General features: G+C 73.4%; 49 protein-coding genes, 1 rRNA gene and 1 pseudogene (1 of these 51 running past the window's edge). 37 read left to right on the plus strand and 14 right to left on the minus strand.

Features of this window, described 5'->3' with window-relative positions; all coding sequences use genetic code 11:
- Window positions 1-201: 201 nt before the first annotated feature.
- From rrf to ACZ516_RS23985, 3 genes and pseudogenes are all read left to right on the plus strand, one after another.
- A 5S ribosomal RNA gene (rrf, locus tag ACZ516_RS23975) occupies window positions 202-318 on the plus strand.
- Between the two features lie 332 nt (window positions 319-650).
- Window positions 651-1,259, plus strand: a pseudogene (locus tag ACZ516_RS23980) (hypothetical protein); the annotation flags it as partial.
- A gap of 447 nt (window positions 1,260-1,706) precedes the next feature.
- Window positions 1,707-2,447, plus strand: a complete 741-nt coding sequence (locus ACZ516_RS23985; protein ID WP_358588247.1) for a hypothetical protein — start codon at window positions 1,707-1,709, stop codon at window positions 2,445-2,447.
- Window positions 2,448-2,550: 103 nt separating this feature from the next.
- Here ACZ516_RS23985 and ACZ516_RS23990 read toward each other — a convergent pair whose 3' ends face one another.
- Window positions 2,551-3,834, minus strand: a complete 1,284-nt coding sequence (locus tag ACZ516_RS23990; RefSeq protein ID WP_469011617.1) for a DUF1015 domain-containing protein — start codon at window positions 3,832-3,834, stop codon at window positions 2,551-2,553.
- 72 nt (window positions 3,835-3,906) lie between these two features.
- Between ACZ516_RS23990 and ACZ516_RS23995 the strand changes: the two genes are divergently transcribed.
- Window positions 3,907-4,959, plus strand: coding sequence for an HAD hydrolase-like protein (locus ACZ516_RS23995; RefSeq protein WP_469011618.1), 1,053 nt, complete (start codon window positions 3,907-3,909; stop codon window positions 4,957-4,959).
- A gap of 30 nt (window positions 4,960-4,989) precedes the next feature.
- Here ACZ516_RS23995 and ACZ516_RS24000 read toward each other — a convergent pair whose 3' ends face one another.
- Window positions 4,990-5,889 carry a siderophore-interacting protein gene (locus ACZ516_RS24000; RefSeq protein ID WP_361088133.1) on the minus strand — a complete coding sequence of 300 codons (900 nt, stop codon included), beginning with the start codon at window positions 5,887-5,889 and terminating at the stop codon, window positions 4,990-4,992.
- A gap of 52 nt (window positions 5,890-5,941) precedes the next feature.
- Between ACZ516_RS24000 and ACZ516_RS24005 the strand changes: the two genes are divergently transcribed.
- From ACZ516_RS24005 to ACZ516_RS24015, 3 genes are all read left to right on the plus strand, one after another.
- Window positions 5,942-6,985: a FecCD family ABC transporter permease gene (locus tag ACZ516_RS24005; RefSeq protein WP_358588233.1), complete on the plus strand. Its 1,044-nt coding sequence runs from the start codon at window positions 5,942-5,944 to the stop codon at window positions 6,983-6,985.
- On the plus strand, window positions 6,982-8,010 hold the full coding sequence (locus ACZ516_RS24010) for a FecCD family ABC transporter permease (RefSeq protein WP_358588231.1): 1,029 nt from the start codon (window positions 6,982-6,984) through the stop codon (window positions 8,008-8,010). The genes ACZ516_RS24005 and ACZ516_RS24010 overlap by 4 nt, the downstream gene beginning before the upstream one ends.
- A 64-nt stretch (window positions 8,011-8,074) precedes the next feature.
- On the plus strand, window positions 8,075-8,887 hold the full coding sequence (locus ACZ516_RS24015; RefSeq protein ID WP_469011619.1) for an ABC transporter ATP-binding protein: 813 nt from the start codon (window positions 8,075-8,077) through the stop codon (window positions 8,885-8,887).
- Here ACZ516_RS24015 and ACZ516_RS24020 read toward each other — a convergent pair.
- A complete protein-coding gene (locus tag ACZ516_RS24020) occupies window positions 8,871-9,218 on the minus strand; it encodes an alkyl sulfatase C-terminal domain-containing protein (protein WP_361088143.1) in 348 nt (115 codons plus the stop codon). The genes ACZ516_RS24015 and ACZ516_RS24020 overlap by 17 nt on opposite strands.
- 42 nt (window positions 9,219-9,260) lie before the next feature.
- Here ACZ516_RS24020 and ACZ516_RS24025 point away from each other — a divergent pair, with 42 nt between their 5' ends.
- Genes ACZ516_RS24025 through ACZ516_RS24035 form a run of 3 tightly spaced genes read left to right on the plus strand, consistent with a single transcriptional unit; the run spans window position 9,261 to window position 11,309 of the window.
- Window positions 9,261-9,569 (plus strand): hypothetical protein, encoded by a 309-nt coding sequence (locus ACZ516_RS24025; protein WP_358588224.1) that lies wholly within the window; start codon window positions 9,261-9,263, stop codon window positions 9,567-9,569.
- Between the two features lie 7 nt (window positions 9,570-9,576).
- Window positions 9,577-10,392: a TlyA family RNA methyltransferase gene (locus ACZ516_RS24030; protein ID WP_358588221.1), complete on the plus strand. Its 816-nt coding sequence runs from the start codon at window positions 9,577-9,579 to the stop codon at window positions 10,390-10,392.
- Window positions 10,393-10,403: 11 nt separating this feature from the next.
- Window positions 10,404-11,309: an NAD kinase gene (locus ACZ516_RS24035; RefSeq protein ID WP_469011620.1), complete on the plus strand. Its 906-nt coding sequence runs from the start codon at window positions 10,404-10,406 to the stop codon at window positions 11,307-11,309.
- A 99-nt stretch (window positions 11,310-11,408) separates the two neighbouring features.
- Here the strand turns inward: ACZ516_RS24035 and ACZ516_RS24040 are convergent, their stop codons facing one another.
- Entirely contained in the window at window positions 11,409-12,767 is a 1,359-nt protein-coding gene (locus ACZ516_RS24040) for an FtsX-like permease family protein (protein ID WP_469011621.1), read from the minus strand.
- Window positions 12,768-13,008: 241 nt separating this feature from the next.
- Here ACZ516_RS24040 and recN point away from each other — a divergent pair, with 241 nt between their 5' ends.
- Together recN and ACZ516_RS24050 are read left to right on the plus strand one after the other, a co-directional pair.
- On the plus strand, window positions 13,009-14,736 hold the full coding sequence (recN, locus tag ACZ516_RS24045) for a DNA repair protein RecN (protein ID WP_361088185.1): 1,728 nt from the start codon (window positions 13,009-13,011) through the stop codon (window positions 14,734-14,736).
- A 306-nt stretch (window positions 14,737-15,042) separates the two neighbouring features.
- Window positions 15,043-16,206 (plus strand): glycosyltransferase family 4 protein, encoded by a 1,164-nt coding sequence (locus tag ACZ516_RS24050; protein ID WP_469011622.1) that lies wholly within the window; start codon window positions 15,043-15,045, stop codon window positions 16,204-16,206.
- An 18-nt stretch (window positions 16,207-16,224) separates the two neighbouring features.
- Here ACZ516_RS24050 and ACZ516_RS24055 read toward each other — a convergent pair whose 3' ends face one another.
- Window positions 16,225-17,859 (minus strand): PucR family transcriptional regulator, encoded by a 1,635-nt coding sequence (locus ACZ516_RS24055; protein ID WP_361088161.1) that lies wholly within the window; start codon window positions 17,857-17,859, stop codon window positions 16,225-16,227.
- 153 nt (window positions 17,860-18,012) lie between these two features.
- The gene (locus tag ACZ516_RS24060) at window positions 18,013-19,842 is read right to left on the minus strand and encodes a glycoside hydrolase family 15 protein (RefSeq protein WP_358587765.1); all 1,830 of its coding nucleotides are present in this window, start codon (window positions 19,840-19,842) and stop codon (window positions 18,013-18,015) included.
- Window positions 19,843-20,338: 496 nt separating this feature from the next.
- On the opposite strand from ACZ516_RS24060, the gene ACZ516_RS24065 reads away from it, so the two are divergent.
- The 11 genes from ACZ516_RS24065 (at window position 20,339) to ACZ516_RS24115 (ending at window position 33,023) form a co-directional block, all read left to right on the plus strand.
- Window positions 20,339-22,015: a CTP synthase gene (locus ACZ516_RS24065; protein ID WP_361088165.1), complete on the plus strand. Its 1,677-nt coding sequence runs from the start codon at window positions 20,339-20,341 to the stop codon at window positions 22,013-22,015.
- Window positions 22,016-22,143: 128 nt separating this feature from the next.
- Window positions 22,144-22,770: an NUDIX hydrolase gene (locus ACZ516_RS24070; RefSeq protein ID WP_361088168.1), complete on the plus strand. Its 627-nt coding sequence runs from the start codon at window positions 22,144-22,146 to the stop codon at window positions 22,768-22,770.
- Window positions 22,771-22,941: 171 nt separating this feature from the next.
- Complete coding sequence (locus tag ACZ516_RS24075; protein ID WP_467466966.1) at window positions 22,942-25,032, plus strand: tetratricopeptide repeat protein; 2,091 nt, start codon at window positions 22,942-22,944, stop codon at window positions 25,030-25,032.
- Window positions 25,033-25,177: 145 nt separating this feature from the next.
- The gene (gene ald, locus ACZ516_RS24080) at window positions 25,178-26,293 is read left to right on the plus strand and encodes an alanine dehydrogenase (protein ID WP_358587758.1); all 1,116 of its coding nucleotides are present in this window, start codon (window positions 25,178-25,180) and stop codon (window positions 26,291-26,293) included.
- Window positions 26,294-26,617: 324 nt separating this feature from the next.
- The gene (locus ACZ516_RS24085; protein ID WP_358587756.1) at window positions 26,618-27,790 is read left to right on the plus strand and encodes a ParA family protein; all 1,173 of its coding nucleotides are present in this window, start codon (window positions 26,618-26,620) and stop codon (window positions 27,788-27,790) included.
- Window positions 27,775-28,362, plus strand: a complete 588-nt coding sequence (locus ACZ516_RS24090) for a hypothetical protein (protein WP_469011623.1) — start codon at window positions 27,775-27,777, stop codon at window positions 28,360-28,362. The genes ACZ516_RS24085 and ACZ516_RS24090 overlap by 16 nt, the downstream gene beginning before the upstream one ends.
- A gap of 18 nt (window positions 28,363-28,380) precedes the next feature.
- The gene (locus ACZ516_RS24095; protein WP_361088173.1) at window positions 28,381-29,355 is read left to right on the plus strand and encodes a segregation and condensation protein A; all 975 of its coding nucleotides are present in this window, start codon (window positions 28,381-28,383) and stop codon (window positions 29,353-29,355) included.
- On the plus strand, window positions 29,352-30,005 hold the full coding sequence (gene scpB / locus ACZ516_RS24100; protein WP_469011624.1) for an SMC-Scp complex subunit ScpB: 654 nt from the start codon (window positions 29,352-29,354) through the stop codon (window positions 30,003-30,005). Before ACZ516_RS24095 ends, scpB begins: the two co-directional genes overlap by 4 nt.
- Window positions 30,006-30,016: 11 nt before the next feature.
- Complete coding sequence (locus tag ACZ516_RS24105; protein ID WP_358587749.1) at window positions 30,017-31,207, plus strand: pseudouridine synthase; 1,191 nt, start codon at window positions 30,017-30,019, stop codon at window positions 31,205-31,207.
- Between the two features lie 80 nt (window positions 31,208-31,287).
- On the plus strand, window positions 31,288-32,022 hold the full coding sequence (locus ACZ516_RS24110) for an NUDIX hydrolase (protein WP_469011625.1): 735 nt from the start codon (window positions 31,288-31,290) through the stop codon (window positions 32,020-32,022).
- A complete protein-coding gene (locus ACZ516_RS24115) occupies window positions 32,019-33,023 on the plus strand; it encodes an ADP-ribosylglycohydrolase family protein (protein ID WP_469011626.1) in 1,005 nt (334 codons plus the stop codon). Before ACZ516_RS24110 ends, ACZ516_RS24115 begins: the two co-directional genes overlap by 4 nt.
- A 10-nt stretch (window positions 33,024-33,033) precedes the next feature.
- On the opposite strand, the gene ACZ516_RS24120 is transcribed toward ACZ516_RS24115, so the two are convergent.
- Complete coding sequence (locus ACZ516_RS24120) at window positions 33,034-33,768, minus strand: nucleotidyltransferase domain-containing protein (protein WP_469011627.1); 735 nt, start codon at window positions 33,766-33,768, stop codon at window positions 33,034-33,036.
- Between the two features lie 351 nt (window positions 33,769-34,119).
- Here ACZ516_RS24120 and aroH point away from each other — a divergent pair, with 351 nt between their 5' ends.
- The 5 genes from aroH (at window position 34,120) to der (ending at window position 38,650) form a co-directional block, all read left to right on the plus strand.
- Window positions 34,120-34,482 (plus strand): chorismate mutase, encoded by a 363-nt coding sequence (aroH, locus tag ACZ516_RS24125; protein ID WP_361079193.1) that lies wholly within the window; start codon window positions 34,120-34,122, stop codon window positions 34,480-34,482.
- Entirely contained in the window at window positions 34,479-35,564 is a 1,086-nt protein-coding gene (locus tag ACZ516_RS24130; RefSeq protein WP_361079190.1) for a prephenate dehydrogenase, read from the plus strand. Before aroH ends, ACZ516_RS24130 begins: the two co-directional genes overlap by 4 nt.
- 126 nt (window positions 35,565-35,690) lie before the next feature.
- The gene (gene cmk, locus ACZ516_RS24135) at window positions 35,691-36,386 is read left to right on the plus strand and encodes a (d)CMP kinase (RefSeq protein ID WP_358586908.1); all 696 of its coding nucleotides are present in this window, start codon (window positions 35,691-35,693) and stop codon (window positions 36,384-36,386) included.
- Window positions 36,344-37,045, plus strand: a complete 702-nt coding sequence (locus tag ACZ516_RS24140) for a lysophospholipid acyltransferase family protein (RefSeq protein ID WP_358586906.1) — start codon at window positions 36,344-36,346, stop codon at window positions 37,043-37,045. Before cmk ends, ACZ516_RS24140 begins: the two co-directional genes overlap by 43 nt.
- A gap of 126 nt (window positions 37,046-37,171) precedes the next feature.
- Window positions 37,172-38,650: a ribosome biogenesis GTPase Der gene (gene der, locus ACZ516_RS24145; protein ID WP_358586904.1), complete on the plus strand. Its 1,479-nt coding sequence runs from the start codon at window positions 37,172-37,174 to the stop codon at window positions 38,648-38,650.
- Between the two features lie 86 nt (window positions 38,651-38,736).
- On the opposite strand, the gene ACZ516_RS24150 is transcribed toward der, so the two are convergent.
- Together ACZ516_RS24150 and ACZ516_RS24155 are read right to left on the minus strand one after the other, a co-directional pair.
- Window positions 38,737-39,111 carry a hypothetical protein gene (locus ACZ516_RS24150; protein WP_358586902.1) on the minus strand — a complete coding sequence of 125 codons (375 nt, stop codon included), beginning with the start codon at window positions 39,109-39,111 and terminating at the stop codon, window positions 38,737-38,739.
- Window positions 39,112-39,231: 120 nt separating this feature from the next.
- Window positions 39,232-40,011, minus strand: a complete 780-nt coding sequence (locus ACZ516_RS24155) for a hypothetical protein (protein WP_358586900.1) — start codon at window positions 40,009-40,011, stop codon at window positions 39,232-39,234.
- A 557-nt stretch (window positions 40,012-40,568) separates the two neighbouring features.
- Here ACZ516_RS24155 and ACZ516_RS24160 point away from each other — a divergent pair.
- The gene (locus ACZ516_RS24160) at window positions 40,569-41,099 is read left to right on the plus strand and encodes a LysM peptidoglycan-binding domain-containing protein (RefSeq protein ID WP_469011628.1); all 531 of its coding nucleotides are present in this window, start codon (window positions 40,569-40,571) and stop codon (window positions 41,097-41,099) included.
- On the opposite strand, the gene ACZ516_RS24165 is transcribed toward ACZ516_RS24160, so the two are convergent.
- From ACZ516_RS24165 to ACZ516_RS24175, 3 genes are read right to left on the minus strand one after another with little or no spacing between them, the layout of a single operon-like run.
- Window positions 41,080-41,763, minus strand: coding sequence for an ABC transporter ATP-binding protein (locus tag ACZ516_RS24165; protein ID WP_469011629.1), 684 nt, complete (start codon window positions 41,761-41,763; stop codon window positions 41,080-41,082). The two genes, ACZ516_RS24160 and ACZ516_RS24165, sit on opposite strands and share 20 nt — an antisense overlap.
- Complete coding sequence (locus ACZ516_RS24170) at window positions 41,760-44,399, minus strand: ABC transporter permease subunit (RefSeq protein WP_469011630.1); 2,640 nt, start codon at window positions 44,397-44,399, stop codon at window positions 41,760-41,762. The genes ACZ516_RS24165 and ACZ516_RS24170 overlap by 4 nt, the downstream gene beginning before the upstream one ends.
- A gap of 4 nt (window positions 44,400-44,403) precedes the next feature.
- Window positions 44,404-44,946, minus strand: coding sequence for a hypothetical protein (locus ACZ516_RS24175; protein WP_469011631.1), 543 nt, complete (start codon window positions 44,944-44,946; stop codon window positions 44,404-44,406).
- Between the two features lie 190 nt (window positions 44,947-45,136).
- On the opposite strand from ACZ516_RS24175, the gene ACZ516_RS24180 reads away from it, so the two are divergent.
- From ACZ516_RS24180 to ACZ516_RS24205, 6 genes are all read left to right on the plus strand, one after another.
- Window positions 45,137-45,664, plus strand: coding sequence for an MTB12 C-terminal domain-containing protein (locus ACZ516_RS24180; RefSeq protein WP_361079175.1), 528 nt, complete (start codon window positions 45,137-45,139; stop codon window positions 45,662-45,664).
- Window positions 45,639-46,934 (plus strand): ABC transporter substrate-binding protein, encoded by a 1,296-nt coding sequence (locus tag ACZ516_RS24185; protein WP_469011632.1) that lies wholly within the window; start codon window positions 45,639-45,641, stop codon window positions 46,932-46,934. The genes ACZ516_RS24180 and ACZ516_RS24185 overlap by 26 nt, the downstream gene beginning before the upstream one ends.
- Before the next feature lie 165 nt (window positions 46,935-47,099).
- Window positions 47,100-48,362, plus strand: coding sequence for a glycosyltransferase family 4 protein (locus tag ACZ516_RS24190; protein ID WP_361079169.1), 1,263 nt, complete (start codon window positions 47,100-47,102; stop codon window positions 48,360-48,362).
- Window positions 48,359-49,240, plus strand: coding sequence for a hypothetical protein (locus tag ACZ516_RS24195; protein WP_469011633.1), 882 nt, complete (start codon window positions 48,359-48,361; stop codon window positions 49,238-49,240). Before ACZ516_RS24190 ends, ACZ516_RS24195 begins: the two co-directional genes overlap by 4 nt.
- A gap of 45 nt (window positions 49,241-49,285) precedes the next feature.
- Window positions 49,286-50,344, plus strand: coding sequence for a helix-turn-helix transcriptional regulator (locus tag ACZ516_RS24200; RefSeq protein WP_469011634.1), 1,059 nt, complete (start codon window positions 49,286-49,288; stop codon window positions 50,342-50,344).
- A 306-nt stretch (window positions 50,345-50,650) separates the two neighbouring features.
- On the plus strand, window positions 50,651-50,866 hold the full coding sequence (locus ACZ516_RS24205) for an I78 family peptidase inhibitor (RefSeq protein ID WP_358586885.1): 216 nt from the start codon (window positions 50,651-50,653) through the stop codon (window positions 50,864-50,866).
- 85 nt (window positions 50,867-50,951) lie between these two features.
- Here ACZ516_RS24205 and ACZ516_RS24210 read toward each other — a convergent pair whose 3' ends face one another.
- Window positions 50,952-51,980 carry a phosphatase PAP2 family protein gene (locus ACZ516_RS24210; RefSeq protein WP_361079160.1) on the minus strand — a complete coding sequence of 343 codons (1,029 nt, stop codon included), beginning with the start codon at window positions 51,978-51,980 and terminating at the stop codon, window positions 50,952-50,954.
- 248 nt (window positions 51,981-52,228) lie between these two features.
- Window positions 52,229-53,377, minus strand: coding sequence for a glycosyltransferase family 39 protein (locus tag ACZ516_RS24215; protein WP_361079158.1), 1,149 nt, complete (start codon window positions 53,375-53,377; stop codon window positions 52,229-52,231).
- Between the two features lie 229 nt (window positions 53,378-53,606).
- On the opposite strand from ACZ516_RS24215, the gene ACZ516_RS24220 reads away from it, so the two are divergent.
- Together ACZ516_RS24220 and ACZ516_RS24225 are read left to right on the plus strand one after the other, a co-directional pair.
- Entirely contained in the window at window positions 53,607-55,232 is a 1,626-nt protein-coding gene (locus tag ACZ516_RS24220; RefSeq protein WP_469011635.1) for an MFS transporter, read from the plus strand.
- 523 nt (window positions 55,233-55,755) lie between these two features.
- On the plus strand, window positions 55,756-56,918 hold the 5' portion of the coding sequence (locus tag ACZ516_RS24225) for an acyl-CoA dehydrogenase family protein (RefSeq protein WP_469011636.1). Its footprint extends 34 nt past the window's final position; the window shows 1,163 of its 1,197 coding nt (coding positions 1-1,163); it begins with the start codon at window positions 55,756-55,758; its stop codon lies off the right edge, out of view.

Raw genomic sequence — 56,918 nt, forward strand, 5'->3', positions numbered from 1 at the left:
AGATCTGGAAGCCCGGTAACGGGTGGAGGTGACTGGTACTAATAGGCCGAGGGCTTGTCCTCAGTTGCTCGCGTCCACTGTGTTGGTTCTGAAACAACGAACAGTTGTGTCGGCTGAACAGCGTCACTATCTAAATTGAAAAGTGTGCTTGTTCGCTGCCCTGTTTGAGATCCTGCGTCTTCGTAGGATATTTCATAGGGTTTCGGTGGTCATAGCGTGAGGGAAACGCCCGGTTACATTCCGAACCCGGAAGCTAAGCCTCAAAGCGCCGATGGTACTGCAGGGGGGACCCTGTGGGAGAGTAGGACGCCGCCGAACAATCTTTGGAGGACCCCTGGTCCCAGCGTCCAACGCTGGGACCAGGGGTCCTTTTGTTTTGTCGAAGCGCGCCGGCACCCCGGCTGCGCGAGAATGACTGCGGTACCGAAGACTAGGAGTCACCGATGTCCACCAACTCTCCCGACGAGCGACCGGGGCGCGACCAGCGCGGCCGGGACGGTGGCGACCGGGGCGGATACCGCGGGGCTCCACGGCGGGACGACCGCGGTGGCGACCGTGGTGGCTTCCGCCGCGATGACCGTCGCGACGACAACCGTGGCGGCGGTGGCTTCCGTGGCCGCGACGATCGGCGTGACGACCGCCGTGAGGGCGACCGGGATCGTGGCGCGCGTCCGCCCTTCCGCCGCGACGAGCGGCCCAGCGGGCCCCGCCGCGACGACAACCGTGGTGGTGGCGGCGGTGGCTTCCGCCGTGATGAGCGGCGTGACGGCGACCGTCCCGCCTTCCGTCGCGACGACCGGCGTGACGACAGCCGAGGTGGGGAGCGCCCCGACCGGGGTGGTTTCCGCCGGGACGACAACCGTGGCGGCGGCGGCTTCCGTGGCCGCGACGAGCGGCCCAGCGGCCCCCGTCGCGACGACACCCGTGGTGGCGACAACCGTGGCGGTGGCTTCCGTCGTGACGGCGACCGTCCCGCCTTCCGTCGCGATGACCGCCGTGATGACCGTCGGGACAACGACCGTGGCGGCGACCGCGGTGGCTTCCGTCGCGACGACAACCGTGGCGGCGGCTACCGCGGCCGTGACGAGCGCGACAGCGGAGGGCGTCCGCCGTTCCGCCGTGACGACCGGCCGACCAGTGGGCCCCGGCGCGACGACCGCCGGGATGACAACCGTGGCGGCGGTGGCTTCCGCCGTGACGGTGACCGTCCGGCCTTCCGGCGCGACGACCGGCCCAGCGGGCCCCGCCGCGATGACAACCGTCGCGACGACACCCGTGGTGGCGACAACCGTGGCGGTGGCTTCCGCCGTGACGGTGACCGTCCCGCCTTCCGCCGTGACGACCGGCGTGACGGTGACCGTCCCGCCTTCCGTCGCGACGACCGCCGTGATGACCGTCGGGACAACGACCGCGGCGGCGACCGTCCGGCCTTCCGCCGTGACGACCGCCGTGACGACCGTCGCGACGACACCCGTGGCGGTGGCTTCCGCAGGGACGACAACCGGGGCGGGGGCGGTTTCCGCGGCCGCGACGACCGTGCGCCGCGGCGTGACGACAACCGTGGCGGCGGACGCCCGGGCGGCTTCCACGGGCGGGACGACCGCCGGGATGACCGCCGCGACGACCGTCGGGACGGCGACCGCGGCGGGTACCGCGGCGGGCGTGACGACCGCGACCGGGACCGTGATCGCGAGCCCATCAGGCGGCTGCCCATCCCCGACGACGTCACCGGGCACGAGATCGACAAGGACGTCCAGCAGGAGCTGCAGAGCCTCCCGAAGGGCCTTGCCGAGGACGTCGCCAGGAACCTGGTGATGGTCGCCAAGCTCATCGACGAGGAGCCCGAGCAGGCGTACGCCTACTCCAAGATCGCCCTGCGGCTGGCCTCCCGGGTCGCGGCCGTGCGCGAGGCCGCCGGCTTCGCCGCGTACGCGAACCAGAAGTACAGCGAGGCGCTCGCGGAGTTCCGGGCCGCGCGGCGGATGACCGGCAGCGTCGAGCTGTGGCCCGTCATGGCGGACTGCGAGCGCGGGCTCGGGCGGCCCGAGAAGGCGCTGGAGATGGCCGGCGCGCCCGAGGTGCACAAGCTCGACAAGGCGGGACAGGTCGAGATGCGGCTCGTCGCCGCCGGGGCCCGCCGTGACATGGACCAGATCGACGCGGCCATCGTCACCCTGCAGAGCCCCGAGCTGGCCTCGAACTCCGTGCAGCCCTGGACCGCGCGGCTGCGCTACGCGTACGCCGACGCGCTGCTGGCCGCCGGCCGCGAGGACGAGGCGCGGGAGTGGTTCGCGAAGGTCATCGAGTCCGACAAGGACGGCAGCACCGACGCGTCGGACCGCCTCGCCGAGCTGGACGGCGTCGAGTTCGTGGACGCTCTCGGTGACGACGAGACCCACGACGACGCTCCCGTGGCCAGGGAAGAGCCGGCGGACGACGAGGACTGAGGTCCGCGCCGCCCTGACCGGTGACTGAAACGCAGACGGGCGGGACTCCCCAAGGGGGGTCCCGCCCGTTTTCGTATGCCCGGGACCGGAGTCGGGACCGGGGTCAGAAGGCGAGGGCGCGCAGGACCAGGCCCGTGGCCGGCTTCGGGCCGAACGACGTGGACTTGCGGGGCATCGTGACGCCCTGACGGGCCAGCTCGCGGACGACCTCCTCGCGCACCGGGTGCATGAGGACCGCCGTCCCGCCGTCGCGCTCGGCCTTCTCGACGGTCGCCGCGGTGTCATGGATATAGGCGATGTGCTCGGGGGCGTCCGGGATCCGCCAGACGTGGTCCAGCAAAGTGGCGTGCAGGACCGTCGCGTCCAGGGTGCGCCAGGCCTGCGGATAGTCGCCGGGGATCGTACGGTCCAGGAGCTCCGGGGACGGGCTGTCGACGAGGTGGAAGGCGCCGTCGCCCGCGAGGACGAAGGCGTTCCCCTTGGCGGCGGCCCGCGACAGGGCGTCGAGCGCCTGGTCGAGGGAGCCCTCGACGGTGCGCACGCGGAAGGAGTCCCCGAGCGCGGCCAGGGCCTCGGGCACCGGCAGCCGGTGGAGGTAGCGGTGGATGGCACGGACGCGCAGGGGATAGCGGGCGGTGTCCACGAGGAGGACCAGGCCGTAGTCCCAGGCGCTGGGCGAGGGGTGCTCGGCCCGCAGCCGCAGATTGGTCGCCCAGCGGTGATGCCCGTCGGCGATGAGCGCCTGGTGGGAGGCCAGATCTGACTGGATCTCGGCGATCTCCGCGGGATCCGTGACGGACCACAGGCGGTGCCGGAATCCGTCCTCGGTGGTCGTCGCGAGGAGCGGCTCGCGCTCGGCCGTGCGTTCGATGGCCGCTATTGCGCCGGTGGCCCCGTCGCCGCTGTCGCTGCGGTAGGTCAGCAGGAGCGGTTCGAGGTTGGCGCGGGTCGCCCGCATGAGGGCGGCGCGGTCCTCGACGACGTGGGGCATGACGTCCTCGTGGGGGAGGACGACGCCGTCTGCGGCCTCGGAGAGGCGGAGCGCGCCGATGAGGCCGCGCTGGAGGATCTCGCCGTCCCGCTGTTCGTACACGTACAGGCTCGGCTCGTCGTCGGGCGCGAGGATGCCCTCGTTGAGCCAGCCGCGCAGGGTGTCCGCCGCCTGCTGGTTGCGGGCCGCCGGTGTGGTGGCCTGCGGGAGGATCAGCCGGACGATGTTGTGCGGGTCGGCGGACTCCAGGTGGAGCAGGCCGTCGGGGCGCACGACCACGTCGTACGGGGGTGAGGTCACCGCGGCCAGACTGCCGACCTGTTCGGGGACGTAGCGCACGCCCCGGAACGGGATCAGGTCGAGGCCCGCTGCGTCCGTGTGACCCGCTGTGTTCATTGGGGCATCGTATGTGTGTCAGTGGCATGAGCGATGATCGGGGGAGTGGTATCGAGCGAGGAGCGATGTGTAATGAGCCAGAGTGCAGGCCCGGGCGCGGGCGGGGGCGTAAGGACACGGCCCGACGGCAGCAGCCGGGCGCTGAGCGAGGCCTATGACACGGCGCTGCTCGACCTGGACGGGGTGGTGTACGCGGGCGGTCATGCCATCGCCCACGCCGTCGAGTCCCTCGGCAGCGCGCGCGAGGGTGGGATGCACCTCGCGTACGTGACGAACAACGCGCTGCGTACGCCGGACGCGGTGGCGGAGCATCTGACCGAGCTGGGCATCGCGACCGGGTCGTCGGACGTCATCACCTCGGCGCAGGCCGTCGCCCGGCTGGTGAGCGAGCAAGTGCCCGAGGGGTCGCGGGTGTTGGTGATCGGCGGTGACGGGCTGCGGGTCGCGCTGCGGGAGCGGGGGCTGCGGCCGGTCGAGTCGGCGGACGATGATCCGGTGGCGGTCGTGCAGGGGTACGGCGGCCCTGACCTGGCGTGGGGGCGCTTCGCCGAGGCCAGTTACGCGATCGCGGCCGGTCTGCCGTGGTTCGCGTCGAACACCGACCTGACGATCCCGAGCGCGCGGGGCATCGCGCCCGGCAACGGCGCGGCGGTCGAGGTCGTCCGCATCGCCACGGGCGCCGAGCCGCAGGTGGCGGGCAAGCCGCTGCCGCCGATGCACCGGGAGACGATCCTGCGCACGGGGGCGAAGCGGCCGCTGGTCGTGGGCGACCGGCTGGACACGGACATCGAGGGGGCCTTCCACGGCGAGGTGGACTCCCTGCTGGTGCTCACGGGCGTCACGGACGGCGCGCAGCTGCTCGCCGCCCGGCCGGAGCACCGGCCGACGTATGTGGACGCCGATCTGCGCGGGATGCTCACCGGACAGCCCGAAGTCTCCTCGGACGAGGGCGGCTTCGGCTGCGGCGGGTGGACGGCGTCGGTGCGCGGCGGCGAGCTGACGCTGGACGGCGAGGGCGAGCCCATGGACGGTCTGCGGGCCCTGTGCGCCGCCGCCTGGACGCAGGCGGGGGACGGCACCTGCGAGGCGGACGGCAGCAAGGCCCTGGCGCGGCTGGGGCTGTAACGGCTGAGGGCTTAGGGCCTCTGGGGGTCCTTACGGGGCCTCGTCGCGGGCGATCAGCTCGTCCGTGGTCGTGTCCTTGCGCCAGTAGCCGGAGAACGCCACCCGCTTGCGGTCGAAACCGCGCTCGCCGACGAGGTGACGGCGTACGGCCTTGACGGTCGCGGACTCGCCGGCGATCCAGGCGTAGGGCGTGCCCTCGGGGAGGTCCGCGCCCCGGACCGCGTCCGTGGTGGCGCCCTCCCGGGTGAGCCAGTGGATCTCGGCGTCGGCCCGGGTGGGCAGGGGCTGCTGTTCGGCGAGGTCGTGGACCTCGATCCACACGCGCGCCGGCAGCCCGGCCGGGAGTGTCTCGAGGATGCCCGCGACGGCCGGGAGCGCCGACTCGTCGGCGGTGAGCAGCAGCCAGTCGGTGTCGCGCGGCGGCCGGAAGTCGTAGGCGGCGTTCTCCGCGTCGGTCGGGGCGAGCACGCCGATCCGGGCCCCGGGCCGCGCCGTCCGCGCCCAAGCGGTGGCCGGGCCGTCGGCGGGCGAGGGCTCGGCGCGGTGCACGGCGAAGTCGACGACCAACTCGCCTGTGTCGCGGCGCAGGTCGCGGGTCGTGTACGTCCGCATGATGCCCCGCACCGACGGGTCGAGGGCGCACCACGCCGCGTACCACTGGACCGGGTCGCCGCCGGAGGTGTCCGGCATGACCGGGGCGTCCTGGCCCGGCTGCGGCAGGAAGATCTTGATGCGCTGGTCCCGGCCGGCCGAGGCCATCCGCGCGAGATCCGGGCCGCCGAGAACCACGCGGATCATGGCGGGGGTGAGGTGTTCGGTGCGCAGGACCTCGACGTCGAAGTACCGGTAGGGGGAGTCGGTCACGGCCTGAGCCGCTTCGACGTCACCGCCGCGGCGGCGGGTCGGCGAGGGGGAGGGGCTGGTGGACATGGTGGCGCTTCTCTCGTCGAAGTCCAGTGCGAGGGTAGGCTAACCTAACCTGGTGTTGGTCGACAGTCCCCCAGAACCCCGCGCGGAGACCGCTCCCGCGCCGCCGAAACACCGCACACTGCGCAGCGTCGGGCTGCTCGTCTCGGTGGCCGTGCTCCTGCTCGTCTTTCTGACGAGCATCGCGGTCGGCGCCAAATCCATGCCCCTGGACCAGGTCTGGCACGGGCTGTTCCACGACTCGGGGACGTACGGAGACGTCGTCGTCGGCGAGCGGTTGTCGCGCAGCCTGCTCGGGCTGCTCGCCGGTGTCGCGCTCGGGCTCTCCGGCGCCGTGCTGCAGGCGCTCACCCGCAATCCGCTGGCCGACCCCGGACTGCTCGGCATCAACCTCGGCGCGTCGTCGGCGGTCGTCAGCGCGATCAGCTTCTTCGGCGTCACCTCGCTGAGCGGCTATGTGTGGTTCGCCTTCCTCGGGGCGTCGCTCGTCGGCGTCCTGCTCTACGTCCTCGGTGGCGCGCGCGGCGCGACACCCGTGCGGCTCGCGCTCGCCGGCACCGCGATCAGCGCCGCGCTCTACGGCTATCTCCAGGCCGTCATGATCATGGACGGGGCCGCGCTCAACAAGATGCGGTTCTGGACGGTCGGTTCGCTGGCCTCCGCCACCATGGACACCATCCAGCAGGTGCTGCCCTTCCTCGCGGTCGGCACCGTGCTCGCCCTCGGCCTCGCCCGGCCGCTCAACGCCATGGCCATGGGCGACGACACCGCCCGCGCGCTCGGCGCCCACCTCACGCGCACCCGCGCCCTGTCGATGGCGGCGGCGACGCTGCTGTGCGGGGCCGCGACCGCCGCCTGCGGGCCCATCATGTTCGTCGGCCTGATGGTGCCGCACATCGTGCGCTCCTTCACCGGCCCCGACATGCGCTGGATCCTGCCGTACGCGGCCGTCCTCTCGCCGGTGCTGCTGCTCGGCGCGGACGTCGTCGGGCGGGTCGTGGCGCGGCCCTCGGAACTCCAGGTGGGCATCGTGACCGCGGTCATCGGCGCGCCCGTCTTCATCTTTCTCGTACGGCGGCGGAAGGTGGCCCAGCTGTGAAGGCGATACGCACCAACGGCGGCCTCTCCGTGCGCCTCGACGTCCGCACGGCCGTGGTCTGCGCCCTGCTCCTGGTCGCCGCGCTCACCGCGAGCGTCGTCCTGATCGGCACCGGCGACTTCGCGATCCCGGCCGCCGACGTCATCCGCACACTGCTCGGGAACGGCGACGCGGGGCAGGAGTTCATCATCAACGACCTGCGGCTGCCGCGGGTCCTCGTCGGGCTCCTGGTGGGCGCCGCCCTCGGGCTCGGCGGCGCGCTCTTCCAGTCCATCGCCCGCAACCCGCTGGGCAGTCCGGACGTGCTCGGCCTCGGTCAGGGGGCGACCGCCGGGGCGCTCACCATGATCGTCCTCTTCAAGGGCAGCGCGGTCGAGGTCGCGGGCGGCGCGCTCGTCGGCGGCCTCGTCACCGGCGTCGCCATCTATCTGCTCGCCTGGAAGCGCGGGGTGCACGGCTACCGGCTCGTGCTCGTCGGCATCGGCGTCTCCGCCTTCATCACGGCCGTCAACGGCTATCTGCTGACCAAGGCGGACTTCGTCGACGCCGCCCGCGCCGTGGTCTGGATGACCGGCTCCCTCAACGGCCGCGACTGGCAGCAGGTCTGGCCGCTGCTCGTGCTCTGCGCCGCCCTCGTGCCGCTCGTCCTGGTGTACGGGCGCCCGCTGCGGATGCTGGAGATGGGCGACGACGTCGCCGGCGCGCTCGGCGTACCCGTCGAACGCACCCGCGCCGTGCTGCTCACCGCCTCCGTGCTGCTCACCGCGGCCGCGACCGCCGCCGCCGGGCCGGTCAGCTTCGTCGCCCTCACCGCGCCCCAGCTGGCCCGGCGCCTGACGCGCTCGCCGGGGCCGAACCTCATGCCGTCGATGTTCATGGGCGCCGCTCTCCTGGTCGTCGCGGACCTGGCCTCGCAGCGGGCCTTCGGCGCGGACCAGCTGCCCGTCGGCGTCGTCACCGGCGTCCTCGGCGGCGTCTACCTGCTGTGGCTGCTCGTCACCCAGCGCAAGGCGGGCCGGATATGAGACCCCGCCGCGACCCCCTGTCACCCACGACTGCGTACCACCCCCCGACCAGGAGCGTGCTGCTGTGAACCGGCTCATCGCCGACGACGTCACCCTCGGCTACGACCAGCGCGTCATCGCGGAGAAGCTGTCCGTCGAGATCCCCGACCACTCCTTCACCGTGATCGTGGGCCCCAACGCCTGCGGCAAGTCCACGCTCCTGCGCGCCCTGTCCCGGATGCTCAAGCCCTCCGCCGGACGCGTGCTGCTCGACGGGAACACCATCCACTCGATGCCCGCGAAGAAGGTCGCCAAGACCCTCGGCCTGCTGCCGCAGTCGTCCATCGCGCCCGACGGCATCACCGTCGGCGACCTCGTCGCGCGCGGCCGCTACCCCCACCAAGGACTCCTGCGCCAGTGGTCGCCGGAGGACGAGCGGATCGTGGCCGAGTCGATGGAGGACACGGGCGTACGCGAACTCGCCGACCGCTACGTGGACGAGCTGTCCGGCGGGCAGCGTCAGCGCGTGTGGATCGCGATGGCGCTCGCCCAGCAGACCCCGCTGCTGCTCCTCGACGAGCCGACGACGTTCCTCGACATCCAGCACCAGCTCGACGTCCTCGACCTGTGCGCCGAACTCCACGAGAAGCAGGGCCGCACCCTCGTCGCCGTCCTGCACGACCTCAACCACGCGGCGCGCTACGCCACGCACCTCATCGCCCTGCGCGACGGCGCGGTGCTCGCCGAGGGCGCGCCGTCGGACATCGTCACCGCCGAGTTGGTCGAGCAGACGTTCGGCATCAAGTGCCGGATCATCGAGGACCCGGAGAGCGGGACGCCGCTGGTGATCCCGGCCGCCCGCGCGGGACGGCGCACGCCGGCTACAGCAACGATCTGAGCTTGAGCAGGTCCCGGAAGCCCGCCTCCAGCCTGACCCGGCCACCGGCCCAGGCCTTCGCGAAGTTCAGCTCGCCGGCCACCAGCGCCACCAGGTCGTCCCCGGTCATCGCGAGGCGGATCTCCGCCTTGTCGCGGGGCGGGCCGGGGTGGCTGTCGAGCACCGTGATCCGGCCGTTCTCGAGCCGGCCCACGAAGGTGACGTCGAGGTCGGTGACGCGGCAGCTCAGCGAGCGGTTCAGGGCAGCGGCGCCGCGCACGTCGCCGTCGGCGGACGCGAGAGTGTCCGAGAGTCTGTCGAGTGCCGCGCGGCACTCCGCCATGGTCGCCATCGTGATCGACGGTACCGCAGCCCTTCGGGGTAGCGTCGTGGCATGAGCGACTCTCACGCGGGCCCCGGAGCAGGGGAGGCGGTGGAGCCGGACCCTAGGGTTCCGGACGAACCGTCGTACGACCCCGCCGCCCCCGCGCCCCTCGGCGTCGAGCGCACCCCCACCGGCAACGCCGACGTGGACCCGCTCCTGGCCCGGCTCGGGGACGCGGACCACCTCGCCACCGACGGCCACATCGAGGTGTACGAGGATGTACACCAGGGTTTGCGCGACGCGCTGACCGCGCTCGACGCGCGCCCCGGCCCACCGGCCCCCACCGGCAAGCCGTCACCCTCGTCTGACAGGAGCTGAACCGAACGTGGCAGGAGTGGCACGACGCCGCCTCGACGCCGAGCTCGTCCGCCGGAAGCTCGCGCGCTCGCGCGAGCACGCGAGCCAGCTGATCGCCGCAGGCCGGGTCTCGGTCGGCAAGACCGTCGCGACCAAGGCCGCGACCCAGGTGGAGACGGCCGCCCCCATCGTGGTCACGCAGGACGACAGCGACCCCGACTACGTCTCACGCGGCGGCCACAAACTCGCGGGCGCCCTCGCCGCCTTCGGGCCGCAGGGGCTCGTCGTCGAGGGGCGGCGCGCGCTGGACGCGGGCGCGTCCACCGGTGGCTTCACGGACGTCCTGCTGCGCGCCGGCGCCGCGCACGTCGTCGCCGTCGACGTCGGCTACGGCCAGCTCGCCTGGTCGCTGCAGAGCGATGACCGGGTCACCGTGAAGGACCGGACGAACGTACGCGAGTTGACGCTCGAAGCGATCGACGGCGTGCCCGTCGACATCGTCGTCGGCGACCTCTCCTTCATCCCGCTCGGCCTGGTGCTGCCCGCCCTGGTGCGGTGCGCGGCCCCCGACGCGGACCTGGTGCTCATGGTGAAGCCGCAGTTCGAGGTGGGCAAGGAGCGGCTCGGCAGCGGCGGTGTGGTGCGCAGCGCCGAACTGCGGGCCGACGCCGTGCGCGGCGTCGCACGCCAGGCGTGGGGGCTCGGTCTCGGGGTGCGCGGGGTGACCGCGAGCCCGCTGCCGGGGCCCTCGGGGAATGTCGAGTACTTTCTGTGGCTGCGCGCCGGGGCCGACGAGCTGGACCCGGCGGACGTTGACCGTGCCGTGGCGGAGGGGCCCCGTTGACCCAGACCCGAGTGACCCAGACCGATGCGCGTACCGTTTTCCTGCTCGCGCACACCGGACGGCCCGCGGCCATCCGCAGTGCCGAACTCGTCGTCCAAGGGCTGCTGCGCAGCGGCATCGGCGTACGTGTCCTGGAGGCCGAGGCCGCCGACCTGCCACTGCCCTCCGCCGTCCAGACGGTGCGGGAGGCCACCGCCGACTGCATCGACGACTGCGAGCTGATCGTCGTCCTCGGAGGCGACGGCACGCTGCTGCGCGGCGCCGACTTCGCGCGGGCCTCCGGGGTGCCCATGCTCGGCGTCAACCTCGGGCGCGTGGGCTTCCTCGCCGAGGCCGAGCGCGACGACCTGGACAAGGTCGTCGACCGGGTGGTGTCCAAGTCGTACGAGGTCGAGGAGCGCATGACGATCGACGTCATCGTGCACCGCAACGGCGACATCGTGCACCGCGACTGGGCGCTGAACGAAGCCGCCGTCCAGAAGGTGTCGCCCGAGCGGATGCTGGAGGTCGTCCTGGAGATCGACGGCCGGCCGGTCACCGGCTTCGGCTGCGACGGCATCGTCTGCGCGACCCCGACCGGTTCGACGGCGTACGCGTTCTCCGCAGGCGGGCCCGTGGTGTGGCCGGAGGTGGAGGCGCTGCTCATGGTGCCGATCAGCGCCCACGCCCTGTTCGCCAAGCCGCTGGTGACCTCCCCGGACTCGGTGCTCGCCGTCGAGGTCCAGCCGCACACGCCGCACGGGGTGCTGTGGTGCGACGGGCGGCGGACCGTCGAACTGCCCTCCGGGGCGCGGGTGGAGGTGCGCCGGGGCGCGGTGCCGGTGCGGCTCGCGAGGCTGCACCAAGCCTCGTTCACCGACCGGCTCGTCGCCAAGTTCGCCCTGCCCGTGTCGGGTTGGCGGGGAGCGCCGCACTAGGTCGTGTGGTGAAAGTCCCGTCTGCCCGGCGACGCCTGGCCCGCCCTGCGGGCGGACGACGCTGCTTTCACCACACGCCCTAGCTCCGCGACGGCTCCCTCACGTCCTGCCGACCACCGATATCGCCCGTCGGCGCATGACGGCGTGCACCGGGAGGCCGGTGGCGAGCAGGGTCAGCAGCAGCGTGCCCGCCGCGATGCCGACGGGGACGGCCCACGGCAGATACGGCAGTGCCGAGCCGAACGCGGTGCTGAGGATCGGCGCCAGCGTGCCGAGCGCGATAGCGCCGCCGAGCAGCAGCGCGGTGGCGGCGACGACCCCGGCCTCCCAGGCCGCCATGGCCCGCACCTGGGCGCGCCGGCTGCCGACCACCCGCAGCAGTGCCACGTCGCGGCGGCGCTCGAAGGAGATCATGGCGAGGGTGTTCGCCGCGGCGATGGCGGCGAAGCCGGCGTAGAGCCCCGTGCCGACGTAGTCCAGCCATACCTCGCCCGCGCCGCCCGCCGAACCCGTGCGGTGCCGGGCGGTCGTACGCATGCCGATCTTGGTGAGGCCGAAGCCGACGACCAGGGTGAGGGGGACCACCGCGGCGGAGAAACGGCGGGGCTGCGAGCGGACGTTGAGCATCGCCAGGCGGGCGCTCGGGCCGAATCGGCCGACCAGCGCCGACACCGCCCACGCCGCGGGGCCGATGAGGCGCGGCCCCAGCAGCCCGGCGCCCACGCAGAACAGGATGAGCACGAGGAAGGCGCCCTCGCCCGCCTCGGCCGCGGGCCGCTTCGACAGGAGCACCGACACGAAGCACGCCCCCACGACCGCGAGCACCCCGAGCAGCGCCCGCGGCACGCCGAGCCCGCGCCGGCCGGTCGATGCTTCCGACAGTGCGCGGGCCGGCCGGAGCAGGGAGAAGCGCAGCGCCGACAGGAGGGCCGCGAGCGTCGTCGTCACCACCGCCACGCCCACGCACACCGGCAGCGCGACCCAGCCGAACCGGAACACGGCCTCGGCGGGGAGCAGCCCATGGGCGACCATGCCGGCGTGCCACCAGCGGGCGCCGACACCACCGAGGGCGAAGCCGAGGAGCGCGGCGGGGACGGACGCGGCCAGGGCCTGGACGGCCACCGCGCGGCGGATCTGACGGGGCCTGGCGCCGATCGAGCGCACCATCGCCAACTCGCGGTGCTGCTGCGCGACGGCGGTGCCCATGGTCGAGACGACCACGAAGATCGACATGTAGACGGAGCCGATCAGCAGGACGATCGCCATGTCGCCCACGCCGCTCTCCCTGATCTGCCGCCGCGCCGGGGCCGGGAGCCCGCTGGTGCCGCCGGCGCCGGTCGTGCCGAGCATCATCGTGGACGCGCTCACCACCGTCGCCGCGAAGAGGGCCGCCACCGCGGTGCCCACGAACGCCGGGCGGTGCGCGCGCAGCGCCGCCAGTGCCAGTCCTGTCGCCATGTCGATCATGGTCTCGCCGGGGGACCGCCCACCACCATGCGGCGGGCCGGTGGATCGTACGGGGGATAACCCCACCCCGCCCCGCGAGGCTTCGCGCCGCTCCCGAGGGGTTTCGCGCCCACTCCCGCGAGTGACAGCGGGCACAATGGCGCCGCCGCCACCTGCGCCTTCGCGCCCGGAGCGCAGGGTCCGTCGCAGACCGGGCCGCTGACCTCGTAAGGTCTTGTCCGTGTTGGAGGAGATGCGGATACGGTCGCTCGGAGTCATCGACGACGCGGTCGTCGAGCTGTCGCCAGGGTTCACCGCCGTGACGGGTGAGACCGGCGCGGGCAAGACGATGGTGGTCACGAGCCTTGGCCTGCTGCTCGGCGGGCGCGCGGACCCCGCCCTGGTGCGGATCGGCGCGAAGTCGGCGGTGGTGGAGGGCCGCATCGCTGTGCCCGCCGACTCGTCGGCGGCCGTGCGCGCGGAGGAGGCCGGTGCCGAACTGGACGACGGGGCGCTGCTGATCAGCCGTACCGTCTCGGCGGAAGGGCGCTCCCGGGCGCACCTGGGCGGACGCTCGGTCCCGGTGGGCGTGCTCGCCGAACTCGCCGACGACCTGGTCGCCGTGCACGGCCAGACCGACCAGCAGGGCCTGCTGAAGCCCGCCAGGCAGCGCGGCGCCCTCGACCGGTACGCGGGCGACGCGGTCGCCGTGCCGCTCGCCAAGTACACGGCCGCCTACCGCAGGCTGCGGGCCGTCACCACCGAGGTCGAGGAGATCACCACGCGCGCGCGGGAGCGTGCCCAGGAAGCGGATCTGCTGCGCTTCGGCCTCGAAGAGATCGGGGGCGTCGAACCGCGGGCCGGCGAGGACACCGAACTCGCCGCCGAGGCCGAGCGGCTCGGGCACGCCGAGGCCCTCGCCTCCGCCGCCACGTCCGCGCACGCCGCCCTCGCGGGCAACCCCGAGGACCCGGAGGTCGTCGACGCCGCCACGCTCGTCGCGGGTGCCTCCAGGGCCCTGGAGGCCGTACGCGCGCACGACCCCGCCCTGTCCGCGCTCGCGGAGCGCCTCGGGGAGATCGGGATCCTGCTGAGCGATGTGGCGGGTGAGCTCGCCGGATACGCCGACGACCTCGACGCCGATCCGCTGCGGCTGGCCGCGGTCGAGGAGCGGCGGGCGGCGCTGACCCAGCTCACCCGGAAGTACGGCGCCGACATCGACGCCGTGCTCGCCTGGGCAGAGGAGGGCGCCGCGCGCCTGACCGAGCTGGAGGGCGACGACGACCGGCTGGACGAGCTGATCGCCGAGCGGGACGCGCTGCGGGTCGAACTGGCGGGGCTCGCGCAGGCCTTGACCGACGCGCGCCAGGAGGCCGCCTCGCGGTTCGCGGCGGCCGTCACCGAGGAGCTCGCCTCGCTGGCGATGCCCCACGCGCGCGTGTCGATCGCCGTCAGCAGCACGGAGGTGCCCGAGGGGGCCGACGGCGTCGTGGTCGACGGCCGCACGGTCGCCTACGGCCCGGCGGGCGTCGACGAGGTGGAGCTCCTCCTCGCGCCGCACCCCGGAGCGCCCGCCCGGCCCATCGCCAAGGGCGCCTCGGGCGGTGAGCTGTCGCGCGTGATGCTCGCCGTCGAGGTGGTCTTCGCGGGCACGGACCCGGTCCCCACCTACCTCTTCGACGAGGTCGACGCGGGTGTCGGCGGCAAGGCCGCGGTCGAGATCGGCCGGCGCCTCGCGCGGCTGGCCAAGTCGGCGCAGGTCGTGGTCGTCACGCATCTGCCGCAGGTCGCCGCGTTCGCCGACCGGCAGCTGCTGGTCGAGAAGACGAACGACGGCATGGTGACGCGCTCCGGGGTCCAGGTCCTGGAGGGCGAGGCCCGGGTGCGGGAGCTCTCGCGGATGCTGGCGGGCCAGGAGGACTCGGAGACGGCACGGGCCCACGCGGAGGAACTCCTGGCCACCGCCAGGGGGGACGGCTAAGGCCCCCTCCGGTCGGACCCCGCCAAGGTGTGCGGGCAGCCACCGGACACCCGCGGACGCGTCTGCTCAGTGACACGGCAGGCGCGTCCGCGGCTTTTCTCGGGCTGGCGGGCAGTTTCCCCGCGCCCCTGACAGGGCACCTCCCCTCACCCGTGTGGGTGATTGCGTTCCGGGAGTTGTCCCACCGGACACGGCAGGGACCTTTCGGCAGTGCCGCAACGGCCACCCCGGCTGGCATCCTTGGCGCAACGCCCAAGCACCGCACCGCACCGCCCCGCCCGACGCAGAGTCAGGAGCCCCGGCCGCGTGAGCCACGTGAGCAGCCATTCGCCGCACGGACAGACACCGCACGGGCGGACGCCGCTGCACACCGTTCACGTACTCGGCGGCGCCGGCGCGGGCAGCTGCGCGCACGTCAGATCGCTGGCCGCGGGCCTCGCCGCCCGGGGCGTACGGGTCACGGTGTGCGCCCCCGAGGAGGCCGCCCGCGCCTACGACTTCCCCGGCACGGGCGCCCGCCACGTCCACGTGCCGCGCAGCGGGGACCCCGCTTCCGTGGCCGCCCTCCGCGTGGCCTGCGCCGACGCCGACCTCGTGCACGCGCATGGGCTGCACGCCGCCTTCCGTGCCGCCCTGGCGCTGACCGGGCGCCGCACGCCGCTTGTCGTCACCTGGCACGGCCACGGGCCGGCGGCCGGCGCCCGCGCCCGCCTCCTGCGGGTGCTGGAGCGGCGCGTGGCCAAGGCCGCCGCCGTGGTCCTCGCCGCCTCGTCCGACCTCGTCGACCGGGCCCGCGCCAGAGGCGCGAGGGACGCCCGCCTCGCCGCCGTCGCGCTGCCGGCGCCCGCCCCCGCCGCCCCGCCCGCCGCCCACGAGGAGGAGCCGGACCGTCTCCGGCACAAGGCCCGTGCCGAACTGGGCGCGGTGGACCGCCCGTTGGTGCTGGCCGTCGGCGCCCTGGAACGGGACCGCGGCTACGGCATACTCCTCGACGCCACCCGCGCCTGGCGGCATCTGGACCCGCCGCCGCTCCTCGTCGTCGCCGGGGAGGGCCCCGAGCGCAGCGTCCTCCAGCGCCGTATCGAGGACGAGCGGCTCCCCGTCCGGCTGGTCGGGCGGCGCGACGACGTGCCGGACCTGCTCGCCGCCGCCGACATCGCGGTGCTGCCCGGCAGCCCGCAGTCCCGCTCCGTCCTCGCCCAGGAAGCCCTCCACGCGCGCGTGCCACTGGTCGCGGCAGCGGTCGACGGCATCCCCGAACTGGTCGGCGACGGCGCCGAACTCGTCCCCCAGCAGGACGCCGAGGCCTTCGCCACCGCCGTCGTACGCCTGCTCGCGGACCCGGCGCGCAGGGCGGAACTGCGGGACAGGGGCACGGCCCAGGCGGCCGGCTGGCCGACCGAGGACGACACCGTCACCCAAGTCCTCAGCGTCTACGACGAGTTGACCCAGCCCGTGCCCTACAGCTGAGGACCGGCGCGCACGGCCCTACGTCACATGACGGCGGGCCCGCAGCGCCAGGCTCAGCGCCAGGACCGTCTGCGGGTCGTCGAGGTCCGTGCCGAGCAGCTCGCTGATCCGGGCGAGGCGGTTGTACAGGGTCTGCCGGTTCAGATGCAGCTCGCGCGCCGTCTCCGCCTTGCGGCCCGCGTGCGCCAGATACGTCTGGAGGGTGGGCAGCAGCGGTGGCTTCGAACGCTGGTCGTGGGTGCGCAGCGGGCCGATCGCCCGGTCCACGAACGCCGCGAGGTCGGGATGGTCGCGGAGCCGCCACAGCAGCAGGTCGATGTCCAGGCGCCGCGCGTCGTACCAGGGCCGGTCGGTCAGGCCCTGCGCGGCCGTCGCCGTCTCGGCCGCGTGCCGCAGCCCCGCCGAGGCCGCCGCCCAGCCGCCCGCGACGCCGACCACGACGACCGGCGGCTGAGCCCCGGGCCGCTGCATCCCGGCCCGCTCCACGCCGGCCCGCAGCGCGGCCGCGACCCGGTCGGCCACCGCCGTGCGCTCCGACTCCGACCGCAGACCGAGCAGCAGGGGCACCCGGCCCTCGACAGGACGCACACCGAGCAGCACCGGCACGCCCACCGACGCCAGCTCCTCCGCGACCGCCCGCGCCAGCACCGCCCAGCCGCCGCCGGTCGGCAGTCCGTCCGCGAGCCGCATCACCACCGGGAGCAGCGGGCTGCCCGCCGGGCCCGGCCGGAAGCCGAGGACGCGGGCCTGCGCCGGGGCGTCGTCGGCCTTGATGCGCCCCTCCGCGAGGTCGGTGAGGAAGTCACCGCGGCCGCGCGCCGCCAGCTCTTCTTCCTGACGGGCCTGCATCAGCACCACCGCGAGGCTGCTCGCCGCCCGCTCCGCCGCGATGCGGTGCACCGGCAGCGGCGCCGCCTCCACCGCGAGCAGCACCAGACGGGCCCGCACCGAGCCCGCGCCCGGCCCGCCCCCGGGCACGTCGACGAGGACCGCGCCGGCCGGCGGGCCGTCCCGGTCGACGGTCCGGCCGCGCAGGCCCTCCCACACCTGGAGCGGGTCCGCGCACTCGGTGCCCGCCCCGGCGGCGTACAGGAGCTGCCCGTCCGCCGTCTCCAGGAACACCGGGTTGCCGCTGAACTCGGCGAGGATGCCGAGGACCTGCGGCACACCGCCGCCGCCCAGCAGCGCCTCCGTGCACCGCCGGTGCACCTCCTCGGCCCGCTGGAGCAGCGCGTAGTGGCCGTTGACGATCTCCGTGTGCACCTCTTCGGTGACCGTCACGAACGGCACCTCCCGGTGCAGTTGCACCAGCGGGAGACCGGCGGACCGCGCCGTCTCCACGATCGCCGCGGGCAGCCGGGCGAAGCGCGGCCCCAGCTCGACCACCAGCGCCGCGATGCCCCGCTCGGCGAGCTTGCGCACGAAGGCCCGCTGCTCGGCCGGGCGCGCCCCGAGCCCGAGCCCCGTGGTGAGCAGCAGCTCGCCGCCCTTGAGCAGCGAGGCGATGTTGGGCACCTCGCCCGCGTGCACCCACCGCACCGTCCGCTGCAGCCGGTCCGCGCCCGCGACGACCTCGGGGAGGCCGCCGCGCAGTCCCGGAAGTTCCAGCGCGCGCTGCACGGTGATGCCGCCCCGAGTGCCCTGACTGTCCATGGCGCGGACGCTACCGGGGCGCGCGCCGCCGGAACATCTCCGACGGGCCCAGGCGGCGGGCGGCGGGCGCCGCCGGGGCGCAACTCGTCGCCCCGGCGCGGGAAATTGCGTACTTCGCTGCTGCTTGTGGCGTATGTCACGCCATAGGGAGGGCTAGCCCCCGTACGCCCCCGAGGCGGTCAGCCGCAGGGCCGTGTCGATCAGCGGCACGTGGCTGAACGCCTGCGGGAAGTTGCCGACCTGGCGCTGCGCCGCGGAGTCCCACTCCTCGGCGAGCAGTCCCAGGTCGTTGCGGAGGGCCAGCAGCTTCTCGAAGAGCTTGCGCGCCTCGTCCACCCGGCCGATCATCGCCAGGTCGTCGGCGAGCCAGAACGAGCACGCGAGGAACGCGCCCTCGTCGCCCTCCAGGCCGTCCAGGTTCTCGTCGTCGCCGGACGTCGGGTAGCGCAGGATGAAGCCGTCCGGCGTGGACAGCTCCCGCTGGATCGCCTCGATCGTGCCGATCACGCGCTTGTCGTCGGGCGGCAGGAAGCCCATCTGCGGGATCAGCAGCAGCGAGGCGTCCAGTTCCTTGGAGCCGTAGGACTGCGTGAAGGTGTTGCGCTCCGGGTCGTAACCCTTCTCACACACGTCCCGGTGGATGTCGTCGCGCAGCTCGCGCCACTTCTCCAGCGGGCCGTCCGCCTCCCCGGACTCCAGGAGCTTGATGGTCCGGTCGACGGCGACCCAGGCCATCACCTTGGAGTGCACGAAGTGGCGGCGCGGGCCGCGCACCTCCCAGATGCCCTCGTCCGGCTCGTCCCAGTGGTCCTCCAGGTAGCGGATCAGCTTGAGCTGGAGCAGCGAGGCGTAGTCGTTGCGGGCCAGGCCCGTCATGTGCGCCAGGTGCAGCGCCTCGGTGACCTCGCCGTACACGTCCAGCTGGAGCTGGTGGGCCGCGCCGTTGCCCGCCCGGACCGGCTGGGAGCCCTCGTACCCGGGCAGCCAGTCCAGCTCGGTCTCGCCCAGCTCGCGCTCGCCCGCGATGCCGTACATGATCTGGAGGTTCTCCGGGTCGCCCGCCACCGCCCGCAGCAGCCACTCGCGCCAGGCGCGGGCCTCCTCGCGGTAGCCGGTGCGCAGCAGCGACGACAGCGTGATCGCCGCGTCCCGCAGCCAGGTGAAGCGGTAGTCCCAGTTGCGCGAGCCCCCGATGTCCTCGGGCAGCGAGGTGGTGGGCGCGGCGACGATGCCGCCGGTCGGCGCGTACGTGAGCGCCTTCAGGGTGATCAGGGAGCGGACCACGGCCTCGCGGTAGGGCCCGTGGTACGTGCAGTGCTCGACCCAGTCGCGCCAGAAGTCCTCCGTGGCGGTCAGCGCCACCTCGGGCTCCGGCAGGGGCGGCTGCTGCTTGTGCGAGGGCTGCCACGAGATGGTGAACGCGATCCGCTCACCCGGGGCGACGGTGAAGTCCGAGTACGTGGTGAGGTCCTTGCCGAAGGTCTCGGCCTCGGTGTCCAGCCACACGGAGTCGGGGCCCGCCACGGCCACCGTGCGCCCGTCCACCTTGTGCACCCAGGGCACCACGCGCCCGTAGCTGAAGCGCATCCGCAGCGTCGAGCGCATCGGCACCCGGCCGCTGACGCCCTCGACGATCCGCACCAGCTGCGGGGCGTCGTTGTCGCGCGGCGGCATGAAATCGATCACGCGGACGGTGCCGCGTGGGGTATCCCACTCCGATTCGAGCACCAGGGAGTCGCCGCGGTAGGTGCGGCGGGCAGCCGTCGGGGGCTGCCCCTTGGGGTCGTACGCGGGCCCGAGGCGCCAGAAGCCGTGCTCCTCGGTGCCCAACAGGCCGGCGAAAACGGCGTGGGAGTCGAAGCGGGGCAGGCACAGCCAGTCGACTGTGCCGTCCCGGCAGACCAGGGCAGCGGTCTGCATGTCTCCGATGAGTGCGTAGTCCTCGATGCGCCCGGCCACGTGCATCTCCAGTCGAACGGCCACGTTCGCCCCGCGGGGCGCTTACTTACTTAATCAGCGGTCAAGTGATCGTTGCCGAGCGCTTGTTCCGGGTGCAAGGCGGGGTGGTGCCGTGTGCCGGATGGGGCTCGGCAGCGAGTGTCCGAGCAGGATACGACGCAGGTCGATGATCTGCGCGCCCCTCCCGGCAACGAGGCGCCGCCGAACGGGTGAGCGGCAGGTGGGAGGTGGTGTCCGATGGTATGCGAGGGTCCCGCGGGGGGAGCGCGGGTGTGCGGATCCTGTGACCGCGGGGTGTGTGCCGGTGACGGTGGGGTGGGTGCCCGGTGGCGGAGCGTGGCCCCCCGCCCGGCGGCGGCGTCGCCCGGAAGCGGGTCCGTTCTGTCGCTGATACCCTGGTAGCCCGTGAGCCGGTGGTCATAGAACCCCCGAACCGCAGCGACGGCGCCTCCCCCAGAATCCCCGGTGAGGCCGCCGGTACGCACCTCCAGACCGCGACCACGGGAGCCCCCTCTTGGCCATGCAGCCCAAATCCAGGACGACCAAGCACATCTTCGTCACCGGGGGTGTCGCCTCCTCCCTCGGCAAGGGTCTGACTGCCTCCAGCCTGGGTGCGCTCCTCAAGGCGCGTGGCCTGCGCGTCACGATGCAGAAGCTCGACCCGTACCTGAACGTCGACCCGGGCACGATGAACCCCTTCCAGCACGGTGAGGTGTTCGTCACCAACGACGGCGCCGAGACCGACCTGGACATCGGCCACTACGAGCGCTTCCTCGACGTCGACCTCGACGGCTCGGCGAACGTGACCACCGGCCAGGTCTACAGCCAGGTCATCGCCAAGGAGCGCCGCGGCGAGTACCTCGGCGACACCGTGCAGGTCATCCCGCACATCACCAACGAGATCAAGCACCGCATCCGCCGCATGGCGACCGACGACGTCGACGTCGTCATCACCGAGGTCGGCGGCACGGTCGGCGACATCGAGTCGCTGCCGTTCCTGGAGACGGTCCGCCAGGTCCGCCACGAGGTCGGCCGCGACAACGTCTTCGTGGTGCACATCTCGCTGCTGCCCTACATCGGCCCCTCCGGCGAGCTGAAGACCAAGCCCACCCAGCACTCGGTGGCCGCCCTGCGCAACATCGGCATCCAGCCGGACGCCATCGTGCTGCGCGCCGACCGCGAGGTCCCGACCGCCATCAAGCGCAAGATCTCGCTGATGTGCGACGTCGACGAGGCCGCCGTGGTCGCCGCCATCGACGCCAAGTCGATCTACGACATCCCGAAGGTGCTGCACACCGAGGGCCTGGACGCCTACGTCGTGCGCAAGCTCGACCTGCCCTTCCGGGACGTCGACTGGACCCAGTGGGACGACCTGCTCGACCGCGTGCACAACCCGCGGCACGAGGTCACCGTCGCGCTGGTCGGCAAGTACATCGACCTGCCCGACGCCTATCTGTCGGTGACCGAGGCCATGCGCGCCGGCGGCTTCGCGAACAAGGCCCGCGTCAAGGTCAAGTGGGTCACCTCCGACGACTGCAAGACCCCGGCGGGCGCCGAGAAGCAGCTCGGCGACGTCGACGCGATCCTCATCCCGGGCGGCTTCGGCGAGCGCGGTGTCGACGGCAAGGTCGGCGCCATCCGGTACGCCCGCGAGAACAAGGTGCCGCTGCTCGGCATCTGCCTGGGCCTGCAGTGCATCGTCATCGAGGCCGCCCGCAACCTCGCGGACATCCCGGACGCCAACTCCACCGAGTTCGACGCGGCCACCGGCCACCCGGTGATCTCCACCATGGCCGAGCAGCTCGACATCGTCGCCGGTGAGGGCGACATGGGCGGCACCATGCGTCTTGGCATGTACCCGGCCAAGCTGGCCGAGGGCTCCATCGCGCGCGAGGTGTACGACGGCAAGGAGTACATCGAGGAGCGCCACCGCCACCGCTACGAGGTGAACAACGCCTACCGCGCGGACCTGGAGAAGAAGGCCGGGATCCTGTTCTCCGGCACCTCCCCGGACGGCAAGCTCGTCGAGTACGTCGAGTACCCCCGCGAGGTGCACCCCTACCTCGTCGCCACCCAGGCCCACCCGGAGCTGCGCTCGCGCCCCACGCGTCCGCACCCGCTCTTCGCCGGTCTGGTGAAGGCGGCCGTCGAACGCCAGGAGCGCGCGGCCAAGCCGGCCGCCGAGGCCGGTGCGTGACGACGGACGCCGGTAGCGGCGGACGCCGGGTCCGGTAAGCGACACCGGGGCGATACGGTTGCCGGGGTGCGCGCCTTTTGCGGCGCGTGCCCCGGTTTTCGTTTGCACGCGTGGGAGGACAGGGCGACATGACGATCAAGGACACCGCCGAGGAGTGGCAGGTCACGGCCACGGCCACCCCCTTCGTCGGGAACAAGACCTCCGTGCGCACCGACGACGTGCTCATGCCCGACGGCTCCGTCGTCCGCCGCGACTACCAGGTCCACCCGGGCTCGGTGGCCGTCCTCGCGCTCGACGAGGAGGGCCGCGTCCTGGTGATCCGCCAGTACCGCCACCCCGTGCGCCACAAGCTCTGGGAGATCCCCGCGGGCCTGCTCGACGTCCCCGGCGAGAACCCCCTGCACGCCGCGCAGCGCGAACTCTACGAAGAGGCGCACGTCAAGGCCGAGGACTGGCGTGTCCTGACCGACGTCTACACCTCGCCCGGCGGCTGTGACGAGGCCGTGCGCATCTTCCTCGCCCGCGACATCGCCGAGGCCGAGGGCGAGCGCTTCGAGGTCTTCGAGGAGGAGGCCGACATGGAGCTGACCCGCGTACCGCTGGACGAGCTGGTCCGCGCGGTGCACGCCGGTGAGCTGCACAACAACTGCCTGGTCGTGGGCGTCCTCTCGCTGTACGCGGCCCTGCGGGGCGACGGGGTCGACGCCCTGCGCCCGGCCGAGGCGCCCTGGCCCGCGCGCCCCTTCGAGGCCTGACCGCCAGGGGTCAGGCACGATCGGCCCCACCGGTATGACGATCTGCTGATCCGATCGGGGGACTTGTGCGCGCCGCCTGGCCGGGAGGGCCGCGAGCCCTGAACTAGGCTCTGAAAGCGTCCCGCCCGAAGTCCCGGCGGGTTCGTGCGCAGGCGGACGGGAGCGTGGCCCGTGACGGATCAGGCGGTCGACACCGACGGTACGGCGGCGGGTGGCGCGGTGCCCTCGCCCGCCGCCGCCCCGGAGCCGACAAGTGATCAGTTCGTCGGCCGGAGCCGGGAGTTGAAGGAACTCCGCGCGGACATCGGCCGGGCGGGCCTCGATACCCTCTCGGGCCGCAAGGCGCCCCGCGCCCGCGTGCTGCTCATCGCCGGCCGCCCCGGCTCCGGCCGCACCTCGCTCGCCGAGGAACTCGTGCGCCGGGTCACCGGCGACTACCCCGACGGCGTGCTGCGGGCCCGCCTCATGGAGCCCGACGGCGAGCGGGTGCCCACGGAACGCACCGCCCGCGACCTCCTCGACGCCCTCGCCGTCCCCGCACCGCCCGGCGCCCACGCGGACGACCTCTGCGCCCTGCTGCGGGACACCCTCAAGGACCGCAGGGCCCTGCTGCTCCTCGACGACGCGGTGGACGCCGAACAGGTCGACCCGCTGCTTCCCGACACCCCCGAGTGCCTTGTCGTCGCCGTCTCCGAGGGCCCGCTCACCGGCATCCCCGACGTACGGCCGTGCACCCTCGGCGGGCTGGACAAGGCGGCCGCAGTGCACCTGCTGGCCCGCGCCGCGGGACCGGTGCGCATCACCGTCGACCCGGGCTCGGCGGAATCCCTCGTGGAGGCCTGCGCGGCCCACCCCGCGGCCCTCGTCCTGGCCGGCGGCTGGCTGTCCGTGCGGCCCAAGGCGGCCCTCGCCGATCTCGCCAAGCGGGTGCACGACCTGCCCGACGAGGGCTCACCGCTGGCCCGCGTCTTCCGGCACACCTACGCCTCGCTCTCCGGCCCCTCCGCACGGGTCCTGCGCCTGCTCTCCCTCGCCCCCTCCGGCCACGTCGACCCGCACACCGCGTCCGCGCTCGCCGGCTGCTCGGTCTCCGGCGCCAAGGCCGCCCTGGACGACTTCGCCGCCCTCGGCCTCGTGCGCCGCGTGGGGTCCGCCGTGCCGCAGTACGAGGTGCCCGGCTGCCTGGTGCCGCTGCTCAAGGCCCTCACCGAGACCCAGGACCGCCCGGCCGAGCTGCAGCTGGCCCGCGCCCGGATGCTGGAGCGGACCGTACGGCTGCTCCAGTCCTGCCGGGCGGTCACCGAGCCGGACGCCTCCGCCGCCCGCAAGAAGCTCGCGGGCATGCCGCGCGCCCTGCGTTTCGAAGGTCCCGGCGCCGCCGAGGAGTGGCTGACGGTCCGCGAGCCCGCGCTGCTCGCCGCCGCCCGCCTCGCGGTGGCCGACGGGGACCTCGACACCCTGGCCCGGCGCCTGATGGCGGCCCTCACGCGGGCCCTCGTCGCCCACCGGGGCACCCAGGCGGCCGCCCCACGGCTGTGGGGCATCCACCAGCTGGTCCTGGACGTGGCCGAGCGGCGCGACCTGCCCCGCGAGAAGGCCGCCGCGCTGCTGAACCTCGCGGACATCGACGCGCAGACCGGCCGCACGCGCGAGGCGCTCGCGCGCTACCGGGCCGCTCTGGACGCGGGACGCGCGGCGGGCGACTTCTACGCCACCGGCCGCGCGATGGAATCCGTAGGCGGCGCCTACCAGGAGCTGGGGGACTTCTCCCGGGCCTCCGACTGGTTCGGCAGGGCGCTGGCCCAGCGCCTGGCCCGCGGCGAGCGCGCCGACGCCGCCCGCCTCTACGGCCGCATCGGCGCCGTGCACACCTACGCGGGACGCTACGGCGAGGCGCTGCGCAACTGGAGTTCGGCGGTCACGGGCCACCGCAAGAACGGCGATGTGGCCGCCCAGGCACGGGCGTTGAGCGAGATGGCGCGGGTGCAGGAGTACGCCGGCCGGCCCGAGGAGTCGCTGCGCACCTGCCAGGAAGCCGTCGAATGGGCGCGGCACGCGCAGGACGTACGCCTCCAGGCGGCTCTGCAGCTGCGCCTCGCCGACACCCTGGACCGGCTCGGCGACCCGACCGCCGCCCGGCTGCACCGAGGGGCCGCCGAGCGCATGCTGGGAGAGGAGTACCTGACGGCCGCCAGATTTGAATCGAACGGTGGAGCACCGTCTTCCGCCTACGAAATCCGCAGTGCATCCGCAGAGGATTGAAGTATTGAAAGGCTAGACAGCGAGAAATCCTTCATTAGACTGGCTCCGCCGCGTACATTCGTGGTGTCCCCCGTTGCGCCCTCGTGTGCACCGGTCTGCGTTGCATTGCCCGAGAAATCCCCTGAGCCAAGGACCGTGATCGACGATGAAGGTCGGCATCCCCCGCGAGGTCAAGAACAACGAGTTCCGGGTGGCCATCACCCCCGCCGGCGTGCACGAGCTGGTGCGCCACGGCCACCAGGTCGTCATCGAGCGGAACGCCGGCGTCGGCTCCTCGATCACGGACGAGGAGTACGTCTCGGCCGGCGCCCAGATCCTGGACACCGCCGACGAGGTCTGGGCCGCCGCCGACCTGCTCCTGAAGGTCAAGGAGCCCATCGCGGAGGAGTACCACCGCCTCCGCAAGGACCAGACCCTCTTCACCTACCTCCACCTGGCCGCGTCCAGGGAGTGCACGGACGCGCTCCTGGAGTCGGGCACGACCGCCATCGCGTACGAGACCGTCGAGACCGCGAACCGCGCCCTGCCGCTGCTCGCCCCGATGTCCGAGGTCGCGGGCCGTCTCGCCCCCCAGGTCGGCGCCTACCAGCTGATGGCCGCCAACGGCGGCCGCGGCGTCCTGCCGGGCGGCGTCCCGGGTGTGGCCGCGGGCAAGGCGGTCGTCATCGGCGGCGGCGTCTCCGGCTGGAACGCCGCGCAGATCGCCATCGGCATGGGCTTCCACGTCACCCTGCTCGACCGGGACATCAACAAGCTCAAGGAAGCCGACAAGATCTTCGGCACGAAGATCCAGACGGTCATCTCCAACGCCTTCGAACTGGAGAAGGCCTGCCTGGAGGCCGACCTCGTCATCGGCGCCGTGCTGATCCCGGGCGCCAAGGCCCCGAAGCTCGTCACCAACGAGCTGGTCTCGCGCATGAAGCCCGGAAGTGTCCTTGTCGACATCGCGATCGACCAGGGCGGCTGCTTCGAGGACTCGCACCCGACCACGCACGCCGAGCCGACCTTCCCGGTGCACAACTCGGTCTTCTACTGCGTCGCCAACATGCCCGGCGCGGTCCCCAACACCTCCACCTACGCGCTGACCAACGCGACGATGCCGTACATCGTCGAACTGGCCAACCGCGGCTGGGTCGAGGCCCTGCGCCGCGACCCGGCGCTGGCCCTGGGCCTCAACACCCATGACGGCAAGGTCGTTTACAAGGAGGTCGCCGAGGCCCACGGGCTCGACCACGTCGAGCTGGAGTCCCTCCTCGGCTGACGCGCGCGCCCCGCGTCAACGAAAGTCGTCAATCTCACGCCAGCGGCCGGACCTTGAGAGGGGTCCGGCCGTACGCGTATCGGTGGCGACCCGGTCAACTCGCCTTGAACGTAACCCTTTAACCGATTCGCCCCGCCGAGAAACGTGCCGCGGGCAAGCCGCATGCCCTTGACATCGAGGTGTCTCTTTGCCGACACATCGGGTCCGGTCCGGCGGATTGTGTTGCTGCGGAGCGGTGACACGCCATAGAGTCGCCAACCGTCGGCATGGTGCCACGCTGACCTATCGAGAAGTTTCCTGGTCACCAAGGAGGTAAGACGACTTGTGAATGAGTCGACATTTGCTCCCGGGGGTGGTCAACCAGGAACCTCTGTGCGGGGCCAAGGACCCGTCGGGCTCCAGGCCGTCGGCTCCGTCGCTGTCCGAACCTTCGAAGCCCGGCAGAGCCCCCAGCCGACACAGTCAGCACCCCAGAGCATGGATGGCCATCACGTGAACGCCATGGCCGGCGACCGGAGTGGCGATAACACCCACACCCACCTCGCCGACTACGAGGAACTGCCCCAGGGGCACTTCTACGACCCCGACGCCGAGTACGAGCCCGATCCGGAGTACGCGGCCACGCTCGCGCCCGACGCGGCCCGCCAGCGCCGCGAGCGCATCGGCCCCACGGGGCGCCCGCTGCCGTACTTCCCGATCCCCGGGCCGCTGACCGACCACGGTCCGGCCAAGATCATCGCGATGTGCAACCAGAAGGGCGGCGTCGGCAAGACGACGTCGACCATCAACCTGGGCGCCGCCCTCGCGGAGTACGGGCGCCGGGTCCTGCTCGTCGACTTCGACCCGCAGGGCGCCCTCTCCGTGGGTCTCGGGGTGAACCCGATGGAGCTGGACCTGACGGTCTACAACCTCCTCATGGAGCGCGGCATGTCCGCCGACGAGGTGCTCCTGAAGACGGCGGTCCCCAACATGGACCTGCTGCCCAGCAACATCGACCTGTCGGCCGCCGAGGTGCAGTTGGTCAGCGAGGTCGCGCGCGAGTCCACGCTCCAGCGGGCGCTCAAGCCGCTGATGCAGGACTACGACTACATCGTGATCGACTGTCAGCCCTCGCTCGGCCTGCTCACCGTGAACGCCCTGACGGCGGCGCACAAGGTGATCGTGCCGCTGGAGTGCGAGTTCTTCGCGCTGCGCGGCGTGGCCCTGCTGACGGAGACCATCGAGAAGGTCCAGGAGCGGCTCAACCCCGAGCTGGAGCTCGACGGCATCCTCGCGACCATGTACGACTCCCGCACGGTGCACAGCCGTGAGGTGCTCGCGCGCGTGGTCGAGGCCTTCGACGACCACGTCTACCACACGGTCATCGGGCGCACGGTCCGCTTCCCGGAGACCACGGTCGCCGGCGAGCCGATCACCACGTACGCCTCCAACTCGGTCGGCGCCGCCGCCTATCGTCAGCTCGCCAGGGAGGTGCTCGCCCGGTGTCACGCCGAGTGAGTCTGCCCGGGGCCGACGAACTGTTCCGTACGACCGGGGGGACGGCCCTTCAGGCGTCCTCCCCGCGGCGCCCGGCGAACGGCGAGGCGAGAGTGCCCGCCCCGGCGGGCGAGAGCGACGGGAGCGCCGCCACGGCCGACGGGACGGCGCGCGCCGACAGCGGCGAGGCGGCCGAACACGCGGCCACGGACGCGGAGTCCGGGGCCGAGTCCCGCAGCCGCTCCGCGAACGACGCCGACAAGGGCGCGGGGCGCCGCCCGGCAGGGGCGCAGGAAGGTTCTGCCGCCCAGGGCGGCAAGTCCGGTGGCTCGTCGAGCGCGCAGGCGCGGCGCCGGGCACGGGCGGCCAACCGGCGCCCGAGCGGCCGCGAGCGGCACGACGAGAAGATCACGGTGTACGTCTCCGCCGAGGAGCTGATGGACCTCGAACACGCGCGGCTGGTGCTGCGCGGGGAGCACGGGCTCGCGGTCGACCGCGGGCGGATCGTGCGCGAGGCCGTCGCCGTCGTCCTCGCCGACCTGGAGTCGCGGGGGGACGCGAGCATTCTCGTACGACGGTTGCGCGGGCGGTAGGGGTAGCGTTCCCGCCTGATGGCCACGAACGACGACCCCGCACCGCCCGCCCGTCGGCGCCCCCTGGGGCGGGGGCCCGGGGAGCCGCCCGCGGAGGCGGAGCCGGGTCCCGCCGCGGAGCCGGAGTCTTTCGATCCGGAGCCCGCCGAGCCCGCGCCTTCCGATGCGGAGCCGTCCGCCGAGCCCGATGACGGCCGCTTCAAGGTCCGGCTGGCGAACTTCGAAGGCCCCTTCGATCTGCTGCTCCAGCTGATCTCCCGGCACAAGCTGGACGTGACCGAGGTCGCGCTGTCCCAGGTGACCGACGAGTTCATGGCGCACATCCGGGCCATGGGGCCTGACTGGGACCTCGATCAGACGACCGAGTTCCTCGTCGTCGCCGCCACGCTCCTGGACCTGAAGGCCGCGCGGCTGCTGCCCGCCGCCGAGGTCGAGGACGAGGCCGACCTGGCGCTGCTGGAAGCGCGGGACCTGCTCTTCGCGCGGCTGCTCCAGTACCGCGCGTACAAGCAGATCGCGGACATCTTCAACGAGCGGCTCGCCGCCGAGGGCCGCCGCTATCCGCGCACCGTCGGCCTCGAGCCGCACCACGCCGAGCTGCTCCCGGAAGTCGTCATCAGCATCGGGGCACAGGGCTTCGCCAAGCTCGCCGTGCGGGCGATGCAGCCGCGCGCCGAGCCGCAGGTGTACGTCGACCACATCCACGCCCCGCTGGTCTCCGTGCGGGAGCAGGCCGCTCTGGTGGTCGCCCGGCTGCGGGAGCGGGGGGAGATGGAATTCCAGGTCCTCGTGGCGGACGCGGGGGACACCCTGACCGTCGTCGCGCGTTTCCTGGCCCTCTTGGAGCTGTACCGCGAGAAGGTCGTCGCCCTGGACCAGGAGAACCCCCTGGAGGAGCTGATGGTGCGCTGGACCGGCGGTGACAGCGCCGAGGAGCCGACCGTGACCGACGAGTTCGACCGGGCCCCCGAGCCGATGGAGGAGAAGGCGTGAGCGAGCACCCCGCGGGCGACCTGGCCGGCGCCGTCGCGGAGCTGGAGCTGCGGCCCGCGCTGGAAGCCGTCCTGATGGTCGTCGACGAGCCGGCCACCGAGGAGCATCTGGCGAAGATCCTCCAGCGGCCCCGGCGCGAGGTGGCGGACGCGCTGCGTGCGCTCGCCGACGAGTACACCGCGCAGCGGCGCGGCTTCGAGCTGCGGCTCGTCGCCGGCGGCTGGCGGTTCTACACGCGCCCGGAGTACGCCACCGCCGTGGAGGGCTTCGTGCTCGACGGGCAGCAGGCGCGGCTCACCCAGGCTGCTCTGGAGACCCTCGCGGTCGTCGCGTACCGCCAGCCGGTCAGCCGTTCCAGGGTCTCCGCGGTGCGCGGGGTGAACTGCGACGGCGTGATGCGCACCCTTCTCCAGAGGGGTCTGGTCCAGGAGGCGGGCGCGGAACCCGAAACAGGTGCGATCCTGTACAGGACGACGAACTACTTTCTGGAGCGGATGGGCCTGCGTGGCCTGGACGAGCTCCCGGAGCTCGCGCCCTTCCTCCCCGAGGCGGACGCGATCGAGGCCGAGACCCAGGAAGGCGTTCCGTCGTTCGACCCGGACGCACCCGATGCGCCGGGGTACGAGTACACCCAGGACACAGCCGACTAAACGGAACTTTGATGCGAAGCAGCAACGGCAGGAACAGCAGCGGAAACAACGGCGGGAGCCGTGGTGGCAACAGCGGCGGCCGTGGCAGCAGCGGTGGCCGCGGCAATTACCGGGGTGCCGGTAACGGCCGCGACGACCGGCAGGGGCCCAAGCAGGGCGGCAAGCCGGGCGACAAGCGGGACGACAGGCGCGACGACAAGCCGAGCCGGCCGAGCAAGCCGCGCCCCGAGGAGCGCCGCTACGACGTGGGCGGCTCCGACGCGGTCTTCGGCGCCGGGGCGCGCAAGGGCCGCGGCGCGGCCGCGCGCGGTGGCGCCAAGGGCGGCCCCCGCACCTCCCAGGGCACCGGCGCCCGCGGCAGCCGCCGCCCGGCCCCCGCGACCTCGCGGGAGTTCGACACCCGCCAGGAGGAGCGCAACCGCGAGCGGTACGCGGACAAGCCCAAGGTGAACCTCCCCAAGACCTTCCCGGGCGCCGAGCAGGAGGGCGAGCGCCTGCAGAAGGTCCTGGCCCGCGCGGGCTACGGCTCGCGCCGCGCCTGCGAGGAGCTGGTCGACGAGGCCCGCGTCGAGGTCAACGGCGAGATCGTCCTGGAGCAGGGGTTGCGCGTCGACCCCGAGCGGGACGAGATCAAGGTCGACGGCCTGACGGTGGCCACGCAGTCGTACCAGTTCTTCGCGCTGAACAAGCCCGCCGGCGTCGTCTCCACCATGGAGGACACCGAGGGCCGGCAGTGCCTCGGCGACTACGTGACCAACCGTGAGACGCGGCTGTTCCACGTGGGGCGGCTCGACACCGAGACCGAGGGCGTCATCCTGCTCACCAACCACGGCGAGCTGGCGCACCGCCTGACCCACCCCAAGTACGGCGTGAAGAAGGTCTACCTCGCGCACATCGTGGGCCCCATCCCGCGTGACCTGGGCAAGCAGCTCAAGGACGGCATCCAGCTTGAGGACGGGTACGCCCGCGCGGACCACTTCCGCGTCGTCGAGCAGACCGGCAAGAACTACCTGGTCGAGGTCACCCTGCACGAGGGCCGCAAGCACATCGTGCGGCGCATGCTCGCCGAGGCGGGCTTCCCCGTGGACAAGCTGGTGCGGGTCGCCTTCGGGCCGATCACCCTGGGCGACCAGAAGTCGGGCTGGCTGCGGCGCCTTTCGAACACGGAGGTCGGCATGCTGATGAAGGAAGTCGACCTCTAGGCCTTCACCCCCGTCCGGGGCTTGTGACCGCCCGCCCACCCCCTTTATAGTCCTGGTGACCATAAAGGGGGTGGGTGGGCATGTCCGTGTCCGGGACCTACGACAAGTACGCCTTCGAGCCGTTCGCCGTCACCGTGGACCTCGCGGTGTTCACCATCCGCGAGGGCGCGCTGCACGTCCTGCTCGTCGAACGCGGCGAGGAGCCCTACGCGGGGCGCTGGGCGCTGCCCGGCGGCTTCCTGCTGCCCGACGAGTCCGCGGAGAGCGCGGCGCAGCGCGAACTGGCCGAGGAGACGGGCCTCGCGGACGTCGGGGGACTGCATCTGGAGCAGGTGCGCACCTACAGCGCCCCGGACCGCGATCCGCGCATGCGCGTCGTCTCCGTGGCCTTCGCGGCGCTCGTCGCCGACCCGCCCCAGGTGCGCGGGGGCGGTGACGCGGCCCGCGCCGCCTGGCTGCCGTACCACCCGGCCGCCTACCGACCGCTCGCCTTCGACCATGACCGGATCCTCGCCGACGCCCACGAACGCGTCGGCGCCAAGCTGGAGTACACGGGCCTCGCCACCGCCTTCTGCCCGCCCGAGTTCACCCTCGGCGAGCTGCGGCAGGTCTACGAGGCGGTGTGGGGCGCCGAACTGGACCCTGCCAACTTCCGGCGCAAGGTCGTCGGCACCGCCGGCCTCGTCGAGGCGGTCCCCGGTGCCGCGCGGCTGACCGGCGGACGCGGCAAACCCGCCGCGCTCTACCGCGCGGGCACCGCCACCGCCCTCCACCCGCCCCTGCTGCGCCCCGCCTCGGAAGGACAGCCCTCATGAAGCGCGCCGCCACCGGAACCCTGCTCGGCCTCGCCCTCGGGGACGCGCTCGGCTTCCCCACCGAGTTCAACGACGTACCGTCGATCCTCGCCAAGTGCGGCCCATGGCGGGACATGGAGCTGCCGAAGCCGGCCTTCATCACCGACGACACGCAGATGACCCTCGCGCTCGCCCGCGCCCTTAAGGCCGCCGCCGCACGCGGCCTGTGCGGACCGGAGCGGTTCGCCCTGCTCGCCCGCCGGGAGTTCGTCGCCTGGAACGAGTCCCCGGACAACAACCGTGCCCCGGGCACCACCTGCATCCGGGCCTGTGAACTGCTCGCCGACGAGGAGCGGGCCTGGCGCGACGCCAGCCAGACGCACTCCAAGGGGTGCGGGGCCAACATGCGCGTCGCGCCGCTCGGCCTCCTGCCCGGCCTGGACGACGAGGTGCGGGCCGGCGCCGCGCAGCTCCAGTCCGCGCTCACCCACGGCCACCCCACCGCGCTCGCCGCGAGCGACCTGACGGCGTACGCGGTGCGCCTGCTGGCCCGGGGCACGGAGCCGATGGGCCTGGTCGGCCTGTTGCGCTCGTACGCGCTGGAGAACCGCACCCACTACCGGCAGGCGTGGCTCGGTGACCTGTGGAACCGCTCGCGGGCGTCCTCGCCGGAGCGGTTCATCGCCCACGGCTGGGACGAGTGCCTGGCCGTCCTCGAACGGCTGGCGGGCGCGCTGCGGGCCGCCAACCCGGAGACCGACCCCTGCCTGGCCACCGGCGCGGGCTGGATCGCCGAGGAGGCCCTGGCCACCGGGCTGCTGTGCTTCCTGATGTTCATCGACGAGCCGGTCACCGCGCTGCGCAGGGCCGCCTGCACCTCGGGCGACTCGGACTCCGTGGCCTGCCTGGCCGGGGCCTTCGCGGGCGCCCACTTCGGCGCCGACGCCTGGCCCGCCGACTGGGTCGAACGCGTCGAGCACCGCGACGAGCTGCTGGCGTTCGGGGCGCTCTGGGACGCCTGAGCGGGCGCCCTCAGGCGTCCAGGGCCGAGGCCCGCCGGGCGCGCACGAGGAAGTCCGCGACCCGCTCCCGGTCCGGCTCGGCCGGCAGGGGGCTGTGCCGGGCCGCCTCCCGCGCCTGCTCCGTGAGGCGGCCCATCCACGCCTCGACCTCGCTCCAGGGCATCTCGCCGCGCTTGACCGCGAGGAGCGGCTCCCGCTGGTCGCCGACGTCGATCGTCAGCCGCCCGGTGCGCAGCACGTCGCGGCAGGACGTCAGCAGCCGCAGCAGGTGCATGGCGTGCTTCCAGCGGGGGGCGCCGTGGAGCCGGATGTCCGCCTCCAGCTTCTTGCGCTGGCCGAGCGCGTAGCCGGTGAAGGTGTCGTGGACCCGGCGGGAGAGGAACGCCTCGCGCAGCGCCAGCAGCTCGCGGCCGGTGTCCGTGACGTGTTCGACGTGCGGGGAGTGCAGGCACTCCAGGATGTTCGGATTGGCGCGCAACGCGAGTTCACAGAAGCGTTCGAGCTCCCAGCTGAACTGCTCGTCGGCGGGCCCGTCGAGGTGCGTCGGCGGCTTCTCGAAGCGCCAGAACAGCGCGGTCGGGGCCTGGAAGACGCCCCTGCGGTCGGTGTCGCTGCCCTCCGTGGCCAGACCGAAGGCCCGCGAGCCCATCACGCAGGCGTAGACGGTGTGGTCGCGGACCAGGGCCAGATCCGCGTCCCTGCCGGAGCCCGGGCCGAGGGCCGGGGCGAGGTCCTGGGGCTGCATGCGGGGAGCGTACGGCGCCCCGCGGGCGAGGTCGTGCGAATTTCCGGCGGGCCCGATCGCACGGCGGCCCGGTCCGCTCCTCCGACGCCCCGTCCGGTCCGAGTGGCGACCGGCTCCGGACGGCGCGACATTGTTCCCGAGGCGCCGGACCGAGCGGCGCCGGACCGAGCCGCCGGGGAGGCCGGAGCCGCTCCCGGGCAGGCCGCGAACGACATGGCCCGGGCGGCGGCCCCCCGACCCGGCGAGGCGCGCGGCGCCCGTCTCGGCAGACGGGCGCCGCGCGCTCCCGCCCGGGGCGCTGACTACGCTTGCCGTACAACAGTCATACGTACGCGAGCGAGGAGCAGCACTGTGGCGGTACGAGCGGTCCGGGGCGCCGTCCAACTGGACAAGGACGAGGCCGGGCACATGGGGGAGCAGGTCAGCGCGCTGCTCACCGCCATCCTCGAGCGCAACGGACTGACCGGGGACGACCTGATCAGCATCTGGTTCACGGCCACACCCGACCTGCACTCCGACTTCCCGGCGGCCGCCGCCCGCGGCCTCGGCATCGTCGACGTGCCGCTGATCTGCGCCCAGGAACTGGACATCGAGGGCGCCATGCCCCGCGTCGTCCGCGTCCTCGCGCACATCGAGACCGACCGCCCCCGCGCCGAGATCGCGCACGTCTACCTCGGCGCCGCCGCAGCCCTCCGCAAGGACATCGCCCAGTGAGAACCGCCCTCGTCATCGGCACCGGCCTGATCGGCACCTCCGCCGCCCTGGCCCTCGCCTCCCGCGGCGTCGCCGTCCACCTCGCCGACCACGACCCGGCGCAGGCCCGCACCGCCGCCGCGCTCGGCGCCGGCAGCGACGAAGTCCCCGAGGGACCTGTCGACCTGTGCGTCGTCGCCGTGCCGCCCGCGCACGTCGCCGCAACCCTCGCCGACGCCATGCGGCGCGGCGCCGCCCGGGCCTACCTCGACGTCGCGAGCGTCAAGGGCGGCCCCCGCCGCGAGCTGGAGGCGCTCGGCCTCGACCTCGCCCCGTACATCGGCACGCACCCCATGTCCGGACGCGAGCGCAGCGGCCCGCTCGCCGCCACCGCCGACCTCTTCGAGGGGCGGCCCTGGGTGCTCACCCCGACCCGCGACACCGAGACCGAGGTGCTCAACCTCGCCCTGGAGCTGGTCGCGCTCTGCCGGGCCGTCCCCGTCGTCATGGACGCCGACGCCCACGACCGCGCGGTCGCTCTCGTCTCCCACATGCCGCACCTGGTCTCCAGCATGGTCGCGGCCCGCCTGGAGAACGCCGACGAGACGGCGGTACGGCTGTGCGGCCAGGGCATCCGCGACGTCACCCGGATCGCCGCCTCCGACCCGCGGATGTGGATCGACATCCTCTCCGCCAACCCCGGCCCGGTCGCCGACCTGCTGGCCCAGGTCGCCGATGACCTGGCGGAGACCGTGACGGCGCTGCGCGCCCTGCAGTCCGCCGACCAGGACAAGCGGACCGAGGGCGCGGCGGGCGTCGAGGCCATGCTGCGGCGCGGCAACGCCGGGCAGACCCGGGTGCCGGGCAAGCACGGGTCGGCCCCGGCGGCGTACGAGATCGTCGCCGTGCTCATCGACGACCAGCCCGGCCAGCTCGCCCGCATCTTCGCCGACGCGGACCGCGCCGGCGTCAACATCGAGGACGTCCGCATCGAACACGCGACCGGCCGGCAGGCGGGCCTGATCCAGCTCATGGTCGAGCCGAAGGCGGCGCCCGTGCTCGGCGCGGCCCTGCGCGAGCGGGGCTGGTCGATCCGGCGGTAGGCGGGCCCGGCGGGGCGGGCCGCCGAAGGGGCTGTCGGGGCAGGGTGCGCGAGCCAGTAACCTTGTGCGGGGCGTGCGCACGCCCCGCCACCCCGCTCCGAGTACTGCGAAAGGTGCCCGCCCCCCGTGGAAACCGCAGCAACCGCCTCCCCGGCAGCCGTGATCGTCGCCATCGACGGTCCCTCCGGCACGGGCAAGTCGAGCACCTCGAAGGCCGTCGCCGCCCAGCTCGGTCTCAGCTACCTGGACACCGGTGCCCAGTACCGGGCGATCACCTGGTGGATGGTGCACCACGGCATCGACCTCACCGACCCGAGCGCGATCGCCGCCGTCGCGGGCAAGCCCGAGATCCTCTCCGGCACCGACCCGCTCGCCCCGACCATCACGGTGGACGGCACGGACGTGGCGGGCCCCATCCGCACCACCGACGTCACTTCCAAGGTCAGCGCGGTCAGCGCCGTCCCCGAGGTGCGCACCCGGATCACCGAGCTGCAGCGCTCCATCGCCGCGTCGGCCGAGAAGGGCATCGTCGTCGAGGGCCGGGACATCGGCACCACCGTGCTGCCCGGCGCCGACCTGAAGATCTTCCTCACCGCCTCTCCCGAGGCGCGCGCCGCCCGCCGCTCCGGCGAGCTGAAGGGCGCCGACGTCAAGGCGACCCGGGAAGCCCTGATCAAGCGGGACGCGGCCGACTCCAGCCGCAAGACGTCCCCGCTGGCCAAGGCCGACGACGCCGTCGAGGTCGACACCACCGAGCTCACGCTCCAGCAGGTCATCGAGTGCGTCGTCACCCTCGTCGAGGAGAAGCGGGCCGCCAAGTGACCCAAGGTGCTGCCGAGCGGGGCGCCGGCGAGCGCGGTGCGGAGGTCGGCCGCCGAATCGGCGTCGGCCTCATGTACGGCCTGTTCAAGCCGCGCGTACTGGGCTCCTGGCGGGTCCCGGTCCACGGCCCCGTGATCCTGGCCGTCAACCACGCGCACAACGTGGACGGCCCGATGGTCATGGGCGTCGCGCCCCGGCCGACGCACTTCCTGGTCAAGAAGGAGGCGTTCGTCGGCCCGCTCGGCCCCTTCCTGGACGCCATCGGCCAGGTCAAGGTCGACCGCGCCGTGGCCGACCGGACCGCCATCACCCGGGCCCTCGGCGTCCTGGAGCACGGCGGCGTCCTCGGGATCTTCCCCGAGGGCACCCGGGGCGAGGGCGACTTCGCGTCGCTGCGCGCCGGACTCGCGTACTTCGCCGTCCGCTCCGGCGCCCCGATCGTCCCGGTCGCGGTCCTCGGCAGCACCGACCGGCCCGGCCGGCTGATAAAGCAGCTGCCGCCGCTGCGCAGCCGGGTCGACGTCGTCTTCGGCGACCCGTTCCAGGCGGGCGAGAGCGGCGGGCGGCGCACGCGCAAGGCGCTGGACGAGGCGACCGTGCGCATCCAGGAGCGGCTCTCCGCCCACCTGGAAAACGCCAGGCGCCTGACCGGGCGCTGAGCGAGACTTAACAGGTCGAGCCTTCACGGGGTCGGGCCTTATCCGGACGAGACTTATCAAGTAGTGCCCCGGCCCGCACAGGACCGGCGCACCGATCACCACGATGAACGACGAGGTACGGACTTCATGAGCGACCAGACCCAGCCCGAGGGCGACGGCTTCGCCGACCACGACCACGGGGCGCTCGGCGACGCCGAGTACGCGCAGTTCATGGAGCTGGCCGCCGAGGAGGGCTTCGACGTCGAGGACGTCGAGGGCGCCCTGGAGGAGGCGGGCCACGGCCCGCTCCCCGTCCTCGCCGTCATCGGCCGCCCCAATGTCGGCAAGTCGACCCTGGTGAACCGCATCATCGGCCGCCGCGAGGCCGTCGTGGAGGACCGCCCCGGCGTCACCCGCGACCGCGTCACCTACGAGGCCGAGTGGGCGGGCCGCCGCTTCAAGCTGGTCGACACCGGCGGCTGGGAGCAGGACGTGCTCGGCATCGACGCGTCGGTCGCCGCCCAGGCGGAGTACGCCATCGAGGCCGCGGACGCCGTGGTCTTCGTGGTCGACGCCACGGTCGGCGCCACCGACACCGACGAGGCGGTCGTACGCCTGCTCCGCAAGGCCGGCAAGCCCGTCGTCCTGTGCGCCAACAAGGTCGACGGCCCCTCCGGCGAGGCCGACGCCACCGCCCTGTGGGCGCTCGGCCTCGGCGAGCCGCACCCCGTCTCCGCGCTGCACGGCCGCGGCACCGGCGACATGCTGGACGCCGTCCTGGAGGCGCTGCCCGAGGCGCCCGAGCAGACCTTCGGCACGGCCATCGGCGGCCCCCGCCGCATCGCGCTCATCGGCCGCCCGAACGTCGGCAAGTCCTCGTTGCTCAACAAGGTGGCGAACGAGGACCGCGTGGTCGTCAACGAAATGGCGGGCACCACCCGCGACCCGGTGGACGAGCTGATCGAGCTGGGCGGCATCACCTGGAAGTTCGTGGACACGGCGGGCATCCGCAAGCGCGTCCACCTCCAGCAGGGCGCCGACTACTACGCCTCGCTGCGTACCGCCGCCGCCGTGGAGAAGGCGGAGGTCGCGGTGATCCTCATCGACGCCTCCGAGACCATCTCCGTCCAGGACCAGCGCATCGTGACGATGGCCGTCGAGGCGGGCCGCGCGATCGTCGTCGCGTACAACAAGTGGGACACCCTGGACGAGGAGCGCCGCTACTACCTGGAGCGGGAGATCGAGACCGAGCTGGCCCAGGTCGCCTGGGCGCCGCGGGTCAACGTCTCGGCGGCCACCGGCCGGCACATGGAGAAGCTCGTCCCGGCGATCGAGGCGGCTCTCGCGGGCTGGGAGACGCGCGTGCCGACGGGCCGGCTGAACGCGTTCCTCGGCGAGATCGTCGCCTCCCACCCGCACCCGGTCCGGGGCGGCAAGCAGCCCCGCATCCTCTTCGGCACCCAGGCTGGCACGAAGCCGCCGCGCTTCGTCTTCTTCGCGTCGGGCTTCATCGAGGCGGGCTACCGCCGCTTCCTGGAGCGCAGGCTGCGCGAGGAGTTCGGCTTCGAGGGCACGCCGATCCACATCTCGGTGCGGGTGCGCGAGAAGCGCGGCCGCAAGAAGTAGGCGCCGCTCCAGCGAGTACGCGAATGCCCGGCTCCCCTTTTCGGGGGCCGGGCATTTCGCTTGCTCGGCGTGCGGCGCCGGGGTGCTCAGTACTCGCGGCGCGGGGCCGGTGGCAGGGCCGCGAGGAACGAGTGGTGGCCGGTGGACTGGTGGTCCTGCTGGCCGTAGCGCGCCATGTGCAGCTGGCCGAAGGAGTTCTGGCGCGGGTCGTGCCGGGCGTCGAACCGTCCGTCGCCGCGGTGCTGCGTGCCGTACGGCCCGGTGCCGAAGGCGGTGAACCCCAGATTCTCCTCGCCGCTGCGGTCGCCCGGCAGGGTCCTGAAGGCCCGGCGGTACTCCGAGTACAGCGTGTCGTAGATCGGTGTGGCCGAGCGCTCGCCCGTCGGGTCCTGCGCCGAGCGCATGGACGGGATCGGGTTCTGGTACGTCGGCCGGTGGCGGGAGGGGTCGTATGTGTGCACGTCTGTGCCAACGAAATCGTGGGCCTACGGATGCGGGGGCCGCGCCGCTTTCCGGGGACCGGTCAGTAGTGTGACCGGCGCGTTCGCGGCTCGGGGCGGCGCGCGGGCAGCCGTTTTCCGTCAGGTTCCGGCGAGCGGCATCGTGCAGGCGACGAGCCGCCCCTGGGCCGCCGTCCGGTCCAGGGCCTCCCGCAGCAGGTCCTCGCGCGGCTGCCGGCCGATGGAGCCCGCGGGCGCGGCGAAGAGCAGCACGCTCTGCGTCTTGTTCGCCGCGGCCCGCCAGGCCTCGGTGACGTGCAGCGGCTGGTGGGCCTGCCACCAGGCGACGGGGGCGCCGCCGCCGGTGCCGGGCTGCAGGACGGCGTGCAGCTGGCCCATGGCGAGCAGCACCGACCAGCCGTGCAGCACGGGCGGCACGCCGTCGAGGGAGGGGGTGGGCAGGAAGCCCTGCTCGATCAGGAGCGGCAGGAACTCGTCGCCGTCGTCGGGGGCGGCGCCCGGGCGGGCGATGGGGCCGGTGGGTTCGACGACGAGCGCGGGGCGCAGCTCGCCCTCGATCAGGACCAGGCCGCTGGTTACGCCGAGCACGGCCTGGCTGGGCTCCTCGCCGGGCCCTTCTGCGTTCTCGCCGGTGATGGACCGCACGGCGCCCTGGAGCTGCTCCTCGGAGACCGTGACGATCTGGGAGGGCAGGCAGGTGGCGTGGGCGAAGGCGAGCACGGCGGTCTCGTCGCCGACGAACAGGACCGTGCTGGTGCGTTCCTGCTCGGAGTCGCCCGGGGTGCGGCAGGACGTGCAGTCGTAACTGCCCGGGGCGTTGTCTCCGGCGAGCAGCCGGTCGGCTTCTTCGTCGCCGATCTCGGCGCGTACGTCGTCGCTGACGTCGAGCATGCGCGGCACGGGGTGGCTCCTCGGGATCGGCACATGGGTGCTTCGGGTGATGTCCGGCGGGCCGGGTGATGTCCCGGCTCATGAGAAGACAACGGTGGATCAGCGGCGCAGGTCACGGATGGACGCGAACGGAATCGAACCACCGGCGGGGGAAGGCGATTCGGGCGCGGAAAGCAGTCTCCGGGCACCAACAGCCTTGCAGAACAAGGGAGTTGAGCCGACGAGGTGAGGCGAGGGTCGGTGATCCCGCTGGCCGATAAATACGGATATCAGGCAATGAGGGGAAGGGTGGGGGAGGGTGGGGATGGCCGAGAGGTGGCTGGGGTTGGCTGAAAGACGCCGATACGTGTGGTGACGCGCGGCGCCGCCCCGGCGCGATCGGCCGACCGGCCCGGAGGGGGAGCCGCCGTCCGGGTGGGCTCGCGGGGGCGCGGCGGCGCGGCATGCGCCGGAGCCGCGGCGGGGCTGCCTAGCGTGGCCCGATGCATCTGACGCATTTTGGGCATCTGACGCATTTCCGTCATACGGGGCGTCCAAGGCCGACGCACACTCTGAGGTCTCTGGCCGTGGTCGTGGGCGTGGCCCTGGCCGCGGTGGCGCTGCCGTCGGCCGCCGCGTCCGCGGCTCCGTCACCGCCGCGGAACGTTCTGGTCAAGGCGTACGAATGCCCCGTGGGCAAGGGCCGGTGGAACTGCCTCGCCGAGTGCGAGAGCAACGGGCGGTGGGACGCGAACACCGGCAACGGCTTCTACGGAGGGCTCCAGTTCTGGCAGCCGACCTGGGAGGAGCACGGCGGACTCAAGTACGCGCCGCGCGCCGACCTGGCGACCAAGGAGGAGCAGATCATGGTCGCCGAGAAGGTGCTGCGCACCCAGGGGTGGAAGGCCTGGCCCACCTGCTCCAAGAAGGTGCGGATCGAACGGTTCCACGGGCGGGGGCACGTGGTGGCCTCCGGTGAGACGCTGAGTTCGATCGCCCGCCGGTACGCCGTCGTGGGCGGCTGGCAGGCCTTGTACCGGGCCAACCGGGTCGTCGTGGGAGCCAACCCCGACCGGCTCGGCGTCGGCACGAAGCTCGTCATTCCCGGGCGGTCCTGAACTCCGCCGCTTCCGCGCTGAACACCACCGCGCCCCGGCGCACCTCATGGACCACCACGGTCACAGCCGCCCGTCTCGCGCGTTCGCGCAAGGCGGGCGGCAGCCGTTGTTCGGCGACGATCACACAGGCGCCCCGGGTGCAGAGATCGGCCAGGAGCGTGTACGTGCGCGCCGCGACGGACGGCGCCATGCCCTGCGTCGGTTCGTCCACGAGGATCACCGGGGCCCGTGAGAGCAGGGCCCGGGACAGGGCCAGCATGCGCTGTTCGCCGCCCGACAGGGTGCCCGCGCGGCGGGGGAGCAGCGGGCCCAGCTCCGGGTAGGCGCTCAGGGCGCGGCCGAAGTCGCCGCCGGGACGGGCCCGTTCCAGGTTCTCCGCGACGGTGAGGGAGGGGAACACCGCCTGGCGGTCCGGTACGAAGCACAGGCCTCGCGCGGCCCGCTCATGGGCGGGCCGGCGGGTGATGTCCCGGCCGTCGAGGAGGACGGCTCCCGAGGTGAGGGGGAGCGTGCCGGCCAGGGCGCGCAGAGCGGTGGTGCGTCCGGAGCCGTTGCGGCCCACAAGGACGGTGAGGGCGGCGGCGGGCGCGGCCAGGCAGACGCCGTGCAGGGCCTCCAGGGGGCCGTGGCGCACGCGGGCGTCGCGCAGTTCGATGCCTTTCACGCGGTATGCCCCTCCGTAAGGCGGGCAGCGGGACCCGACGCGGTGATGCGGCCCGCCGTCAGCACGTGCACGGTGTCGGCGAGGTCCGCCACCAGGTCGAGGTCGTGTTCGACCACGAGGAGCGCCATGCCGTCGGCCGCGAGGGCGCGCAGCAGGAGGGCGAGCGCGGCGACCTCGGCCCCGTCCAGGCCCGCCGCCGGTTCGTCCAGGAGAAGGGTGTGCGGGGCGCCCGCGAGGGCCCGCGCCAGTTCCGTGCGGCGCAGGGCGCCGGTGGGCAGGGCGGCGGCGGGGTGGTCGCGCAGGTCCGTCAGGTCCAGCAGGCGCAGGGCGTGTGCGGCGGCCCGGTCGGTCCCGGCGCGGCCCTGTTCGGCGCCGACCAGGACGTTCTCGGCGACCGTCAGCGAAGGGAAGACCGCCGGTTGCTGGCAGGTGCGGGCCACGCCGAGACGGGCCCGGGCAGGGGCCGGGAGCCGCGTGATGTCCCGGGCGCCGAGGGTGATCCGCCCGCTGTCGGGCCGTAGGGCGCCGGCGAGACAGTGGAAGAGGGTGCTCTTGCCGGCGCCATTGGGCCCGACGACCGCGGTGATCCGGCCTCGGGGGACGTGGAGGCTGACGTCGTCGAGAGCGGCGAAGCCCTGATAGGCGACGCCGAGACGCCGAACCCTGAGGGACACGTCACCGGGCACATTGACGGCCCGCGTGTGCCCGTGCCGGGGCGGCTTCGCGGGGCGGGGCCTCGGGGCTTGCTCGGTGGGTCGCGGAGGTCCTTGGGGGGTGGCGGCGGCGCGAGCGGGAGCGAGGGTTTCGCGGACCGAGGCGCCCAGGGGGGTCAGGCGGACCCGGGGACGCCGGCGCGGCAGGAGCGTCCGGAGGGCCTCGTAGGGCCCGCCGGGAAAGCGGCCGACCAGGACCGCGAGGACGCCGATCACCGCCGCGGCCACTCCGCCCCGCGCCCCCGCGTCCAGACCGACCAGCAGCGCCGCGCCCACCAGCGCGCCGAGCACGCTGTCGGAGCCGAGGACCACCACCGCCGCGAACCACAGCAGTCCCCGCACGGGGTCGTACGCCCCGGAGTCGAACGCCCGCTGCCCCATCGCCAGCATGCCGCCGCCCAGCGCGGCCAGCGCCGCCCCGGTCACGAACGCCGTGAGCTTCAGGGCGGGCACGGGCACTCCGGCGGCCGCCGCCCCCGCCTCGTGATCGCGCATCGCCGCCAGCGCGCGGCCGGCGCGGCCCCGGCGCAACGCGGTGACCAGGAGCAGCGCCCCGGCGAGGAGGGCGAGTTCCAGGACGTAGTACGCGCGGTCGCCGCCGAACCCGGCGGGGCGGTCCGGCGCCGGCCCCGAGGTGGCGTACGGCTGGGTGAAGACGAAGCGGCTGACGCCCACGCCGACCGCGAACGTCGCGAGGGCGAGCGCCAGGCCGTGCCGGCTGATCGCGGGCCACCCGGTGAGCAGGCCGAGCGGTGCGACGAGGAGGACGGCGGCGAACAGCGCCACCAGGTGCGGCAGCGCGGGCAGACCGGGGAAGCGGCCCGCCGCGAGAAGGGCGGTGAACAGGGCGCCGAGCCCCGCGTACGCGGCCTGCCCGAGGGAGATCTGGCCGCCGCGGCCCGTGACGATCACGAGGGACAGCAGGATCACCGCGAGCGCGGGGACCTGGACGGAGGTCGTCAGGTCCGGGCCGGCGAAGCCGAGGGGGAGGAGGAAGAGGACCGCCGCCACGATCCAGGCGCCCGGTGGGGTCGGCACCCGGGCCGTCGCCGTGCGGGCCAGCGCGTCCCGGGAGCCGATGCCCGGCATGATCAGCGCCGCGACCAGCAGGGCGATGACGAAGAGGTTCGCGCCGGCGGTCTGGAGGAGCTGCTCCAGCGGCCCCGAGGGGTGCAGCCGCGTCAGCTGGCTCTGGGCCACCCCGAGCCCGAGCGCCACCGCGACGGCGACGGGCAGGCTGCGCATCCCGGCCGCCACGGCGACCGCGACCACCTCCATCACCAGCAGCGGCATGCCGTACGGGTCAAGACGTACGTAGGGCGCGAGGAGTACGCCGGTCAGGTCCGCGGTGAAGGAGCCGAACGCCCAGCCGGCCGCCGCCACCCGGTCCGCGTCGACGCCGAAGAGCACGGCGAGCCCGCGGTTGTCGACGACGGCCCGCAGTTCGCCGCCGAGGCGGGTCCACCGGGTGCCCGCCCCCACGGCGGCGGCGAGCGCCACAGCCGCCCCCAGCGGGACCCACGGGTCGGCGGACAGGAGGGTGGGCGCGTCGTCGCGGGCGCCCGGGCCCCACACGAGGGCCGCCCCGCCGACGAGGAGCACGAAGACGCCGATCGAGGCCACCAGCGTCTGCGTGGGATCACCGCCGAGGACCGCCAGGGGGCGGAAGACGGCGCGGTCCAGGAGCAGGCCGATGCCGGGCGCCACCAGGAGCAGGGTGACGGCGGCGGCCAGCGGCAGCGGCCAGTGCCAGTCGGCGGTGAGCTGGCGCAGCAGGTAGGCGCAGACCATGGCGATCGCGCCGTGCGCGAAGTTGAGGACTCCCGTCGCGCGGTGGGTGACGATCAGGCCGATGCCGGTGAGGGCGGCGGCGCCGCCGACCGAGAGCCCGGCCAGAGTGAGGTCGTAGCTCAGGGACGCCATCGGCTCAGCGCTCCGGGGCGGGTGCGGCGGCGGCCGCCGGGTCGTCGGGCGGCCCGATGTCCGCGCCGGGGTCCGGCGGCTCGCAGATCGGGCAGGGGGCGAAGGCGGCCGGCGCCGGGGCCGCGGGGTCGACGGGCAGCACCCCGGGTCTGTCCGCGACGAGGGGGCAGTCGGCGCGGTGCCAGAGGGTGCCGCCCGGCACGGCGCACAGTTCCTCACTCGTCGCCAGGGGCGCGGGATCGCGTACGGGCATGTCGGCGGGGTCCGCCGTCACCAGCAGGCCGTACAACTCCTCGACCCGCGCCGCCGCGAGGGCGCTCTCGCCGTGGGTGAGCAGCACGGCGCCCGCGATGATCAGGGCGGCGCCCGGCACCGTGCACGAGGCGAGATAGGGCAGCTGCCGCTCGGCGAAGCGCTCCCCGGAGACGCCGTACCAGCCGAGTACGCACAGCACCGCGCCACCGGCGAGCGCCGCGCAGGCCGCCCACAGGACGGCTCGCGCGGCGCCCGGCCGGGCCGGGCCGGGCGCGTCTGCCGGTCGAGCCATCCGAGCTGTCCGAGCCATCTGAGCCGTCCGAGCCGCCCGCATCGAGGCCCCCCTGGGACACGTCGTCGGTCACGTCAGTGGTGTCGATGGTCTGTCCATGTCAGCCGATGGCTTGCACTATGCCCTTTGGAAGCTGACGCGGAAAGCTCCGGGCCCGGGCGGCCCGGACGGACACCCGGTGGTGAGCCAGATGGTGCGGGCAAGAGTGCGCGGCGCGGCGCTGGCGGCCGCCGCGGTCATCCTGATCGTCCCGACCGCTGTGGCCTGCGGCGACGACAGCGGGGGCGGGGACGGCGGCACCCCGCCCGAGCCGTCGGTGGAGAAGTCCTCGCAGCCCGCCGGGGGCGGCGCCGAGCCCGCCGACCCGGCGGCCGCGGAGGCGGAGGTCCGGGAGAACTGGGAGAAGTTCTTCGACCCCGAGGTCTCGCTGAAGGACAAGGAAGCCGTCCTGGAGAACGGCTCCAAGATGCGCGGCGTCCTCGAGGGCTTCAGCGGCGACGAGCGCGGCGAGCAGGTCGCGGCGGAGGTGGGGAAGGTCGCGTTCACCTCGGCCGAGGAGGCCGACGTCACCTACGCGCTGACCCTGAAGGGCGCCACCGCGCTGCCCGACGCCGCCGGCACGGCCGTCCACCAGGACGACACCTGGAAGGTGTCCGTCAAGACCCTCTGCGCGCTGGTGAAGCTGAGCGGGAATGCGTCGCCCGGTCCGGGCTGCTGAGGCGCTGCTGGCCGTCGCGCTCGTGCTGGCGGGCGCGGCCTGCGGGTCCCGGCTGCCCGAGGGCGACTTCGAGCGGCGCGGCAGGGCCACCGCGCCCGCCGACCGGGCACCGATCGAGGTCGGCGTCATCATCAGCGCGACCAGCCCGGTCGGCGGCGACGCGTTCACCGGGCCGCGCGACGGCGCCAAGGCCTACTTCGACCGGCTGAACGCCCGTGGCGGCATCGGGGGCCGCCCGGTGCAGGTGCGCACCTGCGACGACGGCGGCAGCGGCGTCGGCAACAACGACTGCGTGCGCGAGCTGGTGGAGGAGCACGAGGTCGTCGCCCTCGTGGCCACCGCCTCGCTGGACTACGCGGGCGCCGCGCGGGTCTCGCGGGCCGGCGTGCCCGACATCGGCGGCCAGCCGATCGGCGCCGCGTACGAGACGTACCCGCACCTGTACGGGATCTACGGCAGCCTCGCCCCGCGCGACGGCGAGCCGGGCTGGGACGGCATGCTCTACGGCGGCACCGAGGTCTACCGCTACTTCAAGCGCGAGCAAGGGGCGCGCACGGCCGCCGTCGTCTCCTACAACCAGGCCGCGTCCGCCGCGTACGCCCGGCTCGTCACCCGGGGCCTGCGGGCGGAGGGCTACGAGGTGGTCACGGAACAGGTCGACTTCGCCCTGCCGAACTTCCGCGCGGCGGCCGCCGATCTGAAGGAGCGGGGCGTCGACCTGGTCTTCGACGCGATGGACACGCACGGCAACGCCCGGCTCTGCGAGGCGATGGACGACGTGGGGGCCGAGGTCACCGCGAAGGTCACCAACGTACAGAACTGGACCTCGACCGTCGGCGACGACTACAAGAACGCGCCGCGCTGCCGCAACGCCCTGTGGGCCACCGGGTCGAGCAGGAACTACGAGGACAGCGCGCACCCGGCCGTCCGCGAGTTCCGCGCCGCCCTGCGGGGCGAGGCGCTCTCCCAGTGGCATCTGGAGGGCTGGGCCGCCGCCCGGTGGTTCACGGACGCCGCGACGTCCTGCCTGCGGGCGGCGGGCGGCGCCGTCACGCGCGGCTGCGTGGACCGGTTCATGAACCGCGGAAAGCCGTACTCGGCGCACGGCCTGCTGGTCCCCGTGACCTTCGAGCGGCGGACGCGGCCGCCCCGGCACCGCACGGCGTGCGTGTCGGTCGCCCGCTGGCGGGACGGGAAGGGCTGGGTCACCCAGGGCAAGGACATGAACGACAACTGCTTCGACGTCCCGCAGCTCGCCTACCGGCCCTGACGTGCGCGTCCACCGCGCAGGTCGCCCCCGTCCACCCGGCGGGCGCCCAGCTTTTCCGAAACAGGATGGTATTGGCACCCAACCTTTGGCCAGGAATGACCGTCTAACCCTGTGGTAGGTGGGCGAGGGGGACTGTCCGCACGGAAACACGGGATACGGGGACGCATGCACATTTCCTTCCTGATACACAACGCGTACGGGATAGGAGGGACGATCCGGACGACGTACAACCTGGCCAACACGCTGGCCCAGCAGCACGACGTGGAGATCGTCTCCGTGTTCCGCCACCGCGACGAGCCGGTGTTCGCGCCTGACCCGCGCGTGCGCCTGAGCCACCTCGTGGACACGCGCAAGGACAGCCCGGGCTACGAGGGCGAGGACCCCGACCATCTGCGCCCCGCCCGGACGTTCCCCAGCGCCGAGGGCCGCTACGCCCAGTACAGCGCGCTCACCGACCGGCGCATCGCCGCGCACCTCACCGCGCTGGACGCCGACGTCGTCGTCGGCACCCGCCCCGGGCTGAACGTGCACATCGCCCGGCAGGCCGCGCGCGGCCCCCTGCGCGTCGGCCAGGAGCACCTCACGCTGGACAGCCACTCCAAGGAGCTGCGCCGGCAGCTGCGCAGCGTCTACCCCCGCCTCGACGTCCTGACCACGACGACCGAGGCCGACGCCCGCGCCTACACGCAGAAGATGCGGCTGCCCGGCGTCCATGTGCAGGCCGTGCCCAACCCCGTGCCCGCGCCCGGCATCGAGCCCGCCGACGGCTCCCACAAGTGGGTCGTCGCCGCTGGCCGGCTCGCCCCCGTCAAGCGGTACGACCTGCTGATCAGGGCCTTCGACCGGGTGCGCCGCGAGCGCCCCGACTGGCGCCTGCGGATCTACGGCGGCGGCAAGCAGAAGGAGAAGCTGCGCGCCCTGATCGAGGAACTCGGCCTCTACAACCACGTCTTCCTCATGGGCCCCGCCCACCCCATCGAGCCCGAGTGGGCCAAGGGCTCCATCGCCGCCGTCACCTCCAGCCTGGAGTCCTTCGGCATGACGATCGTCGAGGCGATGCGCTGCGGCCTGCCCGTCGTCGCCACCGACTGCCCGCACGGCCCGGGCGAGATCATCGACAACGGTGTCGACGGACGCCTCGTGGAGGTCGGCAACCCCGACGCCATCGCGGGCGGCCTGCTCGAACTGATCAACGACGACGCGCTCCGCCGGCGCATGGCGGGCGCCGCGCTCCAGGACTCCGAGCGCTTCGACCCGGTCCGCATCGCCGAGCGCTACGACGCGATGTTCACCGGGATGATCACCCGGGGCAGCTCGTTCGGGGGCCGGATGCGCGGCTCCCTGCACCGTACGCGCGGCGCGCTGCTCGGGGGCGCGTACGCGCTGCGGGACCTCGGACGCGTACAGACGAAGGGATCGACCGCATGACGTCCTTGGCCACCTCGCGCCCCGCGTCCCCCGCCGGGGACGACCAGGAGGCGTCCACCGCGCCGCGCGCCGACTGCGTCGCCGACTCCGCCGGGGGCCTCACCTTCGACGTCACGGAACCGGCGGGGACCGGCACTCGGGACACGGTCCACCTGCTGCTGCGCCTGCGCGACCGCGACGACGAGGTCCGGCTGCCGCTCTCCCCGTCGGCCGACGGCCGGCTGCGGGCCGCGCTGCCCAGCACCGTCGACCTCGCCGAGGGGCGCTGGAACGCCTACGCGCAGATCGCGGGCGGCGAGCCGCGCCGCCTGCTGCCGGGCGTGAACGACCTGCGCTCCCTCGTGGACCGCGCGCCCAGCGGCAGCCGCGGCCATGTCGCGGTGCGCATCCCGTACGCCACGAAGCAGGGCAACCTCTCGGTGCGCAGCTGGCACCGGGCCCCGCACGCCGAGGCCGGTGAGATCGAGATCGACGACGCGGGCCTGACCGTGCGCGGACGCCTCTACGGCACCACGGCGAGTGACGCCGTCTACGCCGAGGCCGTCAAACGCGACGACCCCGGCCTCGTCCAGCGGGCCGAAGTGACCGCGACGGGCCCCGAGTTCACCTTCGCGCTGCGCCACGACCCGTTCGCGGACGGCGGGCCGGGGCCCTGGGACCTGTGGATCCACCCCGCGGGCGAGAGCGGACCGCGGGTGCGCCTGGCCCGGCTGCTCGACGACGTCGCCGACAAGAAGACGATCTTCACCTACCCCGTCGTGCGCCGCGAGAGCGCGCACGGGCCGGTCGAGACGGGCCCGTACTACACCAACGACAACGACCTGGCCGTCCGCGTCCGCGCCGTCCGGTCCGGGGAGGACTCCGCCGAGGAGAGCTGACATCGCGGACCGCGGCTGTCCTGAACCCGGGGCACAATCGCGTCCATGTTGGAGACCTCGGCACGACTGCTCCGCCTGCTCTCCCTGCTGCAGGCCCACCGCGAATGGTCCGGCGCCGACCTCGCCGACCGGCTCGGCGTCACCGCGCGCACGGTCCGCCGGGACGTCGACCGGCTGCGCGAGCTGGGCTACCCCGTGCACGCCAGCCCCGGCACCGGGGGCGGCTACCAGCTCGGCGCGGGCGCCGAGCTGCCGCCGCTGCTCCTGGACGACGACGAGGCGGTCGCGGTCGCCGTCGGCCTGCGCACCGCCGCCGGGCAGGGCATCGAGGGCATCGGCGAGACCTCGGTCAGGGCGCTCACCAAGCTGGAACAGGTGCTGCCGAGCAGGCTGCGCCGCAGGGTGGGCGCCCTGAACGCCTTCACCGTGCCGATGCTGCGCGCTCCGCGGGCCCAGGGCGTGGACGCCGCCGTCCTGACCGAGCTGGCGGGGGTCTGCCGGGACGCGGAGCGGCTGCGCTTCGACTACCGCGACCACACGGGCGCCTCGAGCCGCCGCACCGTCGAGCCGCACCGCCTGGTGTGCACCGAGAGCCGCTGGTACCTCGTGGCGTGGGACTTGGAGCGCGCGGACTGGCGCACGTTCCGCGTGGACCGCCTCACGCCGAGACCGCCGCACGGGCCGCGCTGCGCACCGCGCACCCCGCCGGCCGACGACCTGGCCGCGTACGTCGCCAAGGGCGTCTCCACGCGCGCGTACGCCGCGCGGGCCGTGGTGCGCCTCCTCGTGCCGCTGGAGGAGGCCGCCCGGCGGATCTCACCGGCCGACGGCACCCTGGAGGCCGAGGCCGAGCGGAGCTGCCTGCTGCGCACGGGGGCGGCGAGCCTGGACGTGATGGTCTTCCACGTGATGTTCATGGGGCTGGAGTTCGAGGTCGTGGAACCCGCCGAACTCACCGAGCGGATCAGGAACTTCACGGGCCTCCTGAGCCGGGCCCTGGACCGGGGCGCCCGGTCCGCGGACCCTCGGGAGGCCGGCCCGGGGTCGAGGCCGGGAGCGCCGCGTACCGGGGACGGCACATCGGGCGCCGTGCCGGAATCATGAATTCCCTATGCGCCGTCAGCGCCCTGGCGCGGGCCCGGACTCCGAAATGCGGAGAGTTCGTCAAGAGCGCCCGGCGCTATTCGGGACGTGCTATTCAAGGCGGCGGCACGGAGTCCTTCACGGCGTCGGGAAGAGGTCCGCGAATTACCCCGACAGAGGGACGGAACCCCCCATACGTGTGACGGAGTTCGGCCGAAACACGCGTCGTGATCCTGTGACGAAAGCGTGACCGGAGAGGGATCAGTGACGCATGGTGTGCGGCCCCGGCCTTCCCCGGCGCCCCCCTGCCCGCCTAACGTGGCGGCCATGGCACCCATCCCCACCCCACCCGCAGAGCCCGAGGACAGCCCGGAGAGTTACGTGGGCCTGGCGGCCGAAGCCGCCGAGCGGCAGGCGCGCGAGCGCGGCTGGTCCACCGTCAGGACGCTGCCCCCGGGGGCGTTCACCACCATGGAGTACCTCACGGGCCGCCTCAACTTCGAGGTCGAGCAAGGCGTCGTCAAGCGGTCCTGGAAGGGCTGACGACGAAGGCCCCGGTTCCTCGACGGAACCGGGGCCTTCGCGGCGCGGGGGGCGGCTCGTGCGTACCGGGCCCCGCCGCCGGTGGTCAGCCGCCCGCCACCGGACGGGCGGACGTGGCGCCGCGCGGCACCCGGTCGGAGTGCGGCGGACGGCGGCTGCCGGCCGGGGTGACCGGCGTGCGCTCGGAGCGGGCCGTGTGCGGGCCCGGCGCGAGGTAGGCGGGCGGGCGCGCGGTGCGCGCGGCGCCGACCGGCTCACGCGCCGGCGCGGGCTCCTCCACGGCCAGGCGCTGCGGCACCATCGCGGGGGTCCCGACGGGGGTGTCGGCGGGCTCCGGCAGGGCCACGGCACCGGCGCGGCGGGTGCGCCAGGCCTCGCGGACCTGGAAGATCACGGCCTCCACCCGGGCGATCAGCGTCTCGAACCAGGGCAGCGCGAGCAGGATGAGCAGGCCCGCCGCCCAACCGAGGAAGACATCGCTCAGCCAGTGCGTACCGAGGTAGACGGTGGTGAGGCCGACGCTCAGGGAGACCACGGCCGACAGGGCCGACAGATAGCGCCGGGTGCGGGGCGTGGAGGCCAGATAGGCCAGGATTCCCCAGGTCACCACGGCGTTGGCGGTGTGACCGGAGGGGAATATATCCCCGCCGAGCCACATCTCGTTGGAGCCGATCGCGGTGGCGTAGTGCGGACCGAGGCGGCCCATGCCCAGCTTGGCGGCGCCCACGGTCACGTTGAGCAGGAGCAGGGCGGCACCGAACATCAGCAGCGGCCGCAGCGTGTGCTGGCGCCAGGAGCGCCAGCCGAGCCAGGCCGCGACCATGACGGCGGTCGGGCCGCGCTGGCCGAGGACGACCCAGTAGTCGAGGAAGGCGTGGATCTCCGGCCACTGCTGGTAGGGCCGGAAGAACATGACCTGCCAGTCGAAGCGCACCAGCCACGAGGTGGTCAGCACGGCGACGACGATGGCCAGGTAGAACGCCAGGGTCGCGCTGAAGAGCACGACCCGGTGCCGGCTCATCCTCGGGACATCGAGGTGGGCCGGTCGTTCCGGCTCACGGTCCAGCCGGGCGAAGACCCGGTCAAGACGGGTGAGGTTTCGTTCGGTACGCACCCAATCGACGTTACAGCGAGTGAGTCTGGCACTAGGCCGATTCAGTGGCTTTGTGATGACGATGTGATGTGGGATTGATCTCAGGCCGAGGTTTATTCCGGGGAAATCCCTATTGGGCTGTCGCCGCCTTACGTAATTCGTTGATCGTTTTCGATGGCGTTTTATGGCGCTTATGAATTCGTTCACCGGGAGCTGGCGTGGAATTTTCCGTCCGCTCACCACAGGCCCCGAAAACGATCATGACGGGATCACGGCGGCCCCGAGCCGTGCAGCCAGAACGCCCCGTACACCGCGCTCAGCACCGCGACCGAGGCGAGGATCAGCGCCGACCTGGAGGTGCGCAGCCGGGCCAGCGCCACCGCGACCGGCAGCAGCAGCGGGAAGGCGGGCAGCAGAAGGCGCGGCTTCGAGCCGAAGTAGCCCGCCGCGCACAGCGCGAGCGCCACGACGATCCCGCCGTAGACGAGCAGCGGAAGCGGCTGCCCCCGGCGGACGCCGAGGACGTACAGCCAGATCACCAGCGCCACTCCGACGAGGAGCCCGACACCCGCGAGGGCGCCGGGCACGGAGGTGAACTTCTCCCCGATGAAACGCGCGAAGGCGTAACCGAAGTCGAAACCGTTGCCCCAGCCGGCCTGCACGTCGAGATAGCCGAAGAGGCCGCCGCCGGTGCGCCGGCCCACCCACAGCACATAGCCGGCGGCGCCCAGCGGGGCGAGGAGCACGCCGAGGATTACGCGCGCCTCGACGCGCCGCTCGCGGCGGACGCGCGCGGCCGCCGCCACCCAGAGCGCGGCGACCACGGCCGCGCCCACCGGCCGGGTCAGCCCGGCGAAGGAGGCGAGCACGCCCGCCCACAGCCACCGCTCCGTGAGCACCGCGTACAGCGACCAGGCGGCCAGCGCCGTGAACAAGGACTCGCTGTACGCCATCGACTGCACGACACCGACCGGGAGCACCGCCCACAGCGCGACCGCGCAGACCCCGGCCCGGCGCCCGTACACGTGCTCGGCGACCGCGAAGATCCCCGCGGCGGCGAAGAGTGAGGCGGTCCAGCTCACCGCCAGGCCGGCGTCGGCGTACGACAGAGGACCGACCGCCGAGACGAGCCGCTCCAGCCAGGGCAGGAGCGGGAAGAAGGCGAGGTTCGAGTGGACGCTGCCGTCCGGGAGCGTGACCTGCCAGCCGTAGCCGTGCTCGGCGACCCGGGTGTACCAGAGCGAGTCCCAGCGCGCCGACAGCAGCGTGTGCGGGCTCCTGCCCGCGACCGCCCCCCACACCGCGAGCACCGCGAGACCCAGCGCGCGCACCCCCGCGTACACCAGGAGCGCGGGCGCGGCGCGGCGCAGCACGGGGCCCGCCGGGGACGGCGGAAGACGTTGATCAAGAGCGGTCACGGGCTCGATTATCGGCCGTCGCGGGAACCGCGCGCCCACCCGGTGCGTGGTCCCGGGCGGCAAGGGTGGCGCACGCCACACGGCATCCGCACAACCATGAGAGGTCCGCCACGCGCCCCCGGCGTGAACTCGCGTACTCTGACGGCTCACTCGCCCTGTCCGCGCCGCCGGAGCCGCCAGTCCCCATCCCGCAGGCCGCCGACGCGAGCGATCACTGGGAGGTACGCACATGTCCGGGACGACCACGGCCGCAGCACCGCAGGGCCGTCGGGGATCCGGGGCCGGTGCCGGGGCCAATCGCTGGCTCGTGCTCGTCGTCCTCTGCGTCAGCCTGCTGCTGGTCGCCGTCGACGCCACCGTCCTGCACGTCGCCGTGCCCGCCGTCACCGAGGACCTGACCCCCGGCGCCATCGAACTGCTGTGGATCGTCGACATCTATCCACTGGTCTGCGCCTCGCTCCTCATCCTCTTCGGCACCCTGGGCGACCGCGTCGGCCGCAGACGCGTCCTCCTCCTCGGCTACGCCCTCTTCGGCGTCGCCTCCGCGGTCGCGGCCCTCGCCGACAGCGCGCAGGTCCTGATCGCCGCCCGGGCGCTGCTCGGCGTCGGCGGCGCGATGATCATGCCGGCGACGCTGTCGATCCTGCGCCAGGTCTTCCCCGACCGGCGCGAGCGGGCGCTCGCCATCGGCGTCTGGAGCGCGGTGGCCGCCGTCGGCGCGGCCGTCGGGCCGCTGCTCGGCGGGTTCCTCCTGGAACACTTCTGGTGGGGCTCGGTCTTCCTCATCAACATCCCGCTGATGCTGGTCAGCCTGCCGATCGGGCGTCTGCTGCTGCCCGAGTCGACCGGCGAGCGCGACGGGCCGTGGGACGTGGTCGGGGCGCTGATGGCCGCGGGCGGGCTCTTCGGGCTGGTGCTCGGCGTGAAGCGGCTCGGCGGCGGCCAGTCGCCGCTCGGCGCCACCACCCTCATCGCCCTCGCCGTGGGCGCCGCGCTGCTCGTCGGCTTCGTGCGCAGGCAGCGGCGGCGTACGAAGCCACTGGTCGATCTGTCGATGTTCGCGCGTCCCGCGTTCAGCACGTCGGTCGGCTGCATCGTGCTCGCCATGCTCGCCCTCGTCGGCCTGGAACTGATCGCCGCGCAGTATCTGCAGCTGGTGCTCGGCCTGTCCCCGCTGGAGACCGGGCTGCGCCTGCTGCCGCTCACCGTCGCCGCGATGGCCGCCGGCCTCGGCGGATCGAAGCTGCTGCACCGCTTCGGGCCGCGCCGCATGGTCTGCGCCGGTTTCTGCCTGACCGCGGCCGCCGTGGTGGTGCTCACCGGCATGGGCGGCCACGCCGACGACGGCCTGCTGCTCTCCGGCTTCGTCCTGCTCGGCTTCGGCCTGGAGACCACGCTCTTCGGCGCGTACGAATCGATGCTGAACGAGGCCCCGCAGTCCGAGGCCGGCGGGGCCGCGGCGATCGGCGAGACCTCCTACCAGCTGGGCGCGGGCATGGGGATCGCCCTGCTCGGCACGGTCATGAACGCGGCGTACGCGCCGGGACTGTCCTCGGTGCGGGGCGTGCCGGCGGCGGATGGCGCGGCGGCGAGCCACTCGCTGGGCGAGGCGTACGAGGTCGCCGCGCGGCTCGGCGGGCCGGCGGGGGACGCCCTGCGGGCCGCCGCGCGCGACTCCTTCGTGCACGGACTGCATGTGACGCTGCTGGTCAGCGCGGGGCTGCTGCTGCTCGGGGCGCTCGCGGCGCTGAGGCTGCCGCGGGACATGGAGTGCGGGGCGCCCGCGGCGCGGGCCGAGCGGCCCATTCCGGCGCCCCGGGACCCGGCGGGGGTCGGGGCGGGCTCCCGGCGTTGAGGTGCGGGGCCTTCGGCCGGTGGGGTTCGACGGGTCTGGGTGTGCGGGGATTCCGGTGCGCGGGGGTCCGGCGGGGGTCGGGGTCGGCTCCTGGCGTTGAGGTGCGGGGGCTTCGGCCGGTGGGGTTTCGACGGGTCTGGGTGTGCGGGGATTCCGGCGCCCGGGGTCCGGCGGGGGTCGGGGCGGACGCCCGGCGCTGAGGTGCGGGGGCTTCGGCCGGTGGGGTTCGACGGGTCTGGGTGTGCGGGGATTCCGGCGCCCGGGGTCCGGCGGGGGGTCGGGGCGGGCTCCCGGCGTTGAGGTGCGGGGGCTTCGGCCGGTGGGGTTCGACGGGTCTGGGTGTGCGGGGATTCCGGTGCGCGGGGGTCCGGCGCGGGGCGGGGTGGGCTCCCGGCGTTGAGGCGTGCCGCCTTCGGCCGGTGGTCGCGGTCCGGCGGGTCTGGACGTGCGGGAGAGTGCGTCGTAACGTCGGCGCCAGCCGGAGTTGACTACCACTGCTAGTTTTGTGCCGCCGGAGGCCCGCATGTCCGCAAGCGCCCGCACCCCTCTGCCGCCCTTCGACCCCAGCGACCCCCTCGGCATCGACGACCTCCTCGACCCCGAGGACCTCGCGGTCCGGGACACCGTCCGCTCCTGGGCGGCCGACCGGGTCCTGCCGCACATCGCCGAGTGGTACGAGCAGGGCGAGCTGCCCGGCATCCGCGAGCTGGCGCGCGAGCTCGGCTCCCTCGGGGCGCTCGGCATGTCGCTGGAGGGCTACGGCTGCGCGGGCGCGAGCGCCGTCCAGTACGGGCTCGCCTGCCTGGAGCTGGAGGCCGCGGACTCCGGCATCCGCTCACTGGTCTCCGTGCAGGGCTCCCTCGCCATGTACGCCCTCCACCGCTTCGGCTCCGAGGAGCAGAAGCGGCGCTGGCTGCCCGGCATGGCCGCGGGCGAGATCATCGGCTGCTTCGGCCTGACCGAGCCCGACCACGGCTCCGACCCGGCCTCGATGCGGACGTACGCGAAGCGGGACGGCACCGACTGGCTGCTCAGCGGCCGCAAGATGTGGATCACGAACGGTTCCGTGGCGGGCGTCGCCGTGGTCTGGGCGCAGACCGAGGAGGGGATCAGGGGCTTCGTCGTGCCGACCGACACGGCCGGCTTCTCGGCACCCGAGATCAAGCACAAGTGGTCGCTGCGCGCGAGCGTCACCAGTGAGCTGGTGATGGACGAGGTGCGGCTGCCCGCCGACGCGGTCCTGCCGGAGGTCGTCGGCCTCAAGGGCCCGCTGAGCTGTCTGTCCCACGCCCGCTACGGCATCGTCTGGGGTGCGATGGGCGCCGCCCGCTCGTCGTTCGAGGCGGCGGTGGAGTACGCGCGGACCCGCGAGCAGTTCGGCCGGCCCATCGGCGGCTTCCAGCTCACCCAGGCCAAGCTCGCCGACATGGCGGTCGAACTGCACAAGGGGATCCTGCTCGCCCACCACCTCGGACGGCGCCTGGACGCGGGCAGGCTCCGTCCCGAGCAGGTCAGTTTCGGAAAGCTCAACAACGTACGGGAGGCGATCGAGATCTGCCGCACGTCCAGGACGATCCTGGGCGCCAACGGGATCTCGCTGGAGTACCCGGTCATGCGGCACGCGACGAACCTCGAATCGGTGCTCACCTACGAGGGCACCGTCGAGATGCATCAGCTGGTGCTGGG

The sequence above is a fragment of the Streptomyces sp. NPDC034037 genome (assembly GCF_055575715.1).

What these genes read in the sequence shown, in the direction of transcription:
- ACZ516_RS23990 (WP_469011617.1), bottom strand. Translation starts at nt 3,834, where the DNA reads ATGAACACAGCGGGTCACACGGACGCAGCGGGCCTCGACCTGATCCCG.
- ACZ516_RS23995 (WP_469011618.1), top strand. Translation starts at nt 3,907, where the DNA reads ATGAGCCAGAGTGCAGGCCCGGGCGCGGGCGGGGGCGTAAGGACACGG.
- ACZ516_RS24000 (WP_361088133.1), bottom strand. Translation starts at nt 5,889, where the DNA reads ATGTCCACCAGCCCCTCCCCCTCGCCGACCCGCCGCCGCGGCGGTGAC.
- ACZ516_RS24020 (WP_361088143.1), bottom strand. Translation starts at nt 9,218, where the DNA reads ATGGCGACCATGGCGGAGTGCCGCGCGGCACTCGACAGACTCTCGGAC.
- ACZ516_RS24025 (WP_358588224.1), top strand. Translation starts at nt 9,261, where the DNA reads ATGAGCGACTCTCACGCGGGCCCCGGAGCAGGGGAGGCGGTGGAGCCG.
- ACZ516_RS24040 (WP_469011621.1), bottom strand. Translation starts at nt 12,767, where the DNA reads ATGGCGACAGGACTGGCACTGGCGGCGCTGCGCGCGCACCGCCCGGCG.
- recN (WP_361088185.1), top strand. Translation starts at nt 13,009, where the DNA reads ATGCGGATACGGTCGCTCGGAGTCATCGACGACGCGGTCGTCGAGCTG.
- ACZ516_RS24055 (WP_361088161.1), bottom strand. Translation starts at nt 17,859, where the DNA reads ATGGACAGTCAGGGCACTCGGGGCGGCATCACCGTGCAGCGCGCGCTG.
- ACZ516_RS24065 (WP_361088165.1), top strand. Translation starts at nt 20,339, where the DNA reads ATGCAGCCCAAATCCAGGACGACCAAGCACATCTTCGTCACCGGGGGT.
- ACZ516_RS24070 (WP_361088168.1), top strand. Translation starts at nt 22,144, where the DNA reads ATGACGATCAAGGACACCGCCGAGGAGTGGCAGGTCACGGCCACGGCC.
- ald (WP_358587758.1), top strand. Translation starts at nt 25,178, where the DNA reads ATGAAGGTCGGCATCCCCCGCGAGGTCAAGAACAACGAGTTCCGGGTG.
- ACZ516_RS24095 (WP_361088173.1), top strand. Translation starts at nt 28,381, where the DNA reads ATGGCCACGAACGACGACCCCGCACCGCCCGCCCGTCGGCGCCCCCTG.
- ACZ516_RS24105 (WP_358587749.1), top strand. Translation starts at nt 30,017, where the DNA reads ATGCGAAGCAGCAACGGCAGGAACAGCAGCGGAAACAACGGCGGGAGC.
- ACZ516_RS24110 (WP_469011625.1), top strand. Translation starts at nt 31,288, where the DNA reads ATGTCCGTGTCCGGGACCTACGACAAGTACGCCTTCGAGCCGTTCGCC.
- ACZ516_RS24115 (WP_469011626.1), top strand. Translation starts at nt 32,019, where the DNA reads ATGAAGCGCGCCGCCACCGGAACCCTGCTCGGCCTCGCCCTCGGGGAC.
- ACZ516_RS24120 (WP_469011627.1), bottom strand. Translation starts at nt 33,768, where the DNA reads ATGCAGCCCCAGGACCTCGCCCCGGCCCTCGGCCCGGGCTCCGGCAGG.
- der (WP_358586904.1), top strand. Translation starts at nt 37,172, where the DNA reads ATGAGCGACCAGACCCAGCCCGAGGGCGACGGCTTCGCCGACCACGAC.
- ACZ516_RS24170 (WP_469011630.1), bottom strand. Translation starts at nt 44,399, where the DNA reads ATGGCGTCCCTGAGCTACGACCTCACTCTGGCCGGGCTCTCGGTCGGC.
- ACZ516_RS24175 (WP_469011631.1), bottom strand. Translation starts at nt 44,946, where the DNA reads ATGGCTCGACCGGCAGACGCGCCCGGCCCGGCCCGGCCGGGCGCCGCG.
- ACZ516_RS24180 (WP_361079175.1), top strand. Translation starts at nt 45,137, where the DNA reads ATGGTGCGGGCAAGAGTGCGCGGCGCGGCGCTGGCGGCCGCCGCGGTC.
- ACZ516_RS24185 (WP_469011632.1), top strand. Translation starts at nt 45,639, where the DNA reads ATGCGTCGCCCGGTCCGGGCTGCTGAGGCGCTGCTGGCCGTCGCGCTC.
- ACZ516_RS24190 (WP_361079169.1), top strand. Translation starts at nt 47,100, where the DNA reads ATGCACATTTCCTTCCTGATACACAACGCGTACGGGATAGGAGGGACG.
- ACZ516_RS24195 (WP_469011633.1), top strand. Translation starts at nt 48,359, where the DNA reads ATGACGTCCTTGGCCACCTCGCGCCCCGCGTCCCCCGCCGGGGACGAC.
- ACZ516_RS24200 (WP_469011634.1), top strand. Translation starts at nt 49,286, where the DNA reads ATGTTGGAGACCTCGGCACGACTGCTCCGCCTGCTCTCCCTGCTGCAG.
- ACZ516_RS24205 (WP_358586885.1), top strand. Translation starts at nt 50,651, where the DNA reads ATGGCACCCATCCCCACCCCACCCGCAGAGCCCGAGGACAGCCCGGAG.
- ACZ516_RS24220 (WP_469011635.1), top strand. Translation starts at nt 53,607, where the DNA reads ATGTCCGGGACGACCACGGCCGCAGCACCGCAGGGCCGTCGGGGATCC.